Source organism: Desulfosporosinus sp. OT (assembly GCF_000224515.1).
In the GTDB taxonomy this organism is placed as follows: domain Bacteria; phylum Bacillota; class Desulfitobacteriia; order Desulfitobacteriales; family Desulfitobacteriaceae; genus Desulfosporosinus.
In genome coordinates this window covers 1-53,430 of the sequence record NZ_AGAF01000248.1, presented here as the reverse complement: position 1 = coordinate 53,430, position 53,430 = coordinate 1, and the positions used below count along the sequence as shown (strand labels likewise).

Genomic DNA, 53,430 nt, shown 5'->3' with positions numbered 1-53,430 from the left:
AAAAGCGGGGACAAAAAGGACGGCCAGGTATATATCCCCGGCTTTGGATGGGTGAAGGATGAAGGCGGCGGTAGTCAGGGGAAAGTTGGTAAATCCGATGGGGACATCAATAAACAGGTGGGAATCATGGATTGATGAAAAACCAATAGAATAAAGCATTTTAGGTTTGGAGTATGGTGTAAAAGCCGTACTCCTTTTTATTTTGACTGGAGGTGTTCATTTGAAAAGAATTATCCCCTTCATGCTTTGCCTTGTGCTGCTTTTCTGCTTTTCGCCGATGGCCGCTCTTGCTGATACGGGCGGTAGTGGCAATATTGATGGAGGTGGCGGCGGTATTGGAGAAGGAAGCGGTGAAAACTATTGGAACGGCGGTAATGATGGAGTTCGTGTAACAGTTGTCAATGCGAATACGTGTTTGCCTGTGACAGTATCTATTGACATTACCAATATAACGCCAACAGTTCAGTATCATTTTGGAAAGGTCAGTAAAATCCAATACCGAAATGGGACATCATTGTCTGTTGATACAAACTCGTATGATTATATTAACCCACCGCAAACCATGCCGAGAATTGTCAGCGCAGATGGTAGTGCGAATATTGACGCAATTAAAGCATATTTTTGTTCCGAATTTGCGGTACAGTTAATAGCGAATGAAACAGGCATGGAATATGAGACACTTATAAATGGGAATTGTAAGCTCTTTTTGGAGCCTATCGTCTATCTCGTTTTTCAAGGGCAGAAAGTAGCCATGACCGCAACGGAAGCCGCCATGTACGACAATTTGCTAAGCGGTGGTCTGGGTTCCAAAATGGGTTCTCTGACCCATAAAAACCTGCCCTTCGCCATGTTCCTGGAAACCCTTGATTTGGGCTTTGTCGCCTATTCCGGCGCAACGGACCAAAGCCAGTCCAACGATACCATTATAGCCGAGTTGGGACTTGGCATTGTGAGATTTGCCGGCCAGCCCGCAACGCCGCCCCCTGAAACGGATTACGATTACGAATACAGGGTTGATACGGACGTAATCACTCCGGTCACGCTCTACGCTTCCAGGGAAATTAATCCCGACAGTCCTGCAAAAGTGACTTTCAGGATCAAGGGCAGTACGTACACCGTCAGCAATATCGTCATACCCGCAGGCGAAAGCCAGCTTGTGTGGTGCAAATGGCACACACCCTCCAGCCCTGAGGAAATCACCATTACGGTAAGCAGTACAAAAGGCACATTAAGCCAAACGTCAATTCATGTAAAGATTATCCGTCTGGACGAAAATGAACCGCCGAATCCGACGGCAACGGACAGAAATGACGGTTTTTCGACAGTCGGTATTCCGTCAAGGGCAGTGAAAGCCTCGGCCTCCTGGGGGGTTTGGTGGGCGCAGTGGCATCCCTATTGGGTCTGGATATCCCATTGGGTGTGGGTTGGCGGTGAGGATGGAAGCTGGGAAGATCATGGCTGGTGGGAGGACCACGGCTGGTATGATTTTTTCAGAGACAACTATTCCGCATCCCTTTCCGGCAGCATGAGCCTTTTGCCGGATGATAAAGTGCCCACCGCCAGCGGCAGCACTATGAAATCGGGCTATGGAGTAAAAACCACCGTCAATGCGCAGTTTACAACCAACGCGCCCTCCTCTCATGTGACGGGTGCGCAGACGGCGACCGCCTATTTTCCCGAATTCCATTACAAGGATTACTGGCGCTTGTTGGACCGGACGGCAAACGGATACTCCACGCAGTTTCAGTTTAAGACAAACAGGTATTCCACCTACAACCGCAGGGTGCATTTTCTCCCGATTTGGTATCCCAACGGACAATACACAGTGGATACCTACATTCAGGACGCCTGGACCCCTGCCGGTATGCTGTCAATCAGCATAAGGGATGATGTGAGCATTTCCGGCTCACTCTATGACGATTGGCACCTTGCGCCACTTGCACCATAGAAGCGTGAAAGGAGACTGCTTTATGAAAGAAAAGGCAAATCAGCTTGACTATGACTTGATTGAAATCCTAGATAAAACAATGCTGATCACGTTTCTCCGAATCGACAGAGAAACCCTGCCGGAAGGACTGTATTGCTACGATTTAAGACATGGCGACGACGGTACGGCGTGTACGCTGGAAAACGCAGTCCTTGTAAACCACTTTGGAACGGTTATCAGCAAGGAGCCTTGCGATTTTAACGGGAAGACATTCATTGAAATTGAAGATAGTTTAAATTTTCTTTCCGTACCTTCCATTTCATTACAGGACTATATGGCAAAGACTGTGAATGAACTTATAGAAAACGAAACGGATTTAAAAAAGCTGCGCGTTTTGATTGTAGAGCCTGAAAAGCCGCCTTATGTTGCTGAAATTGAAAACAATCTCCGGTCCTTGCAGGAGATGGTGAGCGGAAATATACAGTATGTCGGACTTGACAGGGACACCTTCTTCTACTGCAATGAGGAAGGCAAGCTGTTGGGGCTTCCAGGAAATCGCAAGCTGGATAACGGTGATATTGTGGCGGGGACTTTTATCATCTGCCGTGAAGATGGAACAGGTGAAGAAGCTTCTCTTACGGATGAACAAATCGAAAAATACATGAGACGATTTTGGGAGCCGGAATTATATACAGTCCAAGAGGTCGAGGACACGAGCTATGTCAGCGTTAAATCTTACAATAGCAGTGACGACTTCTTGAAGGCTCTTTTTAATGACGAAGATGAGGACGAAGACGAAATGGAGCTATAATAAGCAGGGCTTTCGGGGCTGTACCTAAACGGGTGCAGCTCTTCTTTTATCTGGAGGTGGTTATGATTTTTTGCCAAAGATCCTGAGATAAAATGGGTTAGAGCTGAAGCATAAAAGGCAAGTTCTATCAGTATTCCGGCACTTGTCTTTTTTATTTTACCCCCTTACGGTGAATCAAAGGGGGGGGGCTAGAATGTTGATAAAAAAAGGAAGCTATAAAAAGCTTCCGGTAATCTAATCAATCATCATTCAGGATATCCCACTTGTCATTACCCCTTACATAATCTTCAATATCTGAAACAGTATCCCAATCCCTTGTGAATACACTATCCTCGTAAATATTGCTTATAGTTTTATCATCCAAATGGTCTAAATCAAGATTTATTTTAGGGTCAAACATATACATTTCTCCCTCCATAATCCTACAATTAATTATCATTACTAAAGTGATAGTCATAAGCTTCGGTATAGTTAATTCCCAGAGCATTGCATGCGTCTTCAATATCACAATCATTTTCACGCATGAAATCACTTACTTCTCTGTCCAGAGTTGCATTAACTCCATCAAAAATTTCGAAAGACATCAATCCTTTACCTCCTTACATTTAATAAATTAATAATTAATAAATAATGATTATATATCATTGAAATACTTTTGAATTAATGCATTTTTATCTTGAGCAAATTTTTCGCCTCTAAACTCTAGTGAAAAACGATAGCCCGAAATATACTTGTCATCCGATTTCTCAATTATACCAATATTTATTAGATTCTTTATACTTTTGGATACGATGCTTTTGTCTAAAAATATCAGTTCCGAAATATTCTTTTGAGAAATTGCCTTATAATTTTCAACATCTAAAACACATAACAAATAAAGAATAATTTTATAATCTGCTTTACTTAGATCACTTCGAACAAAAAGTTGTTCAAAAAAATTTCTTTGGCCATGTATCGCATTAAAATCTGTCAATGTTCTTTACCTCTTTATTATTATTCAACCTTTATGACGATAATATAACAAAGTTGAAAATAAGTCAACTAATTTATGCGGAATTCTATTTGAAGAAGATTGTTGGCTGTCCACCAATCTCACTCTGGCAACGGAAGATCTTCATTCTGTTACCAGCCAGCTTTACTTCAGAAATATTGGACACTTGATGAACCTTATAAACCTCTCCATTTACCCGGAATCGAATTGGCCGAGGACCATCCAAATCGAACCAAGCTATCATTTCTATTGGTTTCATAAGAACTTTCATTATTCTTCCCCTTTGAACATGAAAAGAACATTTGTTCTATTATATCCCGAACTGTTGGGAAATATCAATTGAAAAATCACATCAAGGCAAGCCAGAATGTATCATGCTCTAGTTTTTTTTATTAAGTTGCCTAACAATAACCGAGATTTCAAAGTTATGTCCATCGCAGGGATTATAATGTTGGTAGAGAATTACAAAAGAAGACATCAGGAGGAGGTCTTATAAGTGTGTTTATTAAGGACGAAGCAGTAAGTGCTTTGATTAAGTCAATGAGGTTTGCGAATTTTGAGGAAGCTTCTTATTGGTTCATAGTGTTACAGGAAAATAACATGAGCGGAAAATATTTAGCAAAAAGATTAGCCATTTTTGCTGCTGAGGATTGTATTGAACCGGAGCTGATTGTTTTGGCCAATACAGTTTATCAGACGTATCTGATGGAAGTTGGCAATGATAATATGCTTTGGCAAGTTCTTTATTGGTGCTGTAAATTAAAGAAATTCTGGGAGGTTGAACAGGGATTGGAGTATGAACTTACTATTAATAAGGCTATTCGAAGATTCACCCAGCAAGGGATTGAGCTTACTCCGACATGGGCTATTGATTAACATACTAAACGGTATTTTGAACTTCAATCACAGGGCAAATATAATGAAACTGATATTAGGTTTAGTGGTGATGACTTTGGTCGGCTTTTCATGATTAGAATGTACCAGAAATATGGAAGGATTTCCGCAGATATTTACGATGAAGAAATATTACGTGAAGTAAAAGAAGAGGTTGCTGAGTTAAACAAGAATTCTTAGGAGGAGCTAGTATGAGTATTCAGATTTCATTTCCGTTATATGTTCTAACTTACACTAAAGAGGAATTTAACAAATGGGTAAATGGAGAAAGGGAGCAATGCCTTGATCCGTACTGTCTTAAGTTGCCGAACTCCTACGGTTTCGGGGAATTTATCGTGGGACAACACTTTTCTTCTCTAGGATATAAGTGGATTCATCATGATTTTAACGTTTTTGGAGGAAATAGACCTGAAAAATATCCATTGGCGGAGGAAATTTTGATCGGGAATTTTGGTAAGGAAAAATATGAGAGTGCAAGAACTTTATATAGGGCTTTTAAAAATATAGAGGAACCAGATTTGCTAATATATAGGCCGGATTACTCCGAAATTCGGTTTGCCGAATCAAAAAGACTAGACTCCCACGATAAATTGCGGGAAAATCAAGTACGAGGACTTATACTCTTATCAGCACTGTTAGGGTGTAAGGCTGATGTATTTGAAATCGTCGAGGAGGGAAAAGATTTTACACCCGAACCCATTATTTGGGAATTTTAGTTTTGTTACTTAAAACATAGTTAACAAATGGAACTTTATTTTGGGAGGAATATTCAGGAAACTGTTGAATTATAAAACCAAGAGGGGAGTATTCAAAGTTGGAAGAGTATAATCCAAAAGGGTATGTAATCCGGATATCCGAAGATGTTCTGATACAGATGTGTCTAAGCGGGTTGGAAGCATACAGCATCGCCCATAAAGGGGGAGAATATCGAAGAAGAGGGGTAGAAACTTTTGGCCTTCTTTGGGGACACGAGATTAAACTCCCTGATGAAAAAACATTGTATTGTGTAGAACTGTTATCCATTGATACATCTGCAGAAAGAAAAGATGTGTCATGTGATCCGGTGGATGCCACACTAGAATTAAAAAGGGATATATTGACATCGTTTTGGCCTCAATATGATTTCCTCGGAGATTTTCACACACATCCGCATGATACGAAAGATGAGGTTATAAATGATAAACTATACGAATTCAGTAAACAAGATATTAAATCGGTGGAAGGTCGCTCTGAGTTTTGGTTAAGTCATAATTATAGAGTCGGTTTGGTCTTGACAATTGCAAAGCTTGAAAGGAAGTCTGATAGAGAGCATAGGTGGATTGGGACAAACACTATTGAACTTACTTTAGGCAATTATAGATTATGGCTAAATGGCTATATCACATATCTTGATAATAGTACAAAGATTAGGTTATCCACACACGTGGATGATAATGTCATTTTGGATTGTCCAGCAATTCTCGGCATGGTCGGAGAATATACCGAGTTTGGTCGAGGTATTAGAAAGCGGATTACTCGACGACATCGGCCAGGTATAATCTAATTTTTCCTCTTCGTAAGAAATACTGTTAATCTTCGGGTCTCGTCAAGAACATACATTCCAGTGAGCATACGGCTTATCGTGATTGGCAGGTGTAGAAAAAGTTGACATTAAACGACCTTTTAAAGATGAGTGGGTTAGATATAGATAAAAAGATAAAGCTTGTAAGACATCAAGACAGTGGTTTTGATACAGACAGGCTCTATAGGGAAGGGCGATTGGAACATTATCAAAGCTGTCAGAGCAAGAATGTTTTTGGTGATTGTGATTATATCGTCACTTTTCTCGGGCATGATCGTACTCAAGCAAAGTTTATTGGTATATTTCAAGTAATTGCAGTATCCCAACCAAGGCAACTACCTGATCAGATTTATACCGACTTTTGGGAAGCAGGGTGGTACTTCTATGAACTAAGAAGAACAGATTTTCTTTCAGACCTAATTGAACGCCTTGTTATAGAATGGGGTGGTGCCACAAGAAGTTGGTATCAGTGGCTTAATGATAAGAAACCAAAGGAAGTAATAGAGATCCTCCCCAAAGGCTGCTATGACAGTTTTCCTGGCTTTGAGGATTTTGTGTTAGATTACAATAGCTTGAAGAAGATAGTTGAAAATCCTGATGCAAATCGGATGTGGCACATAATGCTTTCATCGGTTGCCGGTGTTTATCTAATTGTTGACACCGAGGATGGCAAACAATATGTTGGTTCTGCTTATGGAAATGAAGGGATTCTTGGCCGTTTTAAGGAATACGCAAGAAATGGGCACGGCGGTAATAAACTGTTAATGGCTTTGCCAATAGACAGATACAGCAAATTCCAGTTTACAATTCTAAGAACATTGTCTAAGACGTTGACTAATGCGGAAGTTATAGACTATGAAAATCTATATAAAGATAAACTCGGGAGCAGAGCGTTTGGACTAAACGCAAATTGAACTGCAATTGACATAGAAAAAAGTCGCCGGAGGTCATAAGATATTATGGTAAAACGCAAATGCCCTGCTTGCGGGTCTACAGATACTGTTAAGTTATTATACGGTATGCCGAATCAAGAGGCTTATCGGGATGAGCAGCGTAGGGAAATTGTGCTTGGCGGGTGCTGTATCTCTCCTAACAGTCCAAACCGAGCTTGTAAGAATTGCGGACAACGGTTTGGTGGTAATAACTCTGAACTAAAAAATATGTGTTCCTTTGACTTTTATGTTGGCGGTTATTTCGGTACATCGTACCATGTTTACATAGACGGCAGACGTGAGAAGAAGTGGCTTAGATACGGACAAACATCCAATGGATATAATCTATTGGACTTGAAAAATGAAATCCCTTCCGAGTATTATGCTATGGAAGATGTCGTTCTAACTGAAAAAGAGTTGTCAAATGAACAATGGTATAACTTGATTGATGAGATTGCCGCTTGTGAAGTTGAATACTGGAATAATAACTATTTTAATAGTACGATTTTAGACGGGACGCAGTGGCATATTGAAATTGGGCTTCCCGAAGGGCATGAAATTTATAAATCTGGAAGCAATGAATATCCACCCGCATGGAAGAAGTTTATAGAGGTTCTCAAGAAATATGTTGATGAACGTATTGGATGATAACCTAGAGTCTCAATTAATAACATGGAAGGCAATAAGTTGGCTCGGTAAGGGGAGATTAAATTTATTGGAAAAACACAATAAGTTCATTATCATTAGTAAAAATGGTCATAAGATTTTGAGAATTAAGTTAAAGGAAACTCATAAACGATACAATTCACATATGGGTGAGGTAGATATATTATTTGATGCAGCTAAAAACACATATTTTGATATCGCATGTTTACAAACAAAACAAGGCCGAATTTACTGTGATAGACATATTAGCGCTGTATCATGGCACGGTTTCTATGACGAAAGTGAAGAGCGAATAAAACTACCGGTCATTAATTTCAAGGATAATAAGAATAAAGTTTGGTGCCCTCGTCATGCGGGGGTAGTTCAGAAGAAAAATGTTTTTCTATTTCCAATTTGTAGTTGTTATATCCCAGCTAATATGGAGCTATCATATATCCCAACAATTTCAAATAGAGAAGACAATTTTGTCGTAGAGGTAAATAAAGAATGTAACGTGAGAATTGACTTCTTTGTTTTGCCAAGAGGGGTTAATTATGACGATTTCGTTTCAAGAGTTAGCTTATCGGTATTCTATTTTATTGTAGATATAACGATTTTCGACAAAAGCCTAAATGGAGAACTCTTAGAATTACCAGTATCAAAAAAGGAAGATGTAAAGTTTCTCTCTGCAAAAATTGCTGATTGGCATACTTTAATTCGTGTTGTATATGCAGAAAAAACACGGGAACCAGAACTATGTGGTAAATACAGTTTATTGTTTCATGACCCCAATAGTTCTATTGATATGTTATTGAACAGATCAATTGGTTACCCCGACAAGAATGGAAAAGTTATATTGGAGTCTATGAAATCTAGACATAACCTTGAGGTCAAAAGACTCGGATTATAAGAAATAGGATTTTTTGTAATAATTCAAGCACATGGGTTAGAATGGCTTTTTCTTATCAAGTTAGTTGTACAGAGAATTAAGAATGGGAGTGGTTTAGTGGAATTAGATTCGGACAATCGGCCCTACATCTTATGTACACCTCATACAAAAAAATTGCTACGTTTAACTACTATGCTATAATAAAAACAATTAGGGTTTCTTGGCAAGAAAATGATATAAAATTTCGCAAATGGGGGTTTTTATTTGATTCGGCAAAAATATAAATTTCTTGAATTCTTTGCCGGAGTAGGCTTAGCCAAATTGGGATTAGGCCATAATTGGGAATGTATTTGGGCTAATGACATCAGCTCCAAAAAAGCAGAAATCTATCGAATGAACCACGAAACAAGTCATTTTGTACTTGGAGATGTTGCTGACGTATCAAACATTCCGATAAATGCTGATATGGCTTGGGCTTCTTTCCCTTGTCAAGACCTATCTCTAGCCGGTTGGCGAAGTGGAATGCTAGCACGTCGAAGTGGAGCATTTTGGCCTTTCTGGAACCATATGTTTTGTCTTTTACAGTTGGGTAATAGACCACCACTAATAGTTATTGAGAATGTGGTTGGGTTGATTCACAGCGGTGATTTTGAAGGTCTATGTGAATCTTTGCTTTCATTAGGAATGCAGTTTGGAGCATTGGTAATTGACGCATCACACTTTGTGCCTCAATCTCGCCAAAGAGTATTTCTTGTTGCTGTAGATCTAACTGTTCCTGTTGACAACTTTACAATTAACGGAGCTGCAAACTCAATTTGGTTCCCGGAAGCTTTATTAAAGGCAAAATCAATGTTACCAGCACATCTTCAAGCTGTATGGAGATGGTGGAATGTACCAGTTCCAGAGAACAATTATATACCAAATATCACCGAAATTATCGAACGTGAACCAACCGGGGTATCATGGAATTCGGATGAAGAAACGCAACGATTGCTCTCGATGATGACGGATCGAAATCGTAATAAAGTTGAAGCTGCACGTTTAGCTGGTGGTGTTCAAGTCGGCTTTCTTTATAAACGTATTAGGCAAGGGGTACAGCGAGCTGAGGTTCGTTTTGACGGTATCGCGGGATGTCTACGGACACCCAGAGGAGGTTCAAGTAGACAAACTGTTGTCGTTGTTGAGAATGGGGTAATTCGTACACGTTTACTTTCACCTCGGGAGGCAGCAAGGCTAATGGGGGTCGAAGACACGTTTTGGTTACCAGATGCTTACAACCATGCCTATGAAGCTATGGGTGATGGTCTCGTTGTACCAGTCGTATCTTGGTTGTCACGACAATTACTTGAACCATTACAGTCAGCATGTAATGCATTAGGAAGTCTTGCTCGCGGAGGTAGTCAAATAATCGAGAGACAGGATGTTATTGCTTCGTATCGTACTACGCAACGACTTGTAGAAAGGTGGAGAACAGGTTGAATACGACAAATTCTCATATGGAAGTGGCTTTAGAAGCACTCAGGTCTTGGTATGAGAGTCAAAAACCGAGCCCAGATCAGGAACCAAAACGTTATGTAGTTTGTGCTGGACTTGCTATTACTGAGCTAATAAAGGACACTTTTCCTCTGTCGTTAGGAGATTACATAACAGAGAAGAATCAAGTTCGTAAAACCGGGGGGCCAACTATAAAGGCTCTTTTGCTGAGATTTGGTGAAACACGCGAATATGCTCGGGAAGGTGGTAGGACAACAAGAGGAACCAGAACCTCTGCAGAAGAATTGGTCAGGCGATTGAATTCACTTGAAGTTCTCTCTAGGCTTTCCAATTCTGAACGACAGGATGTTATGGAAAGTCTTCAACGATGGTTGGTTCAACGAGTAAGAGAATATTTTGAGCGGAGAAAAATTGAAGTTGAAATTTCTTTAGACCGATCTGGACAACAAATTGTTGCAGACATTCTAGATGCAGCAAATGAAAAAGGAGTTGCTGGAGCCGTTGCCCAGCATATTGTAGGAGCAAAACTTGCCTTGCGTTATCCCCATATGGAAATTGAAAACCATTCATATACAACTGCTGATATTCAGTTAGGTAGACCAGGAGATTTTGTTGTTGGGGATACGGTGTTTCATGTGACTGTGGCTCCTATGCCAGCAGTTGTCGAGAAATGTGACCAAAACTTGCGAAACAATTTCAGAGCAATTTTGTTAGTAACTGATTCTAAAATTCAAGCAGCAAAACAAATGGCAGAAATGAAAGGGATATTGAATCGTATTGGTCTATATGCAATAGAAGCATTTGTTGGGCAAAACATAGAAGAAATGAACGAATTTGGTAGGAATTCATTATCCCATGGCTGGCGTAACCTCTTAGAAAAGTACAATGAGCGAGTATTAGCAGTAGAAACGGATCGTTCCCTATTGATAGAAATTCCGGCAAATCTTCAATAGTGTTAAGTGCCATTTAAACAAAGCATGTATACAATCAAAATGAAGAAAGATGCCCTCCCACGTTGTAAGCGTAGGAGGGTGTTGTCATTAAACCGGACTATTTTGCTGGTTGATCAGTAGTAGCTGGTTCTTCTAAAGGTACGACAGCGTTAAATCTTACAATAGCAGTGACGACTTCTTGAAGGCTCTTTATAATGACGAAGATGAGGACGAAGATGAAATAGAGCTATAATTAAGCAGGGCTTTCGGGGCTGTACCTAAACGGGTGCAGCTCTTTTTTTATCTGGAGGTGGTTATGCCTGGGGCATAGAAGCATATTCAAATCTGTAGATTGCGAAGGCATTCAGGAAATCGAAGAAAGCGAGGTGGAAATGGCTTGATTTTCCCAATCATTATGATTATGGTGTGCGTTGCCCTGGGGGGCGGCGCTTTTCTTTTCATCAAGCTGTCGGACAAAAGGAAAAAACAGGTTGCGGCAGCGGACGGCCAGCAAAAGACAGCCAATGAGTTTGTCAACGTCAAGGACATCAAAGGCAAATATCTCTACACAAGAGACCAGCTTGTCCTCTGTTATCTAAAAATAAACCCCATCACCATCGACCTGTTCAGCAAGGGCGAAAAACAGCAGTTGATCAAGCAGCTCACAGCGAATATGTCCGGCATACAGCACCCCTTTAAATTTCTTGCCGTATCCCGTCCGGTGGACATTACGCCCCTGATCTCCGAGCTGTCGGCGGCGCTTGCCACCTCCGACCCCAAGCAAAAAGAACTTCTCAAACAGGAAATCCTGGAGATGACCACCTTTGCCCTGTCCGGCGAGGTGGTGGAGCGACAATTTTACATCGTTCTCTGGGAAAAAGCCGTCGAGGGCGCAGAAAAGGAGTTGCTGGTGAAGGCCAAGGATTTTGCGGGAAACCTCGACGACTGTGGGATTGGTTGCGAAATCCTGGAACAGCAGAATATTGTACGGCTTTGCAACCTCATCAACAACCCCGCCTACATGCACCTGGAGGACACGGACTTTACGCCTTCAATTCCCATTTTAGGCGGAGGTGTGGTATTTTGATAGGAATCTCAAGAAAAAAGACCGAGTTTGTACCGGTTAATGAGGCCCTGTTAAACGTCATTTCTCCGATGGGGCTTGAAATCAAGAGAAACAGCCTGGTGGTCGGTGAAAGCACGGGAAAGATTTACGGCGTTGTTCGCTATCCGCAAAAGGTGGATACGGGTTGGCTGAGTAAAATCACCAACATGCCGGGGACTCTTGTTTCTATCGGCATCCAGCCGGTGGACAACAGTGCTTTGATTTCAGCCATTTCCAAGAGCATTATTCAAAACCGGGCTACCGCCGACGGTGCCAAGGACCCCTTGACCCGGCAGAGAAGCGAAAAAGCCGCAGAGGACGGGGAGCGGATCATGCTCCAGATCGACCAAAACGGCGAAACTGTGGCCTTGATGAGCCTTGTCATCATGCCGGTGGCCCATGACGAAAAAAGCTTTGTCAAGGGGTGCCGAAGAGTAGAGAGTGTTGTCAATGTCATGAAATGCAAGGTCAGAACCCTTGCCAACCTGCAAAAAGAGGGCTTGCAGACCATATCCCCGACCTATCCCTCCAATCCGGTTGTGGAGAGCATTGTACAGAGGATCATTCCCATGAGCACCTTTGTGGGCGGATTTCCGTTTGCCTCCAGCGGCTTTAATGACGGCACCGGGTACTATTTTGCGAAGGACAACAACGGCGGATTGATAATAGTAGACACCTGGAAGCGCGGCAATGACCGCACCAATTCAAATATGGTCTTTATGGGCGTGGCCGGCGTGGGTAAATCCACCGCCGTCAAGCATATCGCTTTAGCGGAATACATGAAAGGTACCAAGCTGATTTTCATCGACCCCGAATCGGAATACCGGGACCTGTGCCTGAATTTGAACGGCGACTGGATTAACGCGGGGGGTGGAGCCAACGGCAAAATCAATCCCCTGCAAATCCGGCCTGCGCCCAGGGACAGCGAGGATGAGCCGGACGAAAAGGGCGGCAAGCTGTACCGGGATGAGGGCAACGGCATGTCGGACATGGCGCTCCATGTTAAGAATCTGGAAATCTTCTTCAATCTCTACCTGCCCAGCCTCACGGACATGCAGAAGGCCATCCTGAAACAGAGCGTCATCGAGCTTTACAACCGGTTCGGCATCTATTGGAACACGGATATCATCACTCTGTCCAACACACAGTTTCCCACCTTCAGTGATCTGCACAAGCTGATTTCCGAAAAAGCGGAGAAGGACAGCAACAATCCCGTCTATCGTGACCTGGCCTTGTTACTCTATGATGTAGCCAACGGCAGCGACAGCTTTTTGTGGAACGGCCACACTGCTGTGGAAACCCATTCCCGCTGCATTTGTTTGGACACCCATTCCCTGCAAAACACCAGCGAAAACATCAAAAGGACGCAATACTTCAACCTGTTGACCTGGTGCTGGGAGCAAATGTCCAAAGACAGGACCGAGCGTGTATTGCTCATTTGCGATGAGGCCTACCTGATGATCGACCCCCAGGTACCACAGAGCCTTGTGTTTTTGCGCAATGTGGAAAAACGGGCCAGAAAATATGAAGCAGGACTAATCATCATCTCCCACAGTGTCGTGGATTTTCTTTCCCCTGAAATCAAGATGTATGGGCAGGCCCTGCTGGACATCCCCTGTATCAAAATCATTATGGGTACGGATGGAAAGAATTTGCAGGAAACAAAGGAACTTTACAATCTTACCGAAGCGGAGGAAGAATTGCTGGAAAGCAAGAAACGAGGCCACGCCTTATTTGTGATCGGTTCCAAGCGTCTGCACGTCAATTTTGAGATACCTGAATACAAGTTTGACTATATGGGTAATGCTGGAGGAAGATAAAAAAGAAGCAGGCTGTAATCTCATGCAGCCTGCTTTTCTCACTTTGTCTTTAAGTCCTTAATGATAGCCAGAAGATGCTCCAACTGGCCATCGTTTAGCTTCTTTAACTCATCAATTAAGTCATTTAATTTTGTCGGAAAGCTTACTTCGTCATCAAAGAAATCCTTGGGAGGGACATTCAGATATTCACAGATATAAAAAAATCCTGTCATGGACGGCAGCGACTTTTTGTTCTCAATTTTATTGATATAGCTTTCGCTTTGACCTAAAGACAGGCTCATATCCCTTGCGGAAACCCCTTTTTGTGTGCGGAGCCTGGTTAATCTTTCGTAAAACAAATCCTCATACATTACAATTCACCACCTTGTATATATGATTATAGACAATACATCGGTTCATTATACGGAATTACAGCATATGTTTCTATTGACATAGGGAAATGTAATCCATATAATGTAAGAAGATATATGCCTTAATTCCTTATTATTATGAGAAAGGTGGTTGTATAAAATGACGTTGCTATTTAAAGAAGCCAATATAAGGCCTGCCTGCTGCTTTGCGGGACCCCGCCCTCAAAGCCTTCCCATTGGGTTTGACGAAGAAAACGCCGGTTGCCTGCGGTTGAAGCAGGTACTGAAGGAACAGGAGGTCTATTTGATTGAAGCTTTGGGAGTTACTCATTTCATCAGCGGTGTTGATTTAGGGGTCGGCCAGTTTGCCGCAGAGATTGTCCTTGACCTCAAAAGAGACTATCCCAAAATTACCCTGGAGTGCGTTATTCCCTGTGAGGATCAGGCGGCAAAATGGACGATAGCGCAGCGTGACAGGTACTTTTCTATTGTGGAACGATGCGATAAGGAAACCCTTTTGCAGCGTCATTATTCTAAGGATTGCATCAAAAAAAAAGGAATACATGGTCAAGCAAAGTAATTATGTGCTTGCGGTATGGAACGGCAAACCCGGCGGCGCGGGCAACATCCTTTCTTTTGCCCGCACCCTGGGAAAGACTGTGATTCTGATTGACCCCAATACCTTTGAAGTGCGAACTGATTCTAATAAAGACTAGCGACACAGCCCAATGAACCGTAAAGGCGCTCCTGCTGACAGGAGCGCCTTTTAAATGGAGGTGATAAGGTTTTATGGTAATTAATCTGGCAACGGTAAAGCTTCTTGCCCAGGTGGCCTTAAAGCTTGCATCCGATGAGGAAGCAAGAAAAAGGCTGCTGATTATTATTCTTACACCCTTGCTGTGTGTAGTTCTCATCCTGACGGCCTTCGTTTATATTCTTACCCACCCGCTGGAATTCTTGGGTGAGTTTTTCGATAGCCGAGCCATTACCGAGGTAGAGCGGCTGCAAAACGACTACGGGATGTACCAGTATCTTGCAGCAACGGGTTATGAAAGCGGAGTAACATCCTATGAGGGTGTGACCTTCACCGATGGCGCCACGCCGGTGGTGTACTACAACCAGAGAGACGAACGGTTCAGAGACAAGTCTTACGGGACAGACAACATCGGTGGGTATGGCTGCGGTCCCTCCGCAATGGCTATGGTAATATCCAGCCTGTCGGATAAAACGGTTGACCCGGTGGAAATGGCAGAATGGTCTTATGATAACGGATATTGGGCTCCCGGCGGCGGTTCCTATCATTCCCTTATTCCAGGCGCAGCGAAGGCCTTTGGCTTGCAGGTGGAAGGCTGCTCGGCAAAAGAACCGCAAAAAATCGTTGATGCACTGTCCTCCGGTAAGCTGGTGGTCGCACTGATGGGAAAGGGGCATTTTACGTCCAGCGGGCATTTTATCGTACTCAGGGGCGTGACCGCTGGGGGAAAAATCTTGGTGGCGGACCCGGCCAGCAAAAAACGAAGCGAACAGGCGTGGGATTTATCCATCATACTGAACGAGGCTCATAAAAGCGCCGAAGCGGGCGGCCCATTCTGGATTATATCACAATAAAAAGCCCTTTATTTTGAGTGAGCATTATATAGCGGAGGTAGAACATGAATAACCGCAAAAAATTGATTGAACTGTTTATCTATGTGCTGATTGTGGTGATCGGGATTATCCTGCTTTTTACCACCAATCTCAAAAAGCAGGATAACAAGCCCTATGACGGAGGTGTGAGCGTTGCTGCTGTATCTTTCGAGTAATGGAAAAAGCGGACTGACCGACTTTATGGAAGGGCAGGAGCTTGTAATAAAGAAGCTCATCGGCAGGTTTTCCCTGAAGCTTTTTGCCGCAAAGGACATCAGGAATTATATAGGCTGCAAGTATTTCCTTGTGGATGTTTCCTGTATAGAGGAACAGCTTGACGATTTCATCGTTGCCCTCCAATCCATGCAGATGATGCTCAATGTGAGAATCATCCCCATCCTGTCGGATAAAGCAAATGCAGACGCCTATATCGGCAGGCTGGTGGATATCGGCGTAACGGATATTGTGACCGCCGACAGTATGGACGGTATTAGGGATGAGCTTGCCGATTGTCTCTCGGAGGACGGTATGCAAAGGTATAAGCGGCCACCGGAAAGCTTTAAGCAGGATACTGCCTTTGAAGAAGCCCCGAGTCCGAAAGAGATAGTCAAATACAAGTGGAACAGCCGAAATGTGAAGATTGCCATTGCCGGCACACAGAGGCGGAGCGGCGTTACCGTCACCGCCTTTAATCTGGCGGCCTGGCTCATTGCGCGGGGGGCTTCCGCCTGCTATGTGGAGACTAACACCAACCGGCATTTGAACTGGATCGTAAATATCTATGATGCGGAGAAAGACGGAGAAGCCTATCCTGTCGGCGGTGTTGACTGCTATTTTACAAATGAGCTGGATAAAGACTACAACTTTATCATCTACGACTGCGGGGAAATCAAAGAACCACCCACGATATTCAGGGAGGCGGACATCCGTCTGCTCTGCGGAAGCATCCTGCCCCATGAGGCAAAAGACTATCTGCAAGTATTAAATGCTTGCAAGGATATGGACATTCATAAATTGGGTTTGTGTGTGCCGAAGCCTTTACAGGAATTTTGCAGGGAATCGTTAAACAAGGATATTATGATAGCAGAATCCTCCCATGACCTGTTTGAAAACAATATTAACGGATATATCTATATGCCGATGGTAAAGAGGTTCATTATAAATATATAAGTTTGGTTGAGAATTAGTTGTAGCTTTTGCTATGTTCGGAATTAGACTAACTTTCGCTCTGCGAAAGTTGAGTTAATATGAAAAAGGAGAAAAGTGCATGTTAATTATTAACAGTCCTCTTTTACCCACCCTCGGTAATTCAAGGTGGGGGATTATTTTACGGTTACGCAAAATCTATAGCTGAGAGAGATGCTGCTTTGAAAGTTGAAGCAAAAGGATGAATTCCCGAGCCGATTGTACGTGATACTATTCCTGGTGCTGCTGATTATATTGATGCTAATGAAATAAAGTGGATGTTAAGGGATAGTATTCAAAGTTCGCACCAATAGGGTAGAATCTTCAAGATGCAATTTCGATAATCGAAGAAAGTCATATTAAGGGGGAGATGTGAAAGTTGACACTACAAAAATGTATCCACAACATGTGTTTTCTATCTTATATGAAACTCAACATAAGTTAGTTATGTATGGTGCGGTTGTGGATGTGTTAGGAGTTCTTCTGTTTATCATTAGACGTTATTTTGGTACTATACAAACTTCTTGGTTCGTGTTAGTATCTAAAGTAATTGAATATCAAGGGATGAGTGATTCTTTCCTGAGAGGAAAGAATTGAAAAGGGAAGTCAGTTAAGCTGACGCGGTGCCCGCCACTGTAAAAGGGAGTCTACTTACAAAATGTCACTGGGGATCTATTCCCGGGAAGACGTGAGTTGATGAAGATCTTTAGCCAGGAGACCTGCTTATTCTGAAGTCAAAACTACCTACGGGAATGTTAGGGGGTGTATTAGCTGTGTCTTCAGGACTACTATTGTTGTCAGATACCAGTTAAACCTTTTACCATTATATGTGGTAAAGGGTTTTTATTTTTTAATGGCATTTTTTGATTTAATTCTTTAATACGTTGGGGTTGTCTCCTCATTTTTAGGATAGGAGTGGAAGAGAAAACATGCATATTGCTGAAGGAATGCTACCTGCTACTTATGCTATTGGGTACAGTGTAGTCGCCAGCGGTTTCGTCGCAGCTGGTATTAAAAGTTTGTCAAATAAAAGTAAAGAGATTCCCATGATTAAACAACTAACAGGGGTAATGACTGCCGCAATTTTTTTGGTATCGTTATTGCCAATTCCGGTTCCTATCACTGGGACTTGCTCGCATCCCGGTGGCACCCCCTTAGGTGCTATTTTGTTAGGACCATGGATAACAGCGTTGATAAGTATGGTTGCTCTTCTTTTTCAGGCTCTCTTTTTTGCCCATGGAGGCTTGACTACTCTAGGTGCCAACACTTTGACCATGGGGGTGTTTGGAGGACTTTTTGGCTGGATTCTTTTTTGGGGAATGCGCAGGCTTAAAATGAATCTATTTTGGGCAGGATTCGTGGCCGGAACAATAGGGGATATTACGATTTATTTAGGGACCTCTACCCAATTGGCTTTGGCTATTCATGGAAGTCACCCCATAGGGGAAGTATTCTGGTTTATCTTTGGCGCTTTTCTGCCTACGCAAGCACCTTTGGCTGTCATTGAGGGCTTATTCACCGGATTTGTCCTTAAATACATCGCCGAGCACCGACCAGATATATTAGTTATGCTGAGGGTGCTCCCTAAATCCGCCTTAGAAGTAGGGCAAGAATTACATGCTACGGCAGAGGGGGTAAACTAAATGCGACGGTCCTTAGGAAAGTGGATTATTCTTTTCCTTTTTCTCTCAATTCTTGTTTTCCTTGGCACTAGTGATTTAACTATGCCCGGGCAAGATGAACATGTGAATGGAATTGCAGATAAATATGCTCAGGAAGTTGGTGCCGGGGAACGAGAGCCTTACATTAATACTGACAGAGGGGATCTTCTTTTGTTTGTATTTGCTCTGGGGGGAGCAACAGCCGGTTTTATTATAGGCTATAATTGGCGGGATATTTTCGGGAAACCGTCTGCTCCGTCGAAATATCAGATAGTCAAAAGTAGTCATTAGGTGCTAATGTGAATTAATAGAATTTATTTCCTTATAGATGGTGCCGAGTCACTTTTGGAGGGCTTATAGACCTTTATGCTGTAGATTCGGCACCACAACTTGCGTACTGTTTTGCGGAGTAAAAGTAAATTTGGGAGATGAACTATGAATACTCACGAACTTATGATGCCAATGCCTAAAACAGCACTGAATAATATAGATGGACGTGTAAAACTGGCATTGACTCTTAGCGGTCTGATTACTGCAGTAGCGGCCAAGACTTGGGAATTGCCGCTTTTTTTCGGAGTTGCTAGTCTCTTTTTCCTTGTCTTGGCAGGTATGCCTGTTAACTTAGTCTTGAGGCGATTGCGACCGGTACTTTACGTCGCTACTCTAATTGGTTTGACCCAGATATTCTTCTACGGTCATACCCTATGGTTTCAATGGAATATTGGTTTTATTCATTTGTCCGGATATTATGAGGGATTGGAACACGGCTTTTTGTTAGCTTCCCGGGTTTTCGGGGGGATGAGTGTCATGCTTCTATTAACAATGTCCACATCCGTACAAGAATGGGTAAATGCTTTGGCTTGGTTTAAGATCCCATTAACGGTCATTGAGATAATGACATTAGCTTATTCCTCTTTGTTTGTGCTCCTTGAAGAACTTGATCGATTGCAAAAGGCGCAACGCATGCGTTTGGGCTATGGTTCGTGGTGGCAGATTGTCCGGGCAACAGGAACTGTCGGAGGAATTTTGTTTATGCGGGTTTTCGACAAGAGCTACCGTCTGTGGCAAGCGATGCTTTGCCGGGGTTATAACGGAAAAATCCAAGTCTGTTATGAACGAAAGTTAACCAGGAAGGATATCCTAGTTGCCGTATTTGGGTTAGTGTTGATTACTGTTAGTTGGACGCTCATTCTGAGCTGATAAGTGAGGCTTTCAATGTTTTGGCCTGTTATACTAATTGTGGATAAGGAGAGATAGTGTGATAATTTTAGAAGCCCGTGCTTTGACTTTTGCTTATCCGGGGAGAGAAAATGTTTTGCGTGAAATAGATTTTACTGTGGAGGAAGGGGCATTTCTTGCCTTGTTAGGGGCAAACGGCTGCGGTAAAACTACTCTTTTTCAACATTTTAACGGTCTGCTCAAACCGAGTGCAGGAACAGTGCTGCTGCGTGGAAAGTCTCTAAACGAATGGGGCAATGAGGAGATTTTTCGTCGGGTGGGACTTGTCTTTCAAGATCCAAATGATCAACTTTTTGCCGCAACTGTTTATGATGATGTTTCCTATGGGCCTACCAATTTGCGTCTGGGACCGGTTAAAATTACGCTGCGAGTGCAACAGGCCCTTAAAAATGTAGGAATGTGGGAATACCGCAAGCGCAGTTTGCATGAATTGAGCTACGGACAAAAAAAGAGGGTCGCAATTGCTGGAATATTGGCGATGCAACCCGAAATAATGATACTTGACGAACCGACCGCGGGTCTGGATCCTAGGACCGCCGCAGCTTTAATGAAGCTTCTCAAGTCTTTGCAAAAAGAGCAAGGGTTAACGATTATTTTGGCTACGCATGACGTGGATATTGTACCTATTTTTTGTGATAGGGTTTATGTCATGCAAAATGGCGCCATTATACGGGAAGGAACACCTTCCCAAGTTTTTGCAGATCCCGAAAAAATCCGGCAAGCTTTTCTCCGTTTGCCGCGGGTTGCCCACTTGATAGAGCTCCTCAAGCGCGATGGGGTGCTGAATATTGATAACCTTCCGCTAACGATTGGTGAGGCAAAGCATTGTCTTGAAGATTTAAGATGAATTGATAGTGGTGCTTTTTAAGAACACGATAAATGCTAAGCCAATGAGGTGCACTTTTGACATTTATGTGCAGTCCAAAGGGTACCAGTAAGGAGGAGATGATGAAATTAATTCCAATCTTACAGTTACAGTTATAGTTGCGGTTGCTTTATTTGGTGCAAGTGATTTATAAATTTCTTTTAGGTGAGATTGACACGATTCCAATGGCATACTATACTATATCTGGGTAGTGAAATGGATCTGTTTTTATTAGATTTTTTCAAGGTAAAAAAATGATTTATTTTTTTGCCCAAAATAACCCCCCCGGGGGGATAATGGAACTTTGAGGAGGTTTTACCTATGCATGAAGGACATCATGGAATTTTAAATGAGACAAAAAAGAAGAACCAGGGACACAATGACCACAAAAGCGATCATAATCACAGTCAAAGCTCAAAAAAAGACAATACCACTGCCATTAAAATTTTTGCCGGCATTATTGTGGCTATCGCTATCGTAGGGGTCTTGATCTGGAAAATGCAATCTTAAGAGAGGGGATCTGCTATGAAGGATCTTAGCCTACTTACGAAATACCGAAAGTTTTTATTCCCTGGGACTTTACTGTTCTTCATTATATTCGCTGCCGTTCCAGGCCAAGAAGAATGGATAGGGCTTGATTTGGCTGTTGTTCCGCTCATTCTTGGCGGAGGTTTTATCACTTGGTCAACGCTTGTGACAATGATCGAAACCCGGAAAATCACAGCAGGTTTGCTGATTGTATTCGCTCTCATCGGGACAACGTATGTCAGCGAATATTTGGCCGGAGCGATTGTCGCGTTTATGATGGTCGCTGGAGAATTTCTGGAAGATATCACGTTGGATCGTACACGCAACGCAGTTCGCGAGTTGGTTCAATTGTCCCCGGATGAGGCGTGGGTGAAGCGGAATGAGGAATATATCTCTATTCCGGTGGAAGAAGTGACAGTAGGAGATAGAGTCTTAGTCAAACCGGGTGAACGGATTCCAGTTGATGGGACTATTTTGTCAGGACAGGCCGTTATCGATGAGGCGTCGATTACTGGAGAATCTCTGCCTGTGGAAAAGACAGCCGGAGCAAAGGTTTTTGCCGGAACGATTAATCAGAGCGGGGCCCTTGAATTGCAGACCGAGAAAACTGGCAATCAGACCACACTGGGGAAAATTATTAAGGTCGTTTATGAAGCGCAAGAAAGTAAGGGCAGCACACAAAGAACTGCCGATCAATTTGCCAAATATTTTACCCCGGTTATTTTAGGAATCTGTGCTTTGGTCTGGGTATTTTCACAGGATTTGATGAGGGTGATGTCTGTTCTGGTTATTGCTTGCCCGTGTGCACTCGTCTTGGCAACACCTACAGCCGTTGTGGCAAGTATTGGAAATGCAGCAAAGCGCGGAGCGCTGATCAAAGGCGGCCTTACCCTTGAGACAGCGGGCAAAGTGACCACCATTTGTTTAGACAAAACGGGGACATTAACGGTGGGCCGCCCTCAGGTCGTAGAAATTCAACCGTTTGCCTCGTATACTCAGGAAGAGGTCCTTTCTACAGCAGCTCTTGCCGAAAAGCGCTCGGAACACCCACTGGCCAGCGCGGTTATGAATGAAGCGAAGCGGAGGAAGCTGTCCATTCCAGATCCACAGGAATTCAGCTCCGTTTTTGGACGCGGAGTTCATTGTGTGTATGAAGGGACAACGATTGAGGTCAGCAATCGGCGTAGGTTGGAACAACTACCCGATAGCGAAGTGGCTAGGACATTTTTGGATGCACAAGAGGAAAAGGGACGAACGGCGCTTCTGGTGCTGAAAAATGGAGAAGTCATCGGTGGCATCTCCATCGCTGATGCCCTTCGAGAGCAAGCGGTACAGGCGATTAAAGAAATGAGAAAATCCGGCATAAAGAGGATTATTATGCTCACTGGCGACAATGAAAAGACAGCCCGTTCGATCAGCCAGCAAGTCGGAATTACCGAATACAAGGCGAATTTATTTCCCGAGGAAAAGCTTGAATATATTAGATCCTTACAAAAAGAGGGAGAAGTCGTAGCGATGGTCGGCGATGGCATTAATGATGCTCCCGCACTCACTCTCTCAGATGTAGGGATAGCGATGGGGGCAGCTGGAACAGATGTAGCGATTGAATCGGCAGATATGGCCTTAATGGCGGATGATCTACGAATGGTTCCCTTTACACTCGGTTTAAGTCGCCAAGCCTTAAAAATTATTAAGCAGAACATCTGGGTATTTGCAGTGTGTGTAAATATTGCGGGGATTACCCTAGCCACATCTGGCTACCTTTCACCAATTGCAGCGGCTGTCGTTCATAACGTTGCTTCCCTCTTTGTGGTCTTGAACTCAGCACGGATGCTCACCTTTAAATTGAACTATTCCGAATCAGAAACATCTTTTTCCTCCAAGCAAGCACAATCTGCCGTATGAAAAGGAGATTACAGCACTTTTATGATAGCAGATATTGATTGGGAAGATACGAAGCAAGAAATGACGCATTATTTAAAGCAACTGATCCGAATTGATACCTCAGTCGGCCGTCATGGGGAAACCATGGCGGCTCATTACATTCAGGCTGTATTGAAATCCAATGAATTGTCGGCCACAGTGAGAGAGCCTATTCCAGGAAAAGGTTCTCTTATCTATCACAAACCTGGCGAGGTGTTGAATCAATCACTGCTTCTGCTCTCTCATCTTGATGTTGCTCCAGCCAAGGATCTGTCTGATTGGCGCCATCTCCCCTTTAGCGGGGATGACGCGGCTGGAGAGATTTGGGGCCGGGGCGCCATTGATTGTAAAGGTCTGGTGGTTGTTTGGTTGATGCTTGTCTTACTGATCCAGAGGAAGAAAATCCCTTTGAAGAGGGGACTTGTTTTCGCAGCGACTGCCGATGAGGAATCAGGAGGCAAATGGGGAGTGGAATGGCTCTTGAAACATACCGACGATTTCCAAGAATGTCGATATGCCTTAAACGAAGGAGGAGGCTTTTCATTTCGCCAAAAGACACGGGACTTGTATACCTGCCAATATGCTGAAAAAGGGCATTTGATATTAGATTATAGGATAAGGTCCGATAATTCATACGATCATCACTTTAAACCTCAACAGGGTCAAATCTATCCTAAGGATTCCAATCTTATAAATCCCATGCTGAAGGCTTTATTGCGGATTCATAACATTCCTACTGCTTTGGGCTCATTATTACCTTATGGCGGGAAAGTAGCCCTATTAAAGCGATTTTCCAACTTGCCTTTGGATTACAACACCCTACTTAATAATGTAATTGAGCTGGAACCTCTACTACCATTGGATGGTAGCTATTCCGTCATTCGTGTCCATATGTATGTGCTGCCCGGGGAATCAATATCCGAATTGCAACAAAGGATTTTTAAACAGCGTTTGATTTTACCTGAATTTGTGACAGATATGAAGGTGGTTTCCAGTGTTGAACCGAGTAGTTCCCCAATAGATACACCGCTGTATCGTAGCATTGTATCAACAATGAATAGACAGCAAGGTCGTACCACAGAACTATTGCCTTTTATTACCCCGGGGGTAACAGATAGCAGACACTTAAGAGCAAAGGGAATTATCTCCTATGGATTCTTCCCCACGCCTCCTGAGACGGATATTCGTCTGATTCACAGGGCAAATGAGCGTATATCGGCAGATGCTTTGGTATTTGCCTTGCAGCGATTATATAAAGTTGTAACACAATTTCTTTCTTCCGATCATTTCATCTTGCCCTAAGTGACCTGTCTTACCATGGTTATCGAGTACTTTTTTGGATAAATCGACGTTACTCATCTTTGAACAAATGACAGCTGGAAATTGAGCTTCCTAATCTTTAATTTGATATAATAAGTACAGAGGTATTTCCGAGATGACATACCATGTAATTATATTCGTTTGGAGGTTGGCAAATGGGGTCGCATCATAAACAGCATAAAAGTGTCATCAATCGATTGGCTCGTATAGAAGGTCATGTTCGCGCGATCAAAGAAATGGCAGGGCATGATCGAGATTGCGGAGATCTACTTATTCAAATTGCAGCCGCTCGTTCGGCGTTGGATAATGTCGGAAAATTAATTTTGAAAGATCATTTACGTGAATGTGTTGTAGAAGGAGTGGAATCAGGAAATAAGGAGAAGGTTCTAGCCGACTTGGAAGGAGCGCTAGATAAATTTATTCGTTAAATTTGTTAATAAGGGAAACAATTTGGAATAGGATTGTCCGGGAGGTGCGCCGTCCGTGGCGGACCTTTGGCTTTGCGGGAGCTATTGTCAGCCCATCCTTTATCTCCTAAAACTTTGGTGATGATGTTTACCGGTGGGATAATGCTTATTGGAATCAAGCTAAGTGATTTTGATATAAATAATTATGAGGCCCTCCTCATTTTATTCCACATTTATACTTAGGATCATTGCATTGGGGGATCTAAATAAGGGTCTTTTGGAGTTGTTACTTTTTTGCAACTGGTAACGACCAAATAGGGGACTCCCTCATCCGTTTCGTGGAAATTATGTACCGATTTGATTTCATCTGCTCCACCAATAATACGCTTTTGCAATATCCCTTCAACTTCAACCCAATTATCAGCTTTGAGATTAGGAGCATCGGGGCTTTCAACAATAATTCCTATTGGAGTAGCATCGACGATACAACATGTAATCACAAAACGAGAGATTACAAATTGATTTTTTGCTAATTTAGGGTCTTTATAAACAAAACCCGTTAACTTCCAGTGTTGATTATATACCTGTTCGGAGTGGTCATCTATGTTAAGGTATAATTGCATCAGATCTGTTTCTTTCGCAATAGAATTAAGCGAATTGGGGGTTAAGGGTATTACCGAGTTTAGCTTGTTTTGAGAGCTAGACTTGTTTCGCATATCGGCTGATACACTTTTCGTACCATTGGCCACCGTTGAGCTACCTACATCTTTTTTAACAGAGGAAAGCCAACTCGGCCACTGCACTACACTAATAAACTTATCTGATCTAGGAATGCGCATAGCATAAAAAGGAACCGGTCCGGCTGTATTAATACTATTGGCAAGGGCTGTTGAAGCAAGAACACGGGGCTGCATGCCAAATCCGAGAATTAGCGGAATAACAAAAATTGCTATTTGCAGTAGTTCATTAGTTTTATGAGAATGATTATGATGACCTGAATCACAAGCATGGTCGTGGCCACAACAGTTATGAGCTACACTATGATTGTGATGAATCGGTACCAGCTTAGCTATTGCAATGATGACAAGAAGTATTGCCGAGAATTTAGATAACCAAATTACCTTTGAGCTAATGTACAGTACAATCGTTCCGTTCTGGATTAAATGAACGACCATTAAAGAAAAGCAGATCAAAATTAAGCCTTGAACTAAAGCAAAACTCTTTTGAATTTTCATAATGACCTCCTATACAACTACCTTGTTATGGGCTAAAAGACTACTGGATTAAAACAGATGTTTCCATAGACCAAAATCAATACTTAAACTTAACACATAGGTCAAACCTATTGAGGTAGCCGCAAGGAACAAAAATAGAGATAGTCGAAAATTCTTAGTAAATAAAATAATATTACGTAAATCTATGATCTGACCTATAACTAGAAAGGCCATCACAGAACCTAATGGAAACTGATTTGCTAGAACTCTAGCCACAAATGCATCTGCATCTGAACAAAGTGACATAGCTATAGCTAATACCATCATGGCTCCTGCAGCCATAAAAGGATTACTGGTTGCCTGAAGCAAAATTCCCTTAGGGACCCAAATCTGTATAGCAGCAGCAAGGAATGCACTAATAATCAAGTACCGTCCCACATCAAAGAATTCGTCTCCAGCATGTATTAGCAATTGGTGTAGGGAAACCTTGGAGTTTTCATGTTCGTATTGGTGTTGGTGCCATTCAGCATTAGTAAAAGCCCTGCTACTGAACAAGGAACCTGCTAATAAAGCTGTAGTTGCTCCCACTATGATTGTATTAAAAACACGTAAGCTCACGATATGCCAATTCCATTGAAAGGCCATTGCTGTTGCTATAATTACGACAGGGTTAATAACCGGGGCAGTGAGCAAATAAGCCAAGGCAGTGTGCATTGAAACTCCTTTGCGAAATAAACCACGAGCAACCGGTAATACGCCACAGTCACATACTGGTATGAACAATCCTAAGAGTGAACCAGTTATCACTCCCCCCACTGCATTCTTGGGAGCAAATTTGGCAATCCAATCATCCTTTACTAGATAACGAATTAGGGAAGATGTAAAAACCCCTATGAGTATAAAGGGTAAAGCTTGTAATATGACACTTAACGCTAACGTGGCTACATTGGCAGTCTGCTCCAAAACATCGTTATTCGAGACTATTTTAGATCCCAGGATAATAAAAAATATGCTTCCCGCAAGCAGTGGGTAAAACTTCATATTCGAGACTGGTTTGGAAATGTAAATATAGATCACCTTCCAATATTACTATGGCTAATGATTTATATTATTGTTAATAAGTTCTTTATATACCATAAAAATCCATAAGCAGATGAGTTAATCATACACAGGATAGACTTTATTTCAAGGAGCAAAACTCGGCTTAGCTAAACGAACCACAGCGGATTTAGAAAAATTACTTGGTAGGAAACCAAATAACGATGTAACAATACGCTAGGGACTATGCATGTTGTTAGCAAGAGTAATAGGCGTTCAGTATTATTCCGCTGAAACCTTAACTGAATAGTTCTAAGAAAACTGCCCAAACACTACGCACTACATAAAATTTCACATCTTAACTCAATCTATTTGATACTTTCATACACACTACTGACTGTGTTTAGAAATATTTTAGAAATTGTTTAGATATATTTTAGAAATTGTTTATATTAGTGTATGTGTCGTATTTTATAATAACTAATAATTATCAGTAGTTCATAAGGGAGAAGTGAACATTTTTGTTAATAAAAAAACGAATTTTAATATCGAATGTTCTTATGATTATCATTCCTGTTATTTTGATTATGATTGTTTCAGGAATTTTACGTTTGTCATATACAAAAACATATGAAATACCTAAAGGACCATGGGGTTATGGCGAAAAAAACCCTATAGTGGCGCAGAGTTTGATTGCAGAGTTTTCTAATCGTATGCAATACTCACAAACGATAAACGGCTTAGATGAGTTGCAGTCAGAGCTTCAAAACCAACTATTGGAAGATGGTATTTATAGTGCAATCACCCGTGATAATGAGATTGTCGCTTCCAATTTCACAAATGAAGTTAAGAAGCTTGCAGCCGACATGGGCGGTGAAAATATCTCTATGCCGAAATCCTTTACAGTGCAGTCAGGCTCTGTATTGCTGATCCGTGACAGCTTTCAAAAAGATAGCAACATATTCACGGTTACGGCTATTAATCCAAACTATATGATGAATCTCATTGATTTGGAGACACGTATGACGGCTATGGGCACCTATGCCACAATTATCTTTGTTTTAGCAATCATCATTATTGTGGTGACAAATGGCGTTATTTCCGCAAAAACATCAAAAAAAATTATTGTTCCGCTAGACTTGCTGAGCTACGGAGCGGAACAAATTAAAAACGGAAATCTCGATTTTGAGATAAAGTATGATAGCAAGGATGAATTTGGGACGGCTATTTCTAATTTTGATGAAATGAGGGCTAGATTGCATCAATCAATTCAGGCGCAACTTAAATATGAAGAAGATCGCAAGGAACTTGTTGCAGGAATATCGCACGATTTAAGAACGCCCTTGACAGCTATTAAAGGATATGTAAAGGGACTGAAGGACGGTGTTGCCAATACACCGGAAAAACAACAGCGGTATCGTGATATTATTTACAGCAAGGCCTGTGAAATGGATGTTTTAGTCGATACGCTGTTTCTTTTTTCAAAACTGGATACAGGACATCTCCCTTTCTATTTTGAAAAAGTTAATTGCAAACAATATTTAGATGAGTTTATAAACCAAATAACAGAGGACTTTGAAAGAAACGGGCTGAAAATAGCCTATCACAATAGTTGCTCACCCGATACGGTCGTGAAAATTGATTCTGATCAGATGAACCGCGTGTTTATCAATATTTTAGAAAACAGTGCAAAATACAAACCTTTGGATATTTGCCATGTGGACTTCGAGGCAAGCAGGAAAGGTGAGGAGATTGTGCTTGAGATTCGTGATGACGGGCAGGGCGTTCCGGAAGAAATCCTGCCCAACTTATTTAATAGTTTTTATCGGGGTGATGCCTCTCGTACCAATCCCACTGAAAGCAGTGGCTTGGGTCTGTCTATTGCCGAACGGATTGTAAAAGCGCATAATGGCACCATTACCGCTCAAAACAAAAATGGTCTTGCCATTATTATAAAATTACCTGTCGCAGAGGAGGAATAAAGTGAAACGTATTTTAATTATTGAAGATGATCAAGCGATCGCCGAGCTTGAAAGAGATTATCTCGAAATTAACGGGTTTGAAATAGAAATTGCAACCGATGGAGATATGGGGCTGAAGCTCGCTTGCAGCAAGAATTTTGATTTAATTCTGCTTGATTTAATGCTGCCCCATAAGAATGGCTTTGAATTGTGCCGAGAAATCAGAAAAAAAAGAGAGATTCCAATCTTGATGGTAACTGCTAAAAAAGAATCCATCGACAAAATAAGAGGGCTGGGATTGGGAGCAGATGATTATATTGTAAAGCCTTTTGATCCAGCAGAGCTTGTAGCAAGAGTGAATGCTCATTTATCTCGATATGATAGATTGACGTCTGTAGATAAACCGATGTCAATGCAGGAGATTATTGTTGGTAAACTAAGAATTCTGCCACAAGCATGGCGTGTTTATGTGGGTGACGAGGAAATAAGGCTTACCAGCAAGGAGTTTGAGCTGCTCCTATTTTTAGCGACGAATCCAAATATTGTTTTTACCAAGGATAATTTATTTAACCGCATCTGGGGGCTGGAGGCGATGGGGGATGTTGCCACGGTCATTGTTCACATTAACCGGTTAAGAGAAAAAATTGAAGAGGACAGTAGTAATCCCAGCTATATTGAAACTGTATGGGGCGCGGGTTATCGGTTTAAGATTTGACACTTAACACTTAACACTTAACACTTAACAGATTTTACTATCTGTCAACTAAAAAACTCATTGCAATTTTGGCAATGAGTTTTTCTATGCTCTATTTTATTAGTCATCTACAAAGAGTTTATTATTTGTTTATCTCCTCTTTATTGGGAAGTTATCTCTCTCCTATACAATAAAACTAAGCTGTTAAACATACAGACTTCAAACAAAAAGGAGAATATTCAAATGAAAAAAAAGGGCTTCAAAACAATGGCGGTTTCGGCAGTAGCAGGATGTTTACTTTTGTCCTTCAGCGCAACTACATTCGCAAATACGGGTTCAGGATATGCGAGCCTTAAGGATGCCGTTGAATCCACAATGCTCACTGAAAACAAAACGATTACCACACAATTTGAGGTGAAAGACGAAGGAGTTATTATTCTTTCCAGGAACAGCATCAAAAAGGTTGACGGTGACAACAAATCTTCTGAAAATAGCATTACGGTTGACGGAATGACCAAAGCTTTTCAAACCAGCGAAGGCAACGGGATTTTAATTAAAGAAGCTGATGGCAAATATTACAGCGTAAACAAGAGTGATAAAAAATTCGAAAACCTTACAGCATCTAGCAGCATGGTAAAACTCGCTGAAATGTTTGCAGACACTTTGGTTGGCGACGTTAAAAATCAGTTTGTCAAAGACGGGCAAACCATCAGTGTAAAGCTTGAAGGTGCACAGATTCCGGAACTTACAAGACTCGCATTTTCAGCAATGACAGAAAAAAACAGCACTCGTATGGAGGATAAAAACAACGTTAATCAGGATTATGATGAAAGCATGAAATTAATGATGAATAAAATGCCAAAGCTTAGCAACGTTAATATTAAATCCATCGCAATGACTGCGACTGTTGATGGAAATACGCTAAAGGACAATGAGTTTGCTGTTGCCATCACAGGTAATGACGCAAATGGTGTAACTCATGAGTTAACTGTGATGGTAAATGCGAAAATCACAGATGTAGGAAACACCAAAACTGATGCAATCGATACAACTGGCAAAGAAGTCACCACGATTGATCGGGCAGACCAGCGCCATAGCAGATAGTCATTGCAAACTATCAAAGAGGGTGGCTGATGCCACCCTCTCCATGATTAGGAGGGAATACACTCATGGTACTTAAAATAAATAACCTCAGCAAAACCTATAGAAACGGACGCGGCATCAAGGCGATTTCGTTTCAGGTTCAGGAGGGTGATGTTTATGGCTTATTAGGGCCAAACGGTTCTGGAAAAACGACCACCATGAAAATCATCACAGGCTTGTCAAGAGCTGATCAGGGTGATGTTCAAATATTCGGCAGTAGCATCGAAAATGACGGAGAAAAGTCGCTGGAACAGGTTGGCTGCTTAATTGAAGCACCTGCGGTCTATGAATATTTAAGCGCGAAAAAAAACCTTGAAAATGCAGCAGCCTACTATTCGGATATAAAAGCACCCCGAATTGAAGATATATTAAGACAGACAGGGTTGCTACAGTACCAAAATGATAAAGTCAAAGAATTTTCTTTAGGAATGAAACAACGGCTGGGTTTGGCTCTAGCTTTGCTGTCAAATCCAAAGCTTGTTATTTTAGACGAACCTGCCAACGGCTTGGATATTGAAGGTATGGTTGCCATTCGGGAAATCATCATGAAACAAGCCAAATCAAAGGGAATTACCTTCTTAATTTCCAGTCACCTCGCTCATGAATTAGAACTTATGTGTAATAAAATCGCCATCATGAAAGATGGCTACTTACTGAAAACAGCCACAATGGAGGAAGTGATAGAGCGAAGCAGAACGCTTGAAAACTACTTTCTTGAAACTATCGGAAGTGGGAAGGAGAAACCCCTATGAAAGCGATCAAAGCAGGTGTACTGAACGAAACAGTTAAAGTGCTCAGCCGAAAAAAATATCAAGTTTTTCTTTTATTAACATGTCTTCTCAGTATTGCAATCTGTTCGCTTGGAGGATTCAAAATAGGTTTTATTGGGCTCTCATCGATTAATACGCCGCTTACAGTCTTATCATTGGCAACCGAATTCATACTGCCTCTTATGATTGCTATGGCAGCAGCAGACCTGTTTACCGCAGAGCAGGAGAATGGTTCTATCAAGGCAACCATTACAAGACCCGTCAGTCGAATCAGTATTCTAACTTCGAAAATGCTGGCAATTGTTCTATATACTATCTTAGTATTGTTGATTTGCCTTGTGATAAGTCTGGTTTACAGTATTGTGTTTAACGGCATAGGGGTATCGAATATCGCAGAAGTACTTTTAGCGTATGCAGTATCCATTGTGCCGATGCTTCCGATCACTCTTTTTGCTGTTACTGTTTCACAACTGTGTAAAAACAGCTCCAGCACGGTAATGCTGTTTGTGTTTGGCTATATCGTCCTTGCTGTAGCTTCTATCGTTCTTCCAAACATCTCACCAATGCTGTTTACCTCTTACACAGGCTGGTACAAACTGTTTATAGGGGCAACGATGCCTATTGCTTACATCTTAAATGTTTTGGCTTTGCTGGTGGCATATACCCTGATCTTTTTTGCGATCAGTTCGTGGGCTTTTGAGAAAAAAGAGTATTAAAAGCAATTAGCCTGGTTTTACAAGGAGAACTGGAACGTTTATTGGCGCATTAAGCATCAATTTCGTCCCTCGGTCCACCCTCGTGAAGAAGTCATCGGGATTCTGCGAAAGGAATGAAAGAAGCATGAAAAAAAAGTGGCTAACTGTGGGAGTTTTGGGCCTCTTGGTTTTAGGAGGTGTGTTTTGGGCCTCACGACAGATTAATGCCAAGTCGTCAACGCCTGAATTGCTTACGGCTAAAGTACAAAAAGGAGACGTACGCAAGGTTATTACGGGGACAGGTACGGTGAATTTTCCGCACACGATACCGCTTGCCTTTCTGCAGGCCGGAAAACTTGTTGAACTTAATGTCAAGGCTGGGGATGAAGTTAAGAAAGGGGATGTCTTGGCCCAGCTTGATCCAACAATCCTTCAGCATACCTTGGCACAAAGCCAAGCGAATCTTTTGAGTGCCCAAGCAAAACTACAACAACTAGAAGAGGGATTTCCGCAAAGTCAAGCCCAAGCCAAGTCAGCCCTAGCCCGGGCTCAAACGGCTTTAACAACGGCAGAAGGAAATGCTGACCCGGGCTATTTAGCAAACCAGGTTTGGCTTGCTGAACAAAATGTGCTATTAGCCAGTGACGCATTAGCATTGACCCAGGCTGGCGGCAACCCTGTCACTATTCAACAAGCCCAGACAACTTTGAATCAGGCCTTGGCGGCATTGACAAGTGCCCAAAATTTCCAGAACGGCGGGGCAGCGCAGGCTTTGGCTGCAGCCCAAGCTGATTATGCGTCAGCCCAAAATCAGATGGATCAGCTTAAGAATGGCCCTAAAGCCGGTGAACTTCTAGTCGCCCAGGCCGCTGTGGAGCAGGCCAAAGCTACCTTAGACATTGCCCAGACAAATCTAGCCAATGCTACACTGATGGCGCCGAATGATGGGGTAATTGCTACAGTAAGTGTGGAGAATTATCAAACTGTGACCACGACGCCAATTATGACTTTAGCTGCGGGAGGGACGCAAACACAAGTCGATGCTGCCATTGATCAAGCCGATATAGCCCAGGTAAAAGTGGGACAGACGGCTGAGGTCAGCTTAGATTCTGCTCCGGACCAACCTATCAAGGCCAGAGTAGTTCTGATGTCTCCTATGGGAACAACGGTGCAGAATGTCACCACATTTAATGTTACGCTTCTTCCGGACGAACCGAATCCAATCCTTAACCCGGGGATGAACGCCAATGTTAGTATTACGGTCGGAGAAGCTGAAAATGTGTTAATTATCCCCAGCGTTGCGCTTCAAAGTCGTGAAAAACAAAATGGTGTGTTCGTTCCTAGTGTGTCAGCGACGGAGCGCCCCAATTCGGACAGTAAGGTTTCCGGAAAGGTTGATTTTACACCTGTTGAAATGGGACTCGATGACGGGACCTCGGTGGAGATCAAAAGTGGGTTGAGCGAGGGTCAAGAGATCGTGATTGGAACGCTTTCCCCAGCGGAGCCCGATGAGCAGACCACGGGATTTCCTACTCCAGGGAGCGGACAGAACCCCGGGCAAGCGTTAGGGCAGTTTAACGATGTAGTGGGGGGAAAATAACGAGTATTTTCCGAATCTTAACTGTGGCCGGCAGAGAGGGGTAAATGACTTGATCAAATTGAAGGGAATCAAAAAAAATTATCAGTCAGGAGATATTACTATATCAGCTTTACGGGGTGTTGATCTCTCGGTACAAGCCGGAGAGTTTGTGGCGATCATGGGTCCTTCCGGTTCGGGTAAATCGACCATGATGAATATTCTTGGCTGTTTGGATATTACGACGGAAGGAGAGTACATTTTGGATGGCTCCAATATTGCCAAAGCTTCAAATAATGAGCTGGCAGACATTCGCAACCGCAAGATCGGTTTTGTCTTTCAGGGTTTTAACCTTCTTCCTCGTACCTCTGCTCTGGAAAATGTTGAGTTGCCTTTACTATATGCCGGGATCGGAGGTAAGGAACGACACCAGCAAGCTTTTAAGGCTCTTGAGTCGGTGGGGCTCGGAGAAAGGACTATGCACAGACCGCAGGAGTTGTCCGGTGGACAACAGCAGCGGGTGGCTATCGCTAGGGCACTGGTCACTCATCCGGCAATTATTCTAGCTGACGAACCGACGGGTAATTTGGACAGTAGGGCGAGCGAGGAGATTATGGTTATTTTTCAAAGACTGCATCGTGCTGGAAACACCATTTTAATTGTGACCCATGAATCGGAAATTGCTGAATACACAGAGCGCGTCGTCAGTTTTCGTGACGGTCGTATTGAACGGGATGAATCTGTTAAAAATCCCCGACAAGCTTGTCCGCAAGCCCGGCAGGAGAAAGGAGTGGCGTCGTGAACTTCCTGGAATCGATTCGGGTTTCCCTCAGAGCCCTACGTGCTAATAAGTTGCGCTCTATTCTCACCATGTTGGGGATTATTATTGGAGTTGCAGCGGTGATTGCCATGGTAGGAATTGGCAAGGGTACTACAAATTCTATTACATCACAGATAAAAGGATTGGGCTCAAATCTACTTATCGTCACCCCGGGACAGACGAATAGCGGTGGAGTCACAGGCGCTTTAGGAACTTCTAATACTCTGGACATGGAGGATATAACCAAAGTGCAAGCAGCGGGACCTGCTGTCAAAATGGTAGCCCCAGCGAGCGGCAAAGCGGTGCAAGTAGTATTTGGCGCGAAAAACACTTCCACTTCGATGACCGGAACGACAGATAAATACGCTCAGATTCGTAATACCTCGATGAAGGTAGGACGCTTTTTGTCCGCTCGAGATATCGATAGTAATGCTCGTGTTGTTGTTCTGGGGTCAACTGTCGCCCAAAGCTTGTTCGGCGCTGACCAAGTGTCGGCGGTGGGTAAGACTATAAAACTCGATAATGTACTCTTTCAAGTCATCGGGGTATTGGCTAGCCAGGGATCGTCTGGATCCAGTAACAATGATGATATGGTGTTAGTTCCCATTACAACGGCTCAGACCCGATTAATAGGTAACAAATATGTTAAGCAAATTTTCATTGAAGCAGTTTCCGCAGACTTGATGCAGACTGCGGAAAACGAAGTCAGTGTAGCCCTGCGAAGAGCGCATCGTTTACAAACAGGGCAGCCGGATGATTTTACAATTATGAGCCAAGCCGATATTTTAGCGACGATGAAAGGAGTCACTCAGACTATGACGATGCTGCTAGGGGGGATCGCGGCGATTTCTTTACTCGTGGGGGGGATCGGAATCATGAATATCATGCTCGTTTCGGTAACTGAACGAACAAGGGAGATCGGGATTCGTAAAGCCATAGGGGCGAAAGAACGGGACATTTTGCTCCAGTTTTTGATCGAAGCTATCGTTTTGAGTTTGGTTGGTGGAATCGTCGGCATGTTCCTTGGTTGGGGAGGCTCTAATCTGGTCGGGAAGGCTATGAAAATTTCTGTAGGTATTTCACCCACGTCAATTTTTATAGCCTTTGGATTCTCGGCTATGATAGGGATAATGTTTGGCGTGATTCCGGCTCGGACGGCTGCGGGGATGAATCCCATTGAGGCTTTACGTTACGAGTAAAGCCTCAATATAATCGCTACTGTTTAACAAGAAAGGTTCGGTTTTGGAGTGAAAAACACAAGCATTTAGTCCTCCTTTTTTGGGATTACATATCAACACCTTACACGCCGAGAGCGAGCTAATGCTCTCAATCTTAAGCTCAATTGCCAAGGAAGAATTCGTGTCCATATTGTAAAACATGCGCTGGAGCCATCAGCGCCGCTTTAAGCAGTGACGACATAGAAAAAGGGGGGGATATTTAAATGGCATTTTTTAAGGATGGATTTAAAAACGGTACATGTTTAAGAATTTAATGTGTTAATGGGTATTTATGCATTCTAGACCGCTAACGTTAATTCAAAAAATGATGTATAATTATCTTCTAAATAAACTACAAATAATATGGAAGGACAACCATATACGGCTTCTGGAAATAAAAGGAGGAGAAAAATCATCGAAGGTCTGCTCTGGAATGCCATAAAGGTTTTAATTGCTTTTTTATTGGTCGGAATTAATGGTTTTTTTGTTGCTGCTGAATTTGCAATGGTAAAAGTGCGTAAAACGCGTTTGGCGGAACTTGCTGAGAATGGTTCACGAAGAGCGCAAACCGCACTTGATGTTGCCTCGAAACTAGACGCATACCTTTCTGCCTGTCAGCTCGGTATTACGCTAGCTTCCTTGGGCTTAGGTTGGCTTGGTGAACCGGCGATTGCGACCCTTATCGAACCGTTGTTTGTGGGTTTTGGCGGTTGGAGTTTGATCTATACTCATACCATTGCTATGGCAATAGCATTTTTAATTATCTCGTTCTTACACATTGTTCTAGGAGAGCTTGTGCCTAAATCACTTGCAATCCAGAAGGCCGAAAGCACTGCACTTGCTACTGCGGGCTTTTTAAAGGCTTTTTACTGGGTATTTTATCCGGTTATCTGGGCGCTTAATAGTATAGCTAACCTTGTTTTGTATATCTGGAGAATTCAACCGGCCAATGAGGCTGATTTATCACATAGCGAAGAAGAGCTGAGAATGTTAGTAGATGCCAGTCAAAAGCATGGCTATTTAGATAAAATGGAAGGTAAACTCTTGGATAATGTCTTTGAATTTTCGGACCGCATTGCTAGTGAGGTGATGATTCCGCGCCAAGATATGGTGTGTGTCTTCATACAAGATACGTTTGAGGAGATTTTAGAGGATGTAAAAAAATACGGACATACACGTTATTTGTTGTGCGATGATGATAAAGACCATGTTCTGGGCTTAGTCCATATGCGGGACATCATTCGGTTACAGGAACAATCAGGGGCGAAAGATATTTCTCAGATTAAGCGAGATATCCTTGCCGTTCCAGAGGGAATGCCGATTTCTCATCTGGTACAGAGAATGCGGAGCCAACGAACCCATATGGCAATTATTGTGGACGAATTCGGCGGATCAGCTGGGCTTGTCACGCTTGAGGATATGCTCGAAGAATTGGTAGGGGAAATTTATGATGAATTTGAGTCAGAACAGCCTGACATTCTGAAACTGGCTGAGAATGAATATATACTAAACGGCCGGGTATTATTGGAAGAAGTCTCAGAAATGTTGGAGATTCAACTCGAGGAAGATACCGTTTCTACGATAGGGGGATATGTTTTTGCACGGATAGGTCGAAAGCCGGTCAAGGGAGATATTGTTTATTTTAATGGGTTTAACTTTGAAGTTATGGAGGTTATAGGGTATAGAATTACCAAGGTTAAGGTCATGAAAAAGTCTCGCGAAAGTAAAAACAGTGAAGTACACGACGTAAATGAAGCAGTTTGATCATAAGGAAAAGGCCGCAAGGTAGTTACTTGCAGGCCTTTATTTCATTACATCTAAAGAATTCTAATTTTGTTTTCCTCCAACCAATAATTCACTTGGATAAGGCAGGCAAAGAGCTGTGGAATGCCCATCAGTTGCCCAAACCATGGACGACCAGAAGGCATGGTATCTGAGAGCTTCATGAGATCCCGTAAGGCCGGGAGGTTAAGGAAGGGAAGAATCGGGGAAGTTTTGACTTCAAGACTAAGTAAAATTTATCGACCCCAAGGCAGAGTTTGAGTTCATTAAGAAAGGGATCGATTTCAAAGGCCTTGACGGTATCCCCTTTGATGTTCCCGGGGCAACCCTCAGCCATAAACGGGGACGCTGTACCTTTTGCACTATTTTAAAAGAATATGACCATATCAACGAACCCGTTCTGAATCAAATATGTGATATTGTCGATTCGGTCGATACCATGAATGACTTATTACCTCCACCTGAAGCAGCAGGGTTGGACACGATATTTAGGGGATTAAGAAAGGTTATGGAGGATGATCATAAGACCATAGAGATTGGTTTTATCATTATGGACTCTCTCTATAAGCAACTTTTGGAGGGCTAAAATTATGAAATATAAACAGGAGATGTTCTAATGGCCGTTTCTTTCAATAAACCCATTTCAGAAACTCGATCCTACTATCAAATATTTATGCGATTTTTGCGTTTCGGGTTGCAAGCTTGGGGTGATCCTGTAGCGTAAATCACTATGCTTCGTAAGTTGGGTTATTTAGTACAGCTTTTTGGAGCTATGTAATAACATCGACAAAACCAGAAGTCCCTTTGTTCTAATCGGACGAAGGGACTTTTGCCTGGAAGGTCAAGTTTTCAATAATCTTCGCTACCCCCCTTGTCAGCGAAGATTATTTTTGCTATCATATAATTTGATTATCAAACAATATTATATTAAAACATTATGAACTACATATTATTTTTGGAGGAGGAATTTTAATGACGATCAATGAAGAGTTGACCCATGAACTCTTGGCGTTTTTCAATGGGTTTTCTTCTTGGGAAAATTCAATCGTGCGATCCAGTGAGGTAACGGTTTCTGAAGCACATGCCTTAGAGGTCCTTGGTGAAAATGAAAAAATGAATATGAAGGCTTTGGCTCAGAAACTGGGGGTAACGACAGGAACTACTACAGTAACAGTGGATCGCTTAGAAAAGAAGAATTTTGCACGTCGTGAATTGACAAAAGAAGATAGGCGCGTTAATCTCATCAGTTTAACTGATATAGGAAGGAATGCCTTTGAGGAACATCATGACTACCATTTACACCTGACAGAGCAGATGACTTCTACTCTGAGTGACGATGAAATCAAGCAATTTTTGCATATCTTGAAAAAGATCAATGTCGAAACTTTTTAGAACTAAGAGGATTTCATCATAACTACAATTAATGGCTCAATGGATTCAAGATAAGAGGGCTAGGGTACATAGCTAGGTCGTCATGTGGAAATAAGTTAAGAGGAGAAATTGACATGAGAACATCTTGGAATATACTTTGGTCGCGACATAAAGGGTTGATTGTTACAGCCCTCAGCTTAGGATTTATTATCCTGGCTTGGTATTCGGGCAGATATGGTCATTCTGAGCTCGAAGTCCCATGCTACCTTTTGGCCTATGCCATAGGTGGATATCAGAAAGCCTGGGAAGGTCTGCAAACTCTGATTAAGGAAAAAGATTTCGATGTCGATTTGTTGATGGTCGTAGCAGCTATTGGTGCAGCTAGTATCGGATTTTGGAGAGACGGGGCTATTTTAATACTAATTTTTTCCCTAAGTGGTGCCCTAGAAGGGTATACTCTGGAGCGAACGAATGATGAAATTAAGGCCATTATGAAACTACGCCCGGAAGAGGCTATTGTGTTACAAGGAAACCTGGAAAAGCGAGTTCGAGTCGAAGAATTGCAGCTAGGCGACCGTTTGTTGGTGAGACCGGGAGAAAGGATTGCGGCGGACGGGCTTGTGCGTGAGGGATATTCTTCTGTGAATCAGGCCTCGATTACGGGAGAATCGATGCCCATGGACAAATCTGTAGGTGACGAAGTTTTTGCTGGAACCATGAACGGACAGGGAGCTTTAGTCATCGAAATGACCAAGCCGGCAGAGGCAACTTTGCTTGCTAAAATAATTCATCTTGTTCAAGAAGCTCAAAGTGAAAGACCCCCTAGTCAATTATTCATGGAGCGGTTTGAACGTATTTATGCTAAAATTGTGGTCACTTGTGCGGTTTTGATCTTAGTCGTGCCACCCTTTGTCTTAGGGTGGTCTTGGAGTGAGACGATTTACAAAGCGATGATTTTTCTGGTCGTAGCCTCGCCCTGTGCTCTTGTTTCCTCGATCATGCCTGCTATTTTATCCGGGATATCCAATGGTGCACGAAATGGCATATTATTTAAAGGCGGCGCCTATCTAGAGGCGATCGGGGATGTCAACGTAGTCGCTTTTGACAAAACCGGGACTCTCACCGAGGGAATACCGAAAATTACTCAGGTGATACCTTACGGGAACTACACTGAAAATGAGGTCTTAGGCATCGCAGCCTCCCTAGAAACGTGGTCAGAACACCCTATTGCTAAGGCAATCATCCATAAAGCAAACGAGAAGAATATTCAACTTCGCTCGGCATCAAAGCTGGAAGCTGTGCCTGGACTTGGGGTGCGTGGCATCGTGGACGGTCAGGAATATCGAATCGGAAAACTAGATTTGACCGAAGGACAAAAATTGTCGGATGAGGAAATGAAGGCTGTCCAGAAACTTGAAAAGCAAGGGAATACGGTGATCTTTGTTCAAGTGGGAGACGAACGAATCGGTGTTTTAGCGGTACAAGATACCCTGCGACCACAAGCAAAGGAATCGATCAGAAGACTAAAACAAATGGGGATTAAGGTTGTGATGTTGACCGGCGACAGCTCTACAACTGCGCAAATAATGGGTGAGCAGGTAGGCGTCGACGAAGTCTATTCAGAATTGCTGCCCCAACATAAAGTAGACATTATAAAGAAATTAGGGGAGCACGGAAAAGTTGCGATGGTCGGAGACGGCGTGAACGATGCACCGGCCTTGGCGGTTTCTTCTGTGGGCATCGCGATGGGTGCTGCCGGAACGGATGTAGCGCTGGAAACGGCTAATGTGGTTCTGATGGCGGATGATATTTCTAAGGTCGCTTATGCCATTACCTTAGGTCGTCGCACGACTAGGGTGGTTAAACAAAATGTTACCTTTGCCATTGCCGTCATTCTCGTGCTGGTCCTGTCTAATTTTTTCGGGAACATTAATCTCCCGGTAGGAGTCATCGGGCACGAAGGAAGTACTATCCTTGTTATCCTCAGCGGCCTACGTTTACTACGGTAATAGAGCCGTCTGCTTTGCAAGTCTGTTGCAAAAAAAATAAAATACCATCGTTTTTAAACAATAGCCGACTTTTCCTTAGCGTTGGAAAGTCGGCTTATTGTTACCATATATTGTCTTAGCGTGGGTTTTAAGTCATTTCGTTGGCCTACCCCAGAACCGAAAGAGGAGAGTTCATCATGCAGTAGAGTTAAAAATTAAATTGGACAATCGATTAGACTTTGTTATCGAGTCCCTGAATTTATTTTTCTTAATAAGAAGAACATAGTTCCGACCGCAAAGATAGTAATTGCTAACCTTATCCAGTTCGTATTGATATTTATAACATCAAAGCTTACTAAAGCCTCAAGAGCAATAGAGGGAAGTTTTCCAAGGGCAGTGGCAATTAAAAAATGTAACATGTTTATATTACTTATTGCACCTGCTAACGTTACAAAACCTGAAGGTATAAAAGGCAAAAGCCTTGTTTGAAAAAGTAGTACGGTAATTTCAAATCCCTTTGCAGAGACAATCCTATCTAGCATATTGTATTTTCCACCCAAGCGTTCAAATCTCTTTTTAAAGCCCAATCTGTAAAGGTAGAACGAAACCAAAGCACCAATTACCTCTCCGACCCAGGAGATAATAAAGCCATTAACAGGACCAAATACAATAACATTTGCACCTGTGACAAAAATTGAAGGAATAATTCCAGCAATAGCAATAAGAATACTTATGAATAAGCTTGCAATAATTCCATACGCACCCCAATAATTTATAGAGTCTGCAAAAAATTGTGAAGACATAGATGCTAGTTCCTTTCAGGATTATATTTATCAAAAAATATTATTTTATGTTACGTGCTAGCATAGCGATCCGATTTAAACATTCGCAACTAGCTTAACTATGTTTGTGAAACACTAATTACCTTATATAATAAGAAACAGTTTGAGAGGTGAACTAAGAACAGAACTCGGACGGCAGTTCAATGGGTAGAGTGCAACCATGATTGTTCTTAGGTGGTTCAAGCTATCCCAAAAATGGGCAGAGTATTCACGATTTTATTGTGGCTTCTGACCAAGCTCTCTTAAGGGCTAAACAAAGTGGTAAGAATTATACTATATCATGTTGGATATCAGAGACGAAAATAATTAGAGTTAAATGAGTAGAAAATCATAAAAGGGACTGCCTCTTCATAGAGTACACCTTTGTGTTGACTTTATCCCCCTGGGGGGGATAAAATATTTGTGTAGGGCACTTTTAGGAGGAATTATAATGAATCACAAGCATAAGCACCAACATCAGGTTGTAAATCGGCTTTCCCGGATAGAGGGGCATATCCGAGCCATAAAGCAAATGACAGTTGACGGACGAGATTGTCCGGATATTTTACTGCAATTTGCTGCTGTAAGGAAAGCATTAGATAACGCAGCTAAACTCTTGCTCAAAGATCATTTAGAAAACTGTGTAGTAGCTGCTGTTCACGACGGGAACGAAGAACAAGTATTACTTGACCTCAATAAAGCGCTTGACCATTATATGCGGTGAAGGGAAAGATCATCATGTCATCTGACTTAATAATTAACCAAGATTTATCCGTTAAAAGAAAAATACGTGTCATTTTAACTTTAGCTATTCCTGCCATGATAGAAAATATCTTGCAGGCCATTGTTGGGTTTGTCGATATCTTATTCGTTTCCAAATTGGGGTTAATTGAGGTTACTGCAGTGGGTGTAGCTAATGCGATTCTAGCTGTGTATATTGCTATATTTATGGCGCTAGGAATAGGAACGTCTGCTTTAATTGCTCGGGCCGTAGGTGCAGGAGAATTCGATAAAGCACGGGATGTAGCAAGGCAATCAACCATGTTCTCTGTATATATAGGCTTGATCTTTGGAATGGTAGCATTGATTTTTGCCGAACCCTTACTAAGGCTTATGGGGGCAGAACCAAGGGTACTGGTCGATGGAGTTAAATATTTCCGCATAGTTGCCATCCCTTCGGTATTTATTTCACTCATGCTTATGTTTGGCAATATCTTGCGAGCCTACGGGGATACCAAAACTCCTATGAAAGTAAGCTTATGGATCAATATTCTTCATGTTGGCCTAGTTTATATCCTGATTTTTGGTTTATGGAAGTTCGATGGCTTTGGGATAGAAGGAGCAGCCTTGGCAACAGTAATTGCTCGTATAACAGGTACACTTGCTCTGTATTACTTCATCGCACAATCAAGAATTGCATTTTCTTTTTTAAGGAGCCTCCGTCTGGAGCGGAACAGCTATACGTTGCCAATTCTAAAGCTATCTGCTCCGGCTGCCGCAGAACGGCTAATTATGCGTCTTGGACAGGTCCTATATTTTGGATTGATTATTCGGATTGGAACTGAAACCTATGCTGCTCACATAATCGCGGGCAATATTGAAGTTTTTTCGTTTATGCCGGGGTATGGTTTAGCGATTGCAGCAACTATATTAGTCGGGCAGAACTTAGGAGCAAATAGAGTTAAAGAGGCTCGTTCATACGGACTGTGGACCTCTGCTATCGCGGTTATCGTTATGTCGTTTTTTGGGGTGATTTTATTTTTCTTCAGTCCTTGGTTTGCAACTTGGTTTACACAGGAAGAAAATGTCATTGATATGGTTGCCACAGCACTCAGAATTGATGCTTTTGCACAACCCGCACTAGCCTTAAGTTTAGTATTGGCAGGTGCTTTACAGGGAGCAGGCGATACTAAGAGCCCAATGTATAGTACTGCAATTGGAATGTTTTTTATTCGTGTTCTGGGAGTCTACATTTTTGGTTTGAGATTAGGAATGGGGATTGCCGGAGTATGGATTTCTATAGCAATTGATTTATTCATTCGAGCTGTATATCTTCTTTTCAGATTTATCAACAGAAGTGGATCTTTGCTTGATTGAAACACAAAGCCACTCTCTCCATGAGCAATAATCTCTCCATGGTACACTATTGTTATCAGACTCAAACGGGTTTTTAACAAAAATGTTAAAAATCTGTTAACTTGATGTAGTTCTCTTAATGTACAATAAAATGAAGCTGAAGCAATTAACTTAGAATTGTTCCAATAAGTTAAGAATTGAGGGGGGAAACTAGATTGAGTAATAAGGTTCTAATAGCAGACGATGACGATCGGATTCGGGAAATAGTGCGTATCTACCTTGAAGCGGATGGGTTTGACGTTTACCAGGCAGAGGATGGAAACAGTGCGTTAGAGATGGTTCGGAAAGATAATCTAGATCTTATCATTCTCGATCTAATGATGCCCGGATTAGACGGTTGGACCGTTTGTAAGATACTGAGAAAGGAAACCAAGATTCCCATTATTATGCTAACAGCCAAGGGGGAAGAGAATGATCGGGTGTTAGGATTTGATTTAGGGGCGGATGATTATGTCGTTAAACCGTTTAGTCCGCGTGAACTTAGTGCCCGGGTCAAGGCAGTCCTAAGAAGGTTGGAAGGAGGACAAAGTAAAGAACATATCATTTCTTATCCTGGTCTAAAGATCAATCAGATTACTCGGGAAGTCGAACTTGGTGGATTAAAGGTAAACTTAACGGCTAAAGAATTTGACCTGTTGCATTGCTTAGCAAAGCGACCCGGGCAAATCTACAGTCGAGATCAGTTACTCAATATGGTCTGGGAATACGATTACTGCGGAGATTCCCGCACCGTTGACACCCACATCAATCGCTTGAGATCTAAGCTTGAAAATCAGCTTGGTTATAATGACATTATTCAGACCGTTAGAGGGGTGGGTTACAAATTCGAATTAAGTGGTCAATAAGAAATAGCTTAGTAAGCAAGCTTTGGTTGGCAATTGTGCTTATAGTACTAGTAGTTTTTCTGTTTTCAGTAGTGATACAAGCACAGCAGATCAAATCCGTAATCTATAATCAACACGCGCAATTATTCATAAATGAGGCGGAAGAAGTCGTAAGAGTTTTCAATAAATATGAAAACACAGAGAGGATCGCTATCAACGAAAGGTTGGCTGTCTTAGCTAATGTATTAAGTGCTAATACCGCAATCATGGATACAGATGGAAACATTTTGTATGGTCAACTGGCCAATGATCAGTCGATGAGCAGTTTGCTTTTAGAGCCTGGTTTTAAAGAGAGAGTCCTCGGTGGTGAAAATGTCGTTTTCTCCGGCAAGGTCACGGGGTTCAATGAAGAGATGTTTCTTGTGGCTGTTCCTTTAAAAAAGGATAAGCAGATTATTGGTTTGGTGGTTATATTCAGTCCTCTGGAAAGCATGAAGCATCATGTTAACAACATTTGGGGAATTGCTCTGATAGGAACGTTGATAGGGATCTTTTTAGCTACAGCGTTAAGTATGCTTGTATCCCGAAAGATGATCCGACCCCTCATTAAAATGGAAGAAACAGCACGCCAAATTGCAGAAGGTGAGTTCGGTAGGCAAATTGAGGTTACCTCCGAAGATGAAGTGGGGTGTCTTGCCCGCTCGTTTAATCGCATGTCAACTCAGCTCAGCGACAAAATTGAGGCTATAGAGAGACTTGATAGATTAAGGCAGGAACTACTTTCTGATGTTTCCCATGAGTTGCGCACGCCCTTAACGGTTATTCAGGGCTTTTCTGAAGCAGTGCTGGACGGGCTAGTTAAGTCGAAGGAACAGGAGCAAATCTATCTCAATAACATTATTGACGAATCCGAGCGTCTCAGACGCCTTGTAGATGAGTTACTCGACTTAAAAGGGATGGAAGTCGCTAAAACCTTTGATGAAATGGAATATGTAGTATTGAATAAGCTTGTTCAAATCACCGTTGAGCGACTAAGACATATGGCTAATTCTAAAGAAATTAAATTAACGCTAACTGTGCCAGAGCAAACTATTATCGTATGGGGAAACATTGATCGCCTCAAACAGGTGCTTACTAATTTATTAGACAATGCCATTAAACATTCGGAAACGGGCGGTTCAGTAGGTGTAACGTTGGGTATAAAGAATATGTATGCTTTTATAGCCGTGAAAAATGCTGGACCCGGTATTCCCCGGGAAGACCTCGTAAATATTTGGGAAAGGTTTTACAAAGTCGATAAATCTAGATCGAGGCGTGGAACTGGCACGGGCTTAGGACTTTCTATAGTTAAAAAAATCATTGAAATGCATGACGGAAAAGTATCAGTTGAAAGTGAACCTGGCCAGGGAGCCGTTTTCACCATTTACTTACCATCTGCTGAACATGCTTAATTTAACCATGTGCGGCTCAACTAAGTTATAAACAAAGAGAAGACCGGCGAATTTGCTAGCCTTCTCTTTTGATTTTTCAAGAATCATTTCTACTTTAACAAAAATGTTAAAAATCTGTGACGTGTTCGTAAAATAACAACACTATACTATACTTAACTATCTAGGAAATAACAGGTACAGTTCGAGCAATTGGCAGTCTGGTATAGGCTGGAGGTGTTACTTAAACTTCCTTGCCACAATAAGACTCCTTAAAATGGAGTCTTATTTTATACTAGGTCAGAAAGTATGAACTTTTCGTTAAATACTTTCTGGAAGCATAAGTGCAACTAAGGCGGCCGCCTGCGCTATATGGAAAGCGTTGTTATCAACGGAACGGGAAAATTAACGATCATCCCAGGGATTAGAGTGGGTGGGAAATCAGGAACTGCCCAAAAAATTGACCCTGTAACTCGTAATTATTATCCTAATGCGTTTATAGCATCGTTCGAAGCCTTTGCCCCAGTTGATAACCCAAAAATTGCAGTGTTAGTGATTGCGGATAGTCCTAAGGGTGTGGAATATGAGGGTGGACCACTATGTAGTCCTGTTGCTAAAATAATTATACAAGGAGCTCTTGAAGAATTTGATGTTCCTTTTTCTAATGATGCAAAAAGCACCATAGCAGTTACCGAAAACGATGTTCCTGTTAGACCTGTTACGTCACCGACCGTCCCTGAGCGTCCACCACTAGCTAACGAAGTTGTGGTTCCTAATCTTATCGGAATGACGATGCGACAGGTTGGAGAAACGGTAAGCAAGTCGGAATTGCATTTCAACTTTAATGGTAGTGGGCTTGCTATTGAACAAAATCCAGTCGGAGGCAAGGTCGTGGCCAAGGGAACTATCGTTGAAGTTAAATTCGCACCGTTGCCACCTGCGTCCCCTCCATCAACTCCACCTCCGACCCCGTAATAACAAAGACCAAATAAGCGAAAACCCCCATCTTATCAATTCATTATGCAGTTAGGCAAAATATTAGAGGCTGTTACAGCTGGAAAGAATATACTATTGATTTTTTAGAAATGAGTGACATGTATGTTTGATTTAAAAGAGCAAATTAAGAACATCTGGTATAAAATGCCACCAAACATAAAATACAGAGTATACACGTTAAAGAAATCAAGACCTATGGAAGAAGTACTCACTAGGCTACAAAGTAATAATATTAATTTACGTGAGTTAAATGCATTGGAGGTTTTCGGAAAAACAGGAGAGTGGCATACATTAGATTATGGATATAAGGTGAAATCTTTAGAGGTATGGGAAATAGATTCGAGTTGTAAAGCATCTTTGAAAAGAAATTTTCCCTTTGCTACTGTAAAAATTGTAGACTCATATATGGAAGTAGAAAGATGTAATAAAAAGTATAGCTTAATTGTTATAGATAATCCTATGTCAACTTATGGAGATTACTGTGAGCATTTCTCTCTTTTTCCTAAGATGGTTACCTTGTGTGACGAGAATGCCATAATTATTATTAATGTTATACCCAAAATAAACGAAGACACGAAAGCCGAATATCCATATTTGTTTAATGATATACAATTAGAAAAAAGAAGACAATTTTACAAAACGAATTGCCCAGATAAACTAACCTTTGAAGAAATAGATTCAGCATATAAAAACATGGCATTAAAAGAACACTTTAAAACGGAATGGAGTTTTTTTCACAAAAGAAATTTTGTTTATTATTATGTATTTAAATTAAAAAAGATTTAGCATAGGGTATGAGCTAATTGAAAGGGAAGCAAGCAGTTTTTTTGTCTTATGGACCATAGAAGAATTAACTCATCTGATTTAGTTGAAGTAGATTAAACCTTTTTAGCAGGAAGGTAAAAACGAATGAAGAATTTGATGTTCCTTTTTCTATTGATGTAAAAAGCACCATTGCAGTCACCGAAAACGATGTTCCTGTTAGACCTAACATCCTTGAGCGTCAACCACTAGCTAACGAGGTTGTTGTTCCTAATCTTATCGGAATGACGATGCGACAGGTTGGAGAAACGGTAAGCAAGTCGGAATTGCATTTCAACTTTAGTGATAGTGGGCTTGCTATTGAACAAAACCCTGTCGGAGGCAAAGTAGTGACTAAGGGAGTTATCGTTGAAGTTAATTCGCACCGTTGCCACCTGCGCCCCCTCCACCAACTCCGCCTCCGACCCCGTAATAACAAAGACCAAATAAGCGAAAAACCCCCGTCTTATCAAAAGAAGAGTCGGGGGGGTATAAAAAATAAAAGCTTCCTATTAACAGGTTAACAGGCGTAACGACACCGGCGGGCATTGTATCCGCTTAACAGGCAATTTAGTAGAACAAGTTACGGCAGAACGAGCAGCCGGTAAAACCTATGGAACCATTGCCCAAGATGCTGGAAAGTTAGATGAATTCCAAACTCAAAGGCTTGAGCAGAAAAAAGCTTTACTCGAGTAGGCAAGTCTTCCTTAATCGATGTTAGAAAAAGAGGAAATGTCTTGTATTAGATTTCTATTTGATACTATGTGATGACAAACCTATGGTAATGGCCTTAAAAACACAAAGCCTAAAGGAAAAGACTTACAAAAGGTGGTCATTTGCTTAGGTAAAACACATATCTTAATGGTTGCCAGATCATACGAAGATGGGGAAGGTTGTAGTGCGAATGAAAGCGGAACTGATTGGAGCTACGTAAAGAATGATCATCCAATAGGCTTACTTATCGAATTATGCCAGTTATGAGCAGAGTGAGAGACTATTTTTACTATCATATAAGTGAATGATAAATAGAGGTGAATCTGATGAAATTCGCAAAAATTCTTGTACATATGATTATAGTTTTTACACTATTAGGATGTGGAACTGCGAAACCCCAAAGCACAACTCCAACCAATACTCAGAATCAACCACCTCAGGCACAAACATCAACTTCGCAAGTACAATTAGCATCAACTAATCCAACACAATTGACAACTGTCTCGTTTAAGTGGATAGGAGTAGATGTGGATAATTTAAGCCCAAATGACTTAAAACTTGATGGTAACCCTGATGGGCATTTTCATATAACTGTTCCATTCAATCAACCATCAGCAATAAAATCCATATGGATTCGGCATTCTGAATTTGGTAAGTCATTAAAATGGGGATGGTTATACAATAAAAATCTTCCAATAACCGGCTACATAATGGCAGTTTTCGACGATAAGGGCAACCCTATATTACCACAGGCCGACAATGGATATCGAGTAGATGGGCTAACAGATTTCGATTTGTATATCTCTGAGCTAAATAATGAAAATGGTCGAGACAACTTCAAATTTGAAAAAGGACAAACGTTTAATCTCGAAATTGATTATAGAATACAGAACAATGAAGAAAAAGAATTTGATTCCACGGTACAAATTAAGTAACCAGAGGATTTGGTTGATATCTCTGAATCAGAGACATTAGAAAAAGAAATCTGTGTTTATAGGAAAACTCAGCATGAATAAACTGAGTCAATGGGTTTTGGGTTTATTAGCCTTGGGGGTGAGCATGGTGATGTAGATAAAACAATTGCTGATTTTGTCAAAGCTGTAGAACATTTTTCAAGGATGTTATAGCATTAAGATATTAGCGGCAGGTACAAAAAAGGACTGGCATATGAAAAACACGTTTTCAATACCGATTCAGTACCTTAAAAAAAGGCGGTGTTACTTATAATTAATAATAGTTTCCATAAACTGGTGATGTATATACTCGGTTTGACGCTCCTTGTGACCACACTTAGTGCTTGCAATTCATCTAATCAGTCGAATGCAGACCCTAGCCCGACTCCGGTGACGCAATTCGCTGAGCAACCGTCGCTGCCTAAGTCACTTGACGAGGTTTACGCGTATGCTGGGCTCATTGAGCTTAAACAAGTGGATCCGAGCTTTGTTATCGACCTCAAAAATGCAACTGCCGACAATATAACAGGCATGGTGCAGTATGAGCACGATTTGTGTTTAATTAACATTGACGCAGCAAAGGCGCTCATGAAAGCGCAAAAGCTTGCAATGGCTGACGGTTACAGAATCAAGATTTGGGATGCGTACCGTCCGCTGTCTGTGCAAGCCGCGATGAATGCAAGCCTGCCCGATGACAAGAAGCACTTTGTTCCAGCGCCGTCGAACAGTTCGCAGCATTGCAGAGGCATCGCCGTGGACATAACTTTGGTAGACGAAAATGGCGATGAGCTTGACATGCCTACCGATTATTGCGAGTTTACCGAGGCGACTTATCCCAATTACGAGGGCGCCACTGAGACGCAGACCAAAAACCGTGAATACCTCAAGAGTATTATGACGAAGGCTGGGTTTAAGGTGTTGTCAACCGAGTGGTGGCACTACTATCTGCCCTCATATATGAATTACGAGCGGCTTGACGTAAAATTTGACGATTATTTGCAATACCGCGAAGCCAATGCTCCCACGCCTGCATCAATATCACCATCACCATCTGGTACATAATGTCGGCTCGGTGATTGTTGTACTTAATGCCGCTTTTCTTTATGACAGAAAATATATATTATAAGATTCATGGAGGATGGTGCATGGACGACCAAATAACAATAAATTCAAAAAACACACATGATATTTCCGCTAATGCGTTGAAGATAATAACCATGATTGCTATGTTTGCCGATCACTTTTTTGTGGTCGCTTTACCGCACGACAGTGTGATCGGGGCAATCTCACGAATAACAGGGCGAATTGTGGCTCCTACACTTTGCTTTTTTATAGCAGAAGGGTATCACTATACATCTAACGTTAAAAAATACATTTTTCGGCTTTTGCTTTTCGCCGTTATATCTCATTTTCCATATGTGATGTATTTTCAGCATTCGTGGTGGAAAGCCACAAGCGTATTTTGGGGTCTTGCTTTAGGGCTGATTGCTTTAACAGCAGTAAAAAGTGACAAGCTTGATACATGGAAAAAAATATTGGCTGTAGGCGTTTGCTGCTTACTTGCTTATCCTGCTGATTGGAACTACATCGTGGTACTGTGGATCGTATGTTTTGGTGTATTCAGGGGACAGTTTAAGGCGCAAATGACTGCTATGCTTGTTATAGGGTATTTCTTTGTCGCTATACCTTTCTTACTGGATTGGGATTGGGCACATTTTTATCAATTTGCAATCGTATTAGCAATTCCGTTATTAGCATTATATAAGGGAAGGCGAGGTAAAAAGTCAAAGACCTTAAAATGGGGATTCTATATATTTTATCCAGCGCATTTAATCCTGCTTTTGTTATTAAGGATTTTCTTTAAAATGTAAAGCATAATAGCATTGAATTGAAAATCCAAAGGTATTGAGATGATAAATCTTGATGCCTTTGTTTTCATATAACCCCAAAACAAATTTATAAAGCTGCAGTCAGGCAGAGGCATATGAGGCTAGGTTTATTCTTTTTGATGAATTTATGTCTGCCCAACACTACGCACTACATAAAATCTCACATCTTAACTCAATCTATTTGATACTTTCATACAACACTACTGACTGTGTTTTAGAAATATTTTAGAAATTGTTTATATTAGTGTATGTGTCGTATTCTATAATAACTAATAATTAATAATTATCAGTAATTCATAAGGGAGAAGTGAACATTTTTGTTAATAAAAAAAATTTAATATCTAATGTTCTCACGACAGGTTAATGCCAAGTAATCAACGCCTAAACTGCTTACGGCTCAGCGGTGCAAGTAGTATTTGGAGCGAAAAACACTTCCACTTCGCGTGGAGGGATGGAGCATCTTACAAACGAGCGTCATCCCGCCTGGACAGCAGATCAGTGTCACACGCACCTATCCCGACCAGGGACACGGCAGCATAGCCGTGACCGTCGTCCCCCCCGGACAGCTCGCTCATCGCTCCGCCGCCCCTTCTGGAGGGTCGCTGGCTGCGACACGGCGAGGCAGGTACCGTCTATAGCAACAGATGATGCGACATTGCCTAAAACTTTATATCCAGCATGGGCTATCCGTGACAATCAATGCACTTATTTTCAGCAATCCTTTTCATGCGTACGTTCGGCATATTAACATTAATTTCACTAGTACAACTATTTGTGAGAAAGGAATTATTCAAATAACTGATAGCAAAAAGATAATGGCTATTGCTCTTTTCTTCATATTCATGGGATTGTGGTACTCTGAATTTGTGGATAAAAGTGCTCTTTTCCTTCTATTGGTTTCACCTGTAGGAGTTATACCCTGTCCAACGCTGCTTACAACCAATAGGCCTACTGACGCTTATTATGCCTAGATGCAGTAGAGTTAGAAATTAAATTGGACAATCAGTTAGACTTTGTTATCGAGTCCCCGTATTTATTTTTCTTAATAAGAAGAACATACTTCCGACCGCGAAGATAGTAATTGTTAACCTTATCCAGTTCGTATTTATATTTATAACATCAAAGCTTACTAAAGCCTCAAGTGCAATAGAGGGAAGTTTTCCAAGTGCAGTGGCAATTAAAAAATGTAACATGGTTATATTACTTATTGCACCTGCTAACGTTACAAAACCTGAAGGAATAAAAGGCAAAAGCCTTGCTTGAAAAAGTAGTACGGTAATTTCAAATCCTTTTGCAGAGACAATCCTATCTAGCATATTGTATTTTTTACCCAAGCGTTCAAATCTCTTTTTAAAGCCCAGTCTGTAAAGGTAGAACAAACCAAAGCACCAATTACCTCTCCGACCCAAGAGATAATAGAGCCATTAACAGGACCGAATACAATAACATTTGCACCTGTGACAAAAATTGAAGGAATAATACCAGCGACAGCAAT

57 protein-coding genes, 1 pseudogene and 1 riboswitch are annotated in these 53,430 nt (G+C 41.9%); of the genes and pseudogenes, 48 read left to right on the top strand and 10 right to left on the bottom strand.

From position 1 onward, the window contains the following. From DOT_RS32835 to DOT_RS30825, 3 genes are all read left to right on the top strand, one after another. Positions 1-135, top strand: a 135-nt coding sequence (locus tag DOT_RS32835; RefSeq protein ID WP_009624160.1) for a DUF6550 family protein, incomplete at its 5' end; no start/stop codon positions are given. Between the two features lie 85 nt (positions 136-220). Continuing rightward, positions 221-1,948, top strand: a complete 1,728-nt coding sequence (locus tag DOT_RS23965; RefSeq protein ID WP_009624159.1) for a hypothetical protein — start codon at positions 221-223, stop codon at positions 1,946-1,948. A gap of 22 nt (positions 1,949-1,970) precedes the next feature. Further along, a complete protein-coding gene (locus DOT_RS30825) occupies positions 1,971-2,738 on the top strand; it encodes an LPD28 domain-containing protein (protein WP_009624158.1) in 768 nt (255 codons plus the stop codon). Positions 2,739-2,976: 238 nt separating this feature from the next. Here DOT_RS30825 and DOT_RS30820 read toward each other — a convergent pair whose 3' ends face one another. The 4 genes from DOT_RS30820 to DOT_RS23950 all read right to left on the bottom strand — a co-directional run bounded on the left by DOT_RS30820 (position 2,977) and on the right by DOT_RS23950 (position 4,000). Further along, complete coding sequence (locus tag DOT_RS30820) at positions 2,977-3,138, bottom strand: hypothetical protein (RefSeq protein ID WP_009624157.1); 162 nt, start codon at positions 3,136-3,138, stop codon at positions 2,977-2,979. A 28-nt stretch (positions 3,139-3,166) separates the two neighbouring features. Continuing rightward, complete coding sequence (locus DOT_RS30815; RefSeq protein WP_009624156.1) at positions 3,167-3,322, bottom strand: hypothetical protein; 156 nt, start codon at positions 3,320-3,322, stop codon at positions 3,167-3,169. Between the two features lie 50 nt (positions 3,323-3,372). Beyond that, positions 3,373-3,711 (bottom strand): MarR family transcriptional regulator, encoded by a 339-nt coding sequence (locus tag DOT_RS23955; protein WP_009624153.1) that lies wholly within the window; start codon positions 3,709-3,711, stop codon positions 3,373-3,375. A gap of 85 nt (positions 3,712-3,796) precedes the next feature. After that, complete coding sequence (locus DOT_RS23950; protein WP_009624152.1) at positions 3,797-4,000, bottom strand: hypothetical protein; 204 nt, start codon at positions 3,998-4,000, stop codon at positions 3,797-3,799. A 227-nt stretch (positions 4,001-4,227) separates the two neighbouring features. Here DOT_RS23950 and DOT_RS23945 point away from each other — a divergent pair, with 227 nt between their 5' ends. The 10 genes from DOT_RS23945 (at position 4,228) to DOT_RS23900 (ending at position 14,001) form a co-directional block, all read left to right on the top strand. Then, positions 4,228-4,605: a hypothetical protein gene (locus DOT_RS23945; protein ID WP_009624150.1), complete on the top strand. Its 378-nt coding sequence runs from the start codon at positions 4,228-4,230 to the stop codon at positions 4,603-4,605. A gap of 209 nt (positions 4,606-4,814) precedes the next feature. Continuing rightward, positions 4,815-5,339 (top strand): hypothetical protein, encoded by a 525-nt coding sequence (locus DOT_RS23940; protein WP_009624149.1) that lies wholly within the window; start codon positions 4,815-4,817, stop codon positions 5,337-5,339. 98 nt (positions 5,340-5,437) lie between these two features. Then, positions 5,438-6,166 (top strand): hypothetical protein, encoded by a 729-nt coding sequence (locus DOT_RS23935; RefSeq protein ID WP_009624148.1) that lies wholly within the window; start codon positions 5,438-5,440, stop codon positions 6,164-6,166. A gap of 101 nt (positions 6,167-6,267) precedes the next feature. Continuing rightward, entirely contained in the window at positions 6,268-7,098 is an 831-nt protein-coding gene (locus tag DOT_RS23930; protein WP_009624147.1) for a GIY-YIG nuclease family protein, read from the top strand. 45 nt (positions 7,099-7,143) lie between these two features. After that, the gene (locus DOT_RS23925; protein WP_009624146.1) at positions 7,144-7,764 is read left to right on the top strand and encodes a hypothetical protein; all 621 of its coding nucleotides are present in this window, start codon (positions 7,144-7,146) and stop codon (positions 7,762-7,764) included. A gap of 67 nt (positions 7,765-7,831) precedes the next feature. Further along, entirely contained in the window at positions 7,832-8,671 is an 840-nt protein-coding gene (locus tag DOT_RS23920) for a hypothetical protein (protein WP_009624145.1), read from the top strand. Between the two features lie 243 nt (positions 8,672-8,914). Continuing rightward, complete coding sequence (locus tag DOT_RS23915; protein ID WP_009624144.1) at positions 8,915-10,129, top strand: DNA cytosine methyltransferase; 1,215 nt, start codon at positions 8,915-8,917, stop codon at positions 10,127-10,129. Next, on the top strand, positions 10,126-11,097 hold the full coding sequence (locus DOT_RS23910) for a DUF4928 family protein (RefSeq protein ID WP_009624143.1): 972 nt from the start codon (positions 10,126-10,128) through the stop codon (positions 11,095-11,097). The genes DOT_RS23915 and DOT_RS23910 overlap by 4 nt, the downstream gene beginning before the upstream one ends. Positions 11,098-11,473: 376 nt before the next feature. Next, on the top strand, positions 11,474-12,163 hold the full coding sequence (locus DOT_RS23905) for a hypothetical protein (RefSeq protein WP_009624142.1): 690 nt from the start codon (positions 11,474-11,476) through the stop codon (positions 12,161-12,163). Continuing rightward, positions 12,160-14,001 (top strand): hypothetical protein, encoded by a 1,842-nt coding sequence (locus DOT_RS23900; protein ID WP_009624141.1) that lies wholly within the window; start codon positions 12,160-12,162, stop codon positions 13,999-14,001. The genes DOT_RS23905 and DOT_RS23900 overlap by 4 nt, the downstream gene beginning before the upstream one ends. A 38-nt stretch (positions 14,002-14,039) precedes the next feature. On the opposite strand, the gene DOT_RS23895 is transcribed toward DOT_RS23900, so the two are convergent. After that, positions 14,040-14,351 (bottom strand): helix-turn-helix transcriptional regulator, encoded by a 312-nt coding sequence (locus DOT_RS23895; RefSeq protein ID WP_009624140.1) that lies wholly within the window; start codon positions 14,349-14,351, stop codon positions 14,040-14,042. Between the two features lie 160 nt (positions 14,352-14,511). Between DOT_RS23895 and DOT_RS23890 the strand changes: the two genes are divergently transcribed. From DOT_RS23890 to DOT_RS23835, 12 genes are all read left to right on the top strand, one after another. Next, complete coding sequence (locus DOT_RS23890; RefSeq protein WP_009624139.1) at positions 14,512-14,931, top strand: SLOG family protein; 420 nt, start codon at positions 14,512-14,514, stop codon at positions 14,929-14,931. Between the two features lie 209 nt (positions 14,932-15,140). After that, the gene (locus tag DOT_RS23885; protein WP_040413389.1) at positions 15,141-15,959 is read left to right on the top strand and encodes a C39 family peptidase; all 819 of its coding nucleotides are present in this window, start codon (positions 15,141-15,143) and stop codon (positions 15,957-15,959) included. Positions 15,960-16,003: 44 nt separating this feature from the next. Further along, positions 16,004-16,153: a hypothetical protein gene (locus DOT_RS30810; RefSeq protein WP_009624135.1), complete on the top strand. Its 150-nt coding sequence runs from the start codon at positions 16,004-16,006 to the stop codon at positions 16,151-16,153. Next, positions 16,131-17,147 carry a hypothetical protein gene (locus DOT_RS23880; protein WP_040413388.1) on the top strand — a complete coding sequence of 339 codons (1,017 nt, stop codon included), beginning with the start codon at positions 16,131-16,133 and terminating at the stop codon, positions 17,145-17,147. Before DOT_RS30810 ends, DOT_RS23880 begins: the two co-directional genes overlap by 23 nt. Before the next feature lie 564 nt (positions 17,148-17,711). Continuing rightward, positions 17,712-17,904: riboswitch (cobalamin riboswitch) on the top strand. A gap of 187 nt (positions 17,905-18,091) precedes the next feature. Next, positions 18,092-18,805, top strand: coding sequence for an energy-coupling factor ABC transporter permease (locus DOT_RS23870; protein WP_009624131.1), 714 nt, complete (start codon positions 18,092-18,094; stop codon positions 18,803-18,805). Next, positions 18,806-19,114, top strand: a complete 309-nt coding sequence (locus DOT_RS23865) for a hypothetical protein (protein WP_009624130.1) — start codon at positions 18,806-18,808, stop codon at positions 19,112-19,114. A gap of 144 nt (positions 19,115-19,258) precedes the next feature. After that, positions 19,259-20,023, top strand: a complete 765-nt coding sequence (gene cbiQ / locus DOT_RS23860) for a cobalt ECF transporter T component CbiQ (RefSeq protein WP_009624129.1) — start codon at positions 19,259-19,261, stop codon at positions 20,021-20,023. A 58-nt stretch (positions 20,024-20,081) separates the two neighbouring features. Further along, on the top strand, positions 20,082-20,909 hold the full coding sequence (locus DOT_RS23855; protein WP_009624128.1) for an ATP-binding cassette domain-containing protein: 828 nt from the start codon (positions 20,082-20,084) through the stop codon (positions 20,907-20,909). A 339-nt stretch (positions 20,910-21,248) separates the two neighbouring features. Next, a complete protein-coding gene (locus tag DOT_RS23850; protein WP_009624127.1) occupies positions 21,249-21,437 on the top strand; it encodes a hypothetical protein in 189 nt (62 codons plus the stop codon). Positions 21,438-21,452: 15 nt separating this feature from the next. Beyond that, the gene (locus tag DOT_RS23845; protein WP_009624126.1) at positions 21,453-23,360 is read left to right on the top strand and encodes a cation-translocating P-type ATPase; all 1,908 of its coding nucleotides are present in this window, start codon (positions 21,453-21,455) and stop codon (positions 23,358-23,360) included. A 21-nt stretch (positions 23,361-23,381) separates the two neighbouring features. Further along, a complete protein-coding gene (locus tag DOT_RS23840; protein ID WP_009624125.1) occupies positions 23,382-24,680 on the top strand; it encodes a M20/M25/M40 family metallo-hydrolase in 1,299 nt (432 codons plus the stop codon). Positions 24,681-24,853: 173 nt separating this feature from the next. Beyond that, a complete protein-coding gene (locus DOT_RS23835) occupies positions 24,854-25,126 on the top strand; it encodes a metal-sensing transcriptional repressor (protein WP_040413387.1) in 273 nt (90 codons plus the stop codon). Between the two features lie 224 nt (positions 25,127-25,350). Here DOT_RS23835 and DOT_RS23830 read toward each other — a convergent pair whose 3' ends face one another. Together DOT_RS23830 and DOT_RS23825 are read right to left on the bottom strand one after the other, a co-directional pair. Next, positions 25,351-26,340: a TIGR03943 family protein gene (locus tag DOT_RS23830; RefSeq protein ID WP_009624122.1), complete on the bottom strand. Its 990-nt coding sequence runs from the start codon at positions 26,338-26,340 to the stop codon at positions 25,351-25,353. 48 nt (positions 26,341-26,388) lie between these two features. Further along, positions 26,389-27,360, bottom strand: coding sequence for a permease (locus tag DOT_RS23825; protein ID WP_009624121.1), 972 nt, complete (start codon positions 27,358-27,360; stop codon positions 26,389-26,391). 518 nt (positions 27,361-27,878) lie between these two features. Between DOT_RS23825 and DOT_RS23820 the strand changes: the two genes are divergently transcribed. The 12 genes from DOT_RS23820 to DOT_RS23770 all read left to right on the top strand — a co-directional run bounded on the left by DOT_RS23820 (position 27,879) and on the right by DOT_RS23770 (position 41,395). Then, positions 27,879-29,339, top strand: a complete 1,461-nt coding sequence (locus tag DOT_RS23820) for a HAMP domain-containing sensor histidine kinase (RefSeq protein WP_009624120.1) — start codon at positions 27,879-27,881, stop codon at positions 29,337-29,339. 1 nt (position 29,340) lies between these two features. Next, positions 29,341-30,033 (top strand): response regulator transcription factor, encoded by a 693-nt coding sequence (locus DOT_RS23815; RefSeq protein ID WP_009624119.1) that lies wholly within the window; start codon positions 29,341-29,343, stop codon positions 30,031-30,033. 222 nt (positions 30,034-30,255) lie between these two features. Further along, positions 30,256-31,116 carry a hypothetical protein gene (locus DOT_RS23810; protein WP_009624118.1) on the top strand — a complete coding sequence of 287 codons (861 nt, stop codon included), beginning with the start codon at positions 30,256-30,258 and terminating at the stop codon, positions 31,114-31,116. A 65-nt stretch (positions 31,117-31,181) separates the two neighbouring features. After that, positions 31,182-31,907, top strand: a complete 726-nt coding sequence (locus DOT_RS23805; RefSeq protein ID WP_009624117.1) for an ATP-binding cassette domain-containing protein — start codon at positions 31,182-31,184, stop codon at positions 31,905-31,907. Continuing rightward, on the top strand, positions 31,904-32,641 hold the full coding sequence (locus DOT_RS23800; protein WP_009624116.1) for an ABC transporter permease subunit: 738 nt from the start codon (positions 31,904-31,906) through the stop codon (positions 32,639-32,641). The genes DOT_RS23805 and DOT_RS23800 overlap by 4 nt, the downstream gene beginning before the upstream one ends. A 124-nt stretch (positions 32,642-32,765) precedes the next feature. Next, positions 32,766-34,220 carry an efflux RND transporter periplasmic adaptor subunit gene (locus DOT_RS23795; protein ID WP_009624115.1) on the top strand — a complete coding sequence of 485 codons (1,455 nt, stop codon included), beginning with the start codon at positions 32,766-32,768 and terminating at the stop codon, positions 34,218-34,220. A gap of 49 nt (positions 34,221-34,269) precedes the next feature. Next, on the top strand, positions 34,270-34,998 hold the full coding sequence (locus DOT_RS23790) for an ABC transporter ATP-binding protein (RefSeq protein ID WP_009624114.1): 729 nt from the start codon (positions 34,270-34,272) through the stop codon (positions 34,996-34,998). Further along, positions 34,995-36,215 (top strand): ABC transporter permease, encoded by a 1,221-nt coding sequence (locus DOT_RS23785; protein WP_009624113.1) that lies wholly within the window; start codon positions 34,995-34,997, stop codon positions 36,213-36,215. Before DOT_RS23790 ends, DOT_RS23785 begins: the two co-directional genes overlap by 4 nt. 381 nt (positions 36,216-36,596) lie before the next feature. Beyond that, a complete protein-coding gene (locus tag DOT_RS23780; protein WP_009624111.1) occupies positions 36,597-37,997 on the top strand; it encodes a hemolysin family protein in 1,401 nt (466 codons plus the stop codon). Positions 37,998-38,253: 256 nt separating this feature from the next. Further along, entirely contained in the window at positions 38,254-38,601 is a 348-nt protein-coding gene (locus DOT_RS29150) for a chromate resistance protein ChrB domain-containing protein (protein ID WP_083824285.1), read from the top strand. Positions 38,602-38,987: 386 nt separating this feature from the next. Next, entirely contained in the window at positions 38,988-39,407 is a 420-nt protein-coding gene (locus tag DOT_RS23775) for a MarR family transcriptional regulator (protein ID WP_009624107.1), read from the top strand. Between the two features lie 113 nt (positions 39,408-39,520). Further along, a complete protein-coding gene (locus tag DOT_RS23770; RefSeq protein WP_009624106.1) occupies positions 39,521-41,395 on the top strand; it encodes a heavy metal translocating P-type ATPase in 1,875 nt (624 codons plus the stop codon). A 221-nt stretch (positions 41,396-41,616) separates the two neighbouring features. Here the strand turns inward: DOT_RS23770 and DOT_RS23765 are convergent, their stop codons facing one another. Then, positions 41,617-42,177: a VTT domain-containing protein gene (locus DOT_RS23765; RefSeq protein ID WP_009624105.1), complete on the bottom strand. Its 561-nt coding sequence runs from the start codon at positions 42,175-42,177 to the stop codon at positions 41,617-41,619. A 469-nt stretch (positions 42,178-42,646) separates the two neighbouring features. Here DOT_RS23765 and DOT_RS23760 point away from each other — a divergent pair, with 469 nt between their 5' ends. The 11 genes from DOT_RS23760 (at position 42,647) to DOT_RS30005 (ending at position 52,683) form a co-directional block, all read left to right on the top strand. Beyond that, on the top strand, positions 42,647-42,919 hold the full coding sequence (locus DOT_RS23760; protein ID WP_009624104.1) for a metal-sensing transcriptional repressor: 273 nt from the start codon (positions 42,647-42,649) through the stop codon (positions 42,917-42,919). Positions 42,920-42,933: 14 nt separating this feature from the next. Next, complete coding sequence (locus DOT_RS23755; protein ID WP_040413386.1) at positions 42,934-44,292, top strand: MATE family efflux transporter; 1,359 nt, start codon at positions 42,934-42,936, stop codon at positions 44,290-44,292. A gap of 194 nt (positions 44,293-44,486) precedes the next feature. Beyond that, complete coding sequence (locus tag DOT_RS23750) at positions 44,487-45,176, top strand: response regulator transcription factor (RefSeq protein ID WP_009624101.1); 690 nt, start codon at positions 44,487-44,489, stop codon at positions 45,174-45,176. A 35-nt stretch (positions 45,177-45,211) separates the two neighbouring features. Then, positions 45,212-46,606, top strand: a complete 1,395-nt coding sequence (locus DOT_RS23745) for an ATP-binding protein (RefSeq protein WP_348982170.1) — start codon at positions 45,212-45,214, stop codon at positions 46,604-46,606. Positions 46,607-46,954: 348 nt separating this feature from the next. Continuing rightward, positions 46,955-47,557 carry a penicillin-binding transpeptidase domain-containing protein gene (locus tag DOT_RS23740; RefSeq protein ID WP_009624099.1) on the top strand — a complete coding sequence of 201 codons (603 nt, stop codon included), beginning with the start codon at positions 46,955-46,957 and terminating at the stop codon, positions 47,555-47,557. 123 nt (positions 47,558-47,680) lie between these two features. Further along, on the top strand, positions 47,681-48,364 hold the full coding sequence (locus DOT_RS23735; RefSeq protein WP_009624098.1) for a hypothetical protein: 684 nt from the start codon (positions 47,681-47,683) through the stop codon (positions 48,362-48,364). A gap of 260 nt (positions 48,365-48,624) precedes the next feature. Next, positions 48,625-48,903: a hypothetical protein gene (locus DOT_RS29145; RefSeq protein WP_083824284.1), complete on the top strand. Its 279-nt coding sequence runs from the start codon at positions 48,625-48,627 to the stop codon at positions 48,901-48,903. 516 nt (positions 48,904-49,419) lie between these two features. After that, positions 49,420-50,028 carry a hypothetical protein gene (locus DOT_RS23730; RefSeq protein WP_009624095.1) on the top strand — a complete coding sequence of 203 codons (609 nt, stop codon included), beginning with the start codon at positions 49,420-49,422 and terminating at the stop codon, positions 50,026-50,028. A gap of 408 nt (positions 50,029-50,436) precedes the next feature. After that, entirely contained in the window at positions 50,437-51,108 is a 672-nt protein-coding gene (locus tag DOT_RS23725; protein WP_157998516.1) for a M15 family metallopeptidase, read from the top strand. Between the two features lie 83 nt (positions 51,109-51,191). Next, the gene (locus DOT_RS23720) at positions 51,192-51,917 is read left to right on the top strand and encodes a TraX family protein (RefSeq protein ID WP_040413384.1); all 726 of its coding nucleotides are present in this window, start codon (positions 51,192-51,194) and stop codon (positions 51,915-51,917) included. A gap of 421 nt (positions 51,918-52,338) precedes the next feature. Further along, positions 52,339-52,683: a hypothetical protein gene (locus tag DOT_RS30005; protein ID WP_207637070.1), complete on the top strand. Its 345-nt coding sequence runs from the start codon at positions 52,339-52,341 to the stop codon at positions 52,681-52,683. Positions 52,684-52,951: 268 nt separating this feature from the next. Here the strand turns inward: DOT_RS30005 and DOT_RS23715 are convergent, their stop codons facing one another. Together DOT_RS23715 and DOT_RS31505 are read right to left on the bottom strand one after the other, a co-directional pair. Next, on the bottom strand, positions 52,952-53,269 hold the full coding sequence (locus DOT_RS23715) for a lipase/acylhydrolase family protein (RefSeq protein WP_009624090.1): 318 nt from the start codon (positions 53,267-53,269) through the stop codon (positions 52,952-52,954). Continuing rightward, positions 53,245-53,430: pseudogene (locus DOT_RS31505) on the bottom strand (hypothetical protein); the annotation flags it as partial. The pseudogene DOT_RS31505 and the gene DOT_RS23715, both read right to left, overlap by 25 nt.

What these genes read in the sequence shown, in the direction of transcription:
- DOT_RS30825 (WP_009624158.1), top strand. Translation starts at nt 1,971, where the DNA reads ATGAAAGAAAAGGCAAATCAGCTTGACTATGACTTGATTGAAATCCTA.
- DOT_RS30820 (WP_009624157.1), bottom strand. Translation starts at nt 3,138, where the DNA reads ATGTTTGACCCTAAAATAAATCTTGATTTAGACCATTTGGATGATAAA.
- DOT_RS30815 (WP_009624156.1), bottom strand. Translation starts at nt 3,322, where the DNA reads ATGTCTTTCGAAATTTTTGATGGAGTTAATGCAACTCTGGACAGAGAA.
- DOT_RS23950 (WP_009624152.1), bottom strand. Translation starts at nt 4,000, where the DNA reads ATGAAAGTTCTTATGAAACCAATAGAAATGATAGCTTGGTTCGATTTG.
- DOT_RS23940 (WP_009624149.1), top strand. Translation starts at nt 4,815, where the DNA reads ATGAGTATTCAGATTTCATTTCCGTTATATGTTCTAACTTACACTAAA.
- DOT_RS23925 (WP_009624146.1), top strand. Translation starts at nt 7,144, where the DNA reads ATGGTAAAACGCAAATGCCCTGCTTGCGGGTCTACAGATACTGTTAAG.
- DOT_RS23895 (WP_009624140.1), bottom strand. Translation starts at nt 14,351, where the DNA reads ATGTATGAGGATTTGTTTTACGAAAGATTAACCAGGCTCCGCACACAA.
- DOT_RS23890 (WP_009624139.1), top strand. Translation starts at nt 14,512, where the DNA reads ATGACGTTGCTATTTAAAGAAGCCAATATAAGGCCTGCCTGCTGCTTT.
- DOT_RS23885 (WP_040413389.1), top strand. Translation starts at nt 15,141, where the DNA reads ATGGTAATTAATCTGGCAACGGTAAAGCTTCTTGCCCAGGTGGCCTTA.
- DOT_RS30810 (WP_009624135.1), top strand. Translation starts at nt 16,004, where the DNA reads ATGAATAACCGCAAAAAATTGATTGAACTGTTTATCTATGTGCTGATT.
- DOT_RS23870 (WP_009624131.1), top strand. Translation starts at nt 18,092, where the DNA reads ATGCATATTGCTGAAGGAATGCTACCTGCTACTTATGCTATTGGGTAC.
- DOT_RS23865 (WP_009624130.1), top strand. Translation starts at nt 18,806, where the DNA reads ATGCGACGGTCCTTAGGAAAGTGGATTATTCTTTTCCTTTTTCTCTCA.
- cbiQ (WP_009624129.1), top strand. Translation starts at nt 19,259, where the DNA reads ATGAATACTCACGAACTTATGATGCCAATGCCTAAAACAGCACTGAAT.
- DOT_RS23850 (WP_009624127.1), top strand. Translation starts at nt 21,249, where the DNA reads ATGCATGAAGGACATCATGGAATTTTAAATGAGACAAAAAAGAAGAAC.
- DOT_RS23845 (WP_009624126.1), top strand. Translation starts at nt 21,453, where the DNA reads ATGAAGGATCTTAGCCTACTTACGAAATACCGAAAGTTTTTATTCCCT.
- DOT_RS23840 (WP_009624125.1), top strand. Translation starts at nt 23,382, where the DNA reads ATGATAGCAGATATTGATTGGGAAGATACGAAGCAAGAAATGACGCAT.
- DOT_RS23835 (WP_040413387.1), top strand. Translation starts at nt 24,854, where the DNA reads ATGGGGTCGCATCATAAACAGCATAAAAGTGTCATCAATCGATTGGCT.
- DOT_RS23830 (WP_009624122.1), bottom strand. Translation starts at nt 26,340, where the DNA reads ATGAAAATTCAAAAGAGTTTTGCTTTAGTTCAAGGCTTAATTTTGATC.
- DOT_RS23825 (WP_009624121.1), bottom strand. Translation starts at nt 27,360, where the DNA reads ATGAAGTTTTACCCACTGCTTGCGGGAAGCATATTTTTTATTATCCTG.
- DOT_RS23810 (WP_009624118.1), top strand. Translation starts at nt 30,256, where the DNA reads ATGAAAAAAAAGGGCTTCAAAACAATGGCGGTTTCGGCAGTAGCAGGA.
- DOT_RS23805 (WP_009624117.1), top strand. Translation starts at nt 31,182, where the DNA reads ATGGTACTTAAAATAAATAACCTCAGCAAAACCTATAGAAACGGACGC.
- DOT_RS23800 (WP_009624116.1), top strand. Translation starts at nt 31,904, where the DNA reads ATGAAAGCGATCAAAGCAGGTGTACTGAACGAAACAGTTAAAGTGCTC.
- DOT_RS23795 (WP_009624115.1), top strand. Translation starts at nt 32,766, where the DNA reads ATGAAAAAAAAGTGGCTAACTGTGGGAGTTTTGGGCCTCTTGGTTTTA.
- DOT_RS23780 (WP_009624111.1), top strand. Translation starts at nt 36,597, where the DNA reads ATGGAAGGACAACCATATACGGCTTCTGGAAATAAAAGGAGGAGAAAA.
- DOT_RS23775 (WP_009624107.1), top strand. Translation starts at nt 38,988, where the DNA reads ATGACGATCAATGAAGAGTTGACCCATGAACTCTTGGCGTTTTTCAAT.
- DOT_RS23770 (WP_009624106.1), top strand. Translation starts at nt 39,521, where the DNA reads ATGAGAACATCTTGGAATATACTTTGGTCGCGACATAAAGGGTTGATT.
- DOT_RS23765 (WP_009624105.1), bottom strand. Translation starts at nt 42,177, where the DNA reads ATGTCTTCACAATTTTTTGCAGACTCTATAAATTATTGGGGTGCGTAT.
- DOT_RS23760 (WP_009624104.1), top strand. Translation starts at nt 42,647, where the DNA reads ATGAATCACAAGCATAAGCACCAACATCAGGTTGTAAATCGGCTTTCC.
- DOT_RS23755 (WP_040413386.1), top strand. Translation starts at nt 42,934, where the DNA reads ATGTCATCTGACTTAATAATTAACCAAGATTTATCCGTTAAAAGAAAA.
- DOT_RS23740 (WP_009624099.1), top strand. Translation starts at nt 46,955, where the DNA reads ATGGAAAGCGTTGTTATCAACGGAACGGGAAAATTAACGATCATCCCA.
- DOT_RS23735 (WP_009624098.1), top strand. Translation starts at nt 47,681, where the DNA reads ATGTTTGATTTAAAAGAGCAAATTAAGAACATCTGGTATAAAATGCCA.
- DOT_RS29145 (WP_083824284.1), top strand. Translation starts at nt 48,625, where the DNA reads ATGACGATGCGACAGGTTGGAGAAACGGTAAGCAAGTCGGAATTGCAT.
- DOT_RS23730 (WP_009624095.1), top strand. Translation starts at nt 49,420, where the DNA reads ATGAAATTCGCAAAAATTCTTGTACATATGATTATAGTTTTTACACTA.
- DOT_RS23720 (WP_040413384.1), top strand. Translation starts at nt 51,192, where the DNA reads ATGGACGACCAAATAACAATAAATTCAAAAAACACACATGATATTTCC.